Annotated in this window: 46 protein-coding genes and 1 pseudogene (2 of these 47 running past the window's edge); 29 read left to right on the plus strand and 18 right to left on the minus strand. The window is 66.9% G+C overall.

Annotated elements, in window-relative coordinates; all coding sequences use genetic code 11:
• From A5651_RS10290 to A5651_RS10320, 7 genes are all read left to right on the plus strand, one after another.
• A protein-coding gene (locus A5651_RS10290) for a type I polyketide synthase (protein ID WP_082943686.1) crosses the window boundary here: on the plus strand, positions 1–926 show its end. 10,174 nt of this gene lie to the left of the window's left edge; only the last 926 of its 11,100 coding nucleotides appear in the window; its start codon lies beyond the left edge, outside the window; its stop codon occupies positions 924–926.
• 269 nt (positions 927–1,195) lie between these two features.
• The gene (locus A5651_RS10295; protein WP_066979203.1) at positions 1,196–3,031 is read left to right on the plus strand and encodes an acyl-CoA dehydrogenase; all 1,836 of its coding nucleotides are present in this window, start codon (positions 1,196–1,198) and stop codon (positions 3,029–3,031) included.
• Between the two features lie 107 nt (positions 3,032–3,138).
• Positions 3,139–3,921 carry a hypothetical protein gene (locus tag A5651_RS10300; RefSeq protein WP_066979206.1) on the plus strand — a complete coding sequence of 261 codons (783 nt, stop codon included), beginning with the start codon at positions 3,139–3,141 and terminating at the stop codon, positions 3,919–3,921.
• A 27-nt stretch (positions 3,922–3,948) separates the two neighbouring features.
• Complete coding sequence (locus A5651_RS10305) at positions 3,949–5,118, plus strand: hypothetical protein (RefSeq protein WP_066979208.1); 1,170 nt, start codon at positions 3,949–3,951, stop codon at positions 5,116–5,118.
• Positions 5,119–5,120: 2 nt separating this feature from the next.
• Positions 5,121–6,170: a DUF4232 domain-containing protein gene (locus A5651_RS10310; RefSeq protein ID WP_066979211.1), complete on the plus strand. Its 1,050-nt coding sequence runs from the start codon at positions 5,121–5,123 to the stop codon at positions 6,168–6,170.
• 18 nt (positions 6,171–6,188) lie between these two features.
• Entirely contained in the window at positions 6,189–7,505 is a 1,317-nt protein-coding gene (locus tag A5651_RS10315) for a serine/threonine-protein kinase (protein WP_066979214.1), read from the plus strand.
• Positions 7,505–8,239: an Rv3717 family N-acetylmuramoyl-L-alanine amidase gene (locus A5651_RS10320; RefSeq protein ID WP_066979356.1), complete on the plus strand. Its 735-nt coding sequence runs from the start codon at positions 7,505–7,507 to the stop codon at positions 8,237–8,239. Before A5651_RS10315 ends, A5651_RS10320 begins: the two co-directional genes overlap by 1 nt.
• Before the next feature lie 168 nt (positions 8,240–8,407).
• On the opposite strand, the gene A5651_RS10325 is transcribed toward A5651_RS10320, so the two are convergent.
• Together A5651_RS10325 and A5651_RS10330 are read right to left on the minus strand one after the other, a co-directional pair.
• Entirely contained in the window at positions 8,408–9,328 is a 921-nt protein-coding gene (locus A5651_RS10325; protein WP_066979218.1) for a TIGR03564 family F420-dependent LLM class oxidoreductase, read from the minus strand.
• Positions 9,329–9,491: 163 nt separating this feature from the next.
• Positions 9,492–10,790: an acetyl-CoA C-acetyltransferase gene (locus A5651_RS10330; RefSeq protein ID WP_066979221.1), complete on the minus strand. Its 1,299-nt coding sequence runs from the start codon at positions 10,788–10,790 to the stop codon at positions 9,492–9,494.
• Positions 10,791–10,836: 46 nt separating this feature from the next.
• Here A5651_RS10330 and A5651_RS10335 point away from each other — a divergent pair, with 46 nt between their 5' ends.
• The 3 genes from A5651_RS10335 to A5651_RS10345 are packed head-to-tail and all read left to right on the plus strand — an operon-like array spanning position 10,837 to position 14,138.
• On the plus strand, positions 10,837–12,189 hold the full coding sequence (locus tag A5651_RS10335) for a 3-oxoacyl-ACP reductase (protein ID WP_066979224.1): 1,353 nt from the start codon (positions 10,837–10,839) through the stop codon (positions 12,187–12,189).
• A gap of 8 nt (positions 12,190–12,197) precedes the next feature.
• Positions 12,198–13,043, plus strand: a complete 846-nt coding sequence (locus tag A5651_RS10340; protein WP_197496595.1) for a MaoC/PaaZ C-terminal domain-containing protein — start codon at positions 12,198–12,200, stop codon at positions 13,041–13,043.
• 9 nt (positions 13,044–13,052) lie between these two features.
• On the plus strand, positions 13,053–14,138 hold the full coding sequence (locus A5651_RS10345; protein ID WP_231988644.1) for an acetylserotonin O-methyltransferase: 1,086 nt from the start codon (positions 13,053–13,055) through the stop codon (positions 14,136–14,138).
• On the opposite strand, the gene A5651_RS10350 is transcribed toward A5651_RS10345, so the two are convergent.
• Positions 14,135–14,764 carry a TetR/AcrR family transcriptional regulator gene (locus A5651_RS10350; protein WP_066979227.1) on the minus strand — a complete coding sequence of 210 codons (630 nt, stop codon included), beginning with the start codon at positions 14,762–14,764 and terminating at the stop codon, positions 14,135–14,137. The two genes, A5651_RS10345 and A5651_RS10350, sit on opposite strands and share 4 nt — an antisense overlap.
• Positions 14,765–14,834: 70 nt before the next feature.
• On the opposite strand from A5651_RS10350, the gene A5651_RS10355 reads away from it, so the two are divergent.
• A complete protein-coding gene (locus tag A5651_RS10355; protein WP_066979230.1) occupies positions 14,835–16,001 on the plus strand; it encodes an amidohydrolase family protein in 1,167 nt (388 codons plus the stop codon).
• 10 nt (positions 16,002–16,011) lie between these two features.
• Here A5651_RS10355 and A5651_RS10360 read toward each other — a convergent pair whose 3' ends face one another.
• Positions 16,012–17,145, minus strand: coding sequence for a glycoside hydrolase family 3 N-terminal domain-containing protein (locus A5651_RS10360; protein WP_066979233.1), 1,134 nt, complete (start codon positions 17,143–17,145; stop codon positions 16,012–16,014).
• Positions 17,146–17,227: 82 nt separating this feature from the next.
• On the opposite strand from A5651_RS10360, the gene A5651_RS10365 reads away from it, so the two are divergent.
• Genes A5651_RS10365 through A5651_RS10380 form a run of 4 tightly spaced genes read left to right on the plus strand, consistent with a single transcriptional unit; the run spans position 17,228 to position 24,164 of the window.
• Entirely contained in the window at positions 17,228–17,401 is a 174-nt protein-coding gene (locus tag A5651_RS10365) for a DUF2613 domain-containing protein (protein WP_066979236.1), read from the plus strand.
• Positions 17,376–21,770 (plus strand): alpha-(1->3)-arabinofuranosyltransferase, encoded by a 4,395-nt coding sequence (locus A5651_RS10370; protein ID WP_197496596.1) that lies wholly within the window; start codon positions 17,376–17,378, stop codon positions 21,768–21,770. The genes A5651_RS10365 and A5651_RS10370 overlap by 26 nt, the downstream gene beginning before the upstream one ends.
• The gene (locus A5651_RS10375; protein ID WP_082943687.1) at positions 21,716–22,693 is read left to right on the plus strand and encodes a phosphotriesterase; all 978 of its coding nucleotides are present in this window, start codon (positions 21,716–21,718) and stop codon (positions 22,691–22,693) included. Before A5651_RS10370 ends, A5651_RS10375 begins: the two co-directional genes overlap by 55 nt.
• A gap of 1 nt (position 22,694) precedes the next feature.
• Positions 22,695–24,164, plus strand: a complete 1,470-nt coding sequence (locus tag A5651_RS10380) for an AMP-binding protein (protein ID WP_066979240.1) — start codon at positions 22,695–22,697, stop codon at positions 24,162–24,164.
• On the opposite strand, the gene A5651_RS10385 is transcribed toward A5651_RS10380, so the two are convergent.
• Positions 24,133–25,254, minus strand: a complete 1,122-nt coding sequence (locus A5651_RS10385) for an acyltransferase (RefSeq protein ID WP_066979243.1) — start codon at positions 25,252–25,254, stop codon at positions 24,133–24,135. The two genes, A5651_RS10380 and A5651_RS10385, sit on opposite strands and share 32 nt — an antisense overlap.
• A 214-nt stretch (positions 25,255–25,468) precedes the next feature.
• On the opposite strand from A5651_RS10385, the gene A5651_RS10390 reads away from it, so the two are divergent.
• The 3 genes from A5651_RS10390 to A5651_RS10400 all read left to right on the plus strand — a co-directional run bounded on the left by A5651_RS10390 (position 25,469) and on the right by A5651_RS10400 (position 29,557).
• Positions 25,469–26,659 carry a DUF3068 domain-containing protein gene (locus A5651_RS10390; protein ID WP_066979370.1) on the plus strand — a complete coding sequence of 397 codons (1,191 nt, stop codon included), beginning with the start codon at positions 25,469–25,471 and terminating at the stop codon, positions 26,657–26,659.
• A gap of 65 nt (positions 26,660–26,724) precedes the next feature.
• Positions 26,725–28,302, plus strand: coding sequence for a hypothetical protein (locus tag A5651_RS10395; protein WP_231988645.1), 1,578 nt, complete (start codon positions 26,725–26,727; stop codon positions 28,300–28,302).
• A 46-nt stretch (positions 28,303–28,348) separates the two neighbouring features.
• Positions 28,349–29,557: a cytochrome P450 gene (locus A5651_RS10400; protein ID WP_066979377.1), complete on the plus strand. Its 1,209-nt coding sequence runs from the start codon at positions 28,349–28,351 to the stop codon at positions 29,555–29,557.
• On the opposite strand, the gene A5651_RS10405 is transcribed toward A5651_RS10400, so the two are convergent.
• Positions 29,554–30,714, minus strand: a complete 1,161-nt coding sequence (locus tag A5651_RS10405; RefSeq protein WP_066979246.1) for a glycosyltransferase family 4 protein — start codon at positions 30,712–30,714, stop codon at positions 29,554–29,556. The genes A5651_RS10400 and A5651_RS10405 overlap by 4 nt on opposite strands.
• A gap of 36 nt (positions 30,715–30,750) precedes the next feature.
• Between A5651_RS10405 and A5651_RS10410 the strand changes: the two genes are divergently transcribed.
• Complete coding sequence (locus A5651_RS10410; RefSeq protein WP_066979249.1) at positions 30,751–31,542, plus strand: class I SAM-dependent methyltransferase; 792 nt, start codon at positions 30,751–30,753, stop codon at positions 31,540–31,542.
• Between the two features lie 81 nt (positions 31,543–31,623).
• On the plus strand, positions 31,624–33,096 hold the full coding sequence (locus tag A5651_RS10415) for an aldehyde dehydrogenase (RefSeq protein WP_066979252.1): 1,473 nt from the start codon (positions 31,624–31,626) through the stop codon (positions 33,094–33,096).
• Positions 33,097–33,109: 13 nt separating this feature from the next.
• Here A5651_RS10415 and A5651_RS10420 read toward each other — a convergent pair whose 3' ends face one another.
• The 3 genes from A5651_RS10420 to A5651_RS10430 form a co-directional block, all read right to left on the minus strand.
• Positions 33,110–33,607, minus strand: coding sequence for a universal stress protein (locus A5651_RS10420; RefSeq protein ID WP_066979255.1), 498 nt, complete (start codon positions 33,605–33,607; stop codon positions 33,110–33,112).
• 91 nt (positions 33,608–33,698) lie between these two features.
• Entirely contained in the window at positions 33,699–34,157 is a 459-nt protein-coding gene (locus A5651_RS10425) for a MaoC family dehydratase (RefSeq protein WP_066979258.1), read from the minus strand.
• Positions 34,157–35,992 carry an acyl-CoA dehydrogenase gene (locus A5651_RS10430; RefSeq protein ID WP_066979380.1) on the minus strand — a complete coding sequence of 612 codons (1,836 nt, stop codon included), beginning with the start codon at positions 35,990–35,992 and terminating at the stop codon, positions 34,157–34,159. The genes A5651_RS10425 and A5651_RS10430 overlap by 1 nt, the downstream gene beginning before the upstream one ends.
• 208 nt (positions 35,993–36,200) lie before the next feature.
• Here A5651_RS10430 and A5651_RS25700 point away from each other — a divergent pair, with 208 nt between their 5' ends.
• Together A5651_RS25700 and A5651_RS10435 are read left to right on the plus strand one after the other, a co-directional pair.
• A complete protein-coding gene (locus A5651_RS25700) occupies positions 36,201–36,338 on the plus strand; it encodes a hypothetical protein (RefSeq protein WP_197496597.1) in 138 nt (45 codons plus the stop codon).
• Positions 36,339–36,400: 62 nt separating this feature from the next.
• The gene (locus A5651_RS10435; RefSeq protein WP_066979262.1) at positions 36,401–36,976 is read left to right on the plus strand and encodes a TetR/AcrR family transcriptional regulator; all 576 of its coding nucleotides are present in this window, start codon (positions 36,401–36,403) and stop codon (positions 36,974–36,976) included.
• Here A5651_RS10435 and A5651_RS10440 read toward each other — a convergent pair.
• Entirely contained in the window at positions 36,973–37,494 is a 522-nt protein-coding gene (locus tag A5651_RS10440) for a dihydrofolate reductase family protein (RefSeq protein WP_066979266.1), read from the minus strand. The genes A5651_RS10435 and A5651_RS10440 overlap by 4 nt on opposite strands.
• Positions 37,495–37,565: 71 nt before the next feature.
• Here A5651_RS10440 and A5651_RS10445 point away from each other — a divergent pair.
• Together A5651_RS10445 and A5651_RS25970 are read left to right on the plus strand one after the other, a co-directional pair.
• Positions 37,566–38,711, plus strand: a pseudogene (locus tag A5651_RS10445) (acyl-CoA dehydrogenase family protein); the annotation flags it as partial.
• On the plus strand, positions 38,694–39,788 hold the full coding sequence (locus A5651_RS25970; RefSeq protein ID WP_231988650.1) for an acyl-CoA dehydrogenase family protein: 1,095 nt from the start codon (positions 38,694–38,696) through the stop codon (positions 39,786–39,788). The pseudogene A5651_RS10445 and the gene A5651_RS25970, both read left to right, overlap by 18 nt.
• Here A5651_RS25970 and A5651_RS10450 read toward each other — a convergent pair.
• The 3 genes from A5651_RS10450 to A5651_RS10460 form a co-directional block, all read right to left on the minus strand.
• Complete coding sequence (locus A5651_RS10450) at positions 39,766–40,578, minus strand: arylamine N-acetyltransferase (protein ID WP_066979269.1); 813 nt, start codon at positions 40,576–40,578, stop codon at positions 39,766–39,768. The genes A5651_RS25970 and A5651_RS10450 overlap by 23 nt on opposite strands.
• 147 nt (positions 40,579–40,725) lie before the next feature.
• Entirely contained in the window at positions 40,726–41,061 is a 336-nt protein-coding gene (locus A5651_RS10455) for a hypothetical protein (protein WP_066979272.1), read from the minus strand.
• Positions 41,062–41,098: 37 nt separating this feature from the next.
• Positions 41,099–41,878, minus strand: a complete 780-nt coding sequence (locus A5651_RS10460) for a crotonase/enoyl-CoA hydratase family protein (protein WP_066979275.1) — start codon at positions 41,876–41,878, stop codon at positions 41,099–41,101.
• 102 nt (positions 41,879–41,980) lie between these two features.
• Between A5651_RS10460 and A5651_RS10465 the strand changes: the two genes are divergently transcribed.
• The 3 genes from A5651_RS10465 to A5651_RS10475 are packed head-to-tail and all read left to right on the plus strand — an operon-like array spanning position 41,981 to position 45,709.
• Positions 41,981–42,823, plus strand: a complete 843-nt coding sequence (locus tag A5651_RS10465) for a lysophospholipid acyltransferase family protein (RefSeq protein ID WP_066979279.1) — start codon at positions 41,981–41,983, stop codon at positions 42,821–42,823.
• 5 nt (positions 42,824–42,828) lie between these two features.
• Positions 42,829–44,478, plus strand: coding sequence for an acyl-CoA ligase FadD12 (gene fadD12, locus A5651_RS10470; protein WP_066979282.1), 1,650 nt, complete (start codon positions 42,829–42,831; stop codon positions 44,476–44,478).
• Positions 44,471–45,709 (plus strand): alpha/beta hydrolase, encoded by a 1,239-nt coding sequence (locus tag A5651_RS10475; protein WP_066979285.1) that lies wholly within the window; start codon positions 44,471–44,473, stop codon positions 45,707–45,709. Before fadD12 ends, A5651_RS10475 begins: the two co-directional genes overlap by 8 nt.
• Here the strand turns inward: A5651_RS10475 and A5651_RS10480 are convergent, their stop codons facing one another.
• Both A5651_RS10480 and A5651_RS10485 read right to left on the minus strand, forming a co-directional pair.
• Complete coding sequence (locus tag A5651_RS10480) at positions 45,710–47,128, minus strand: wax ester/triacylglycerol synthase family O-acyltransferase (RefSeq protein ID WP_066979382.1); 1,419 nt, start codon at positions 47,126–47,128, stop codon at positions 45,710–45,712. It abuts the gene before it with no gap.
• A gap of 24 nt (positions 47,129–47,152) precedes the next feature.
• Positions 47,153–48,373, minus strand: coding sequence for an alpha/beta hydrolase (locus A5651_RS10485; protein ID WP_066979288.1), 1,221 nt, complete (start codon positions 48,371–48,373; stop codon positions 47,153–47,155).
• Positions 48,374–48,536: 163 nt separating this feature from the next.
• Here A5651_RS10485 and A5651_RS10490 point away from each other — a divergent pair, with 163 nt between their 5' ends.
• Positions 48,537–50,705 carry an acyl-CoA dehydrogenase gene (locus A5651_RS10490; protein ID WP_066979290.1) on the plus strand — a complete coding sequence of 723 codons (2,169 nt, stop codon included), beginning with the start codon at positions 48,537–48,539 and terminating at the stop codon, positions 50,703–50,705.
• A 102-nt stretch (positions 50,706–50,807) separates the two neighbouring features.
• Here the strand turns inward: A5651_RS10490 and A5651_RS10495 are convergent, their stop codons facing one another.
• Positions 50,808–51,803: a MaoC family dehydratase gene (locus A5651_RS10495; protein WP_066979292.1), complete on the minus strand. Its 996-nt coding sequence runs from the start codon at positions 51,801–51,803 to the stop codon at positions 50,808–50,810.
• A 14-nt stretch (positions 51,804–51,817) separates the two neighbouring features.
• Positions 51,818–53,338, minus strand: coding sequence for a fatty-acid--CoA ligase FadD4 (fadD4, locus tag A5651_RS10500; protein WP_066979294.1), 1,521 nt, complete (start codon positions 53,336–53,338; stop codon positions 51,818–51,820).
• Between the two features lie 110 nt (positions 53,339–53,448).
• On the opposite strand from fadD4, the gene A5651_RS10505 reads away from it, so the two are divergent.
• Positions 53,449–56,115, plus strand: coding sequence for an adenylate/guanylate cyclase domain-containing protein (locus tag A5651_RS10505; protein WP_066979297.1), 2,667 nt, complete (start codon positions 53,449–53,451; stop codon positions 56,113–56,115).
• 73 nt (positions 56,116–56,188) lie between these two features.
• On the opposite strand, the gene A5651_RS10510 is transcribed toward A5651_RS10505, so the two are convergent.
• Positions 56,189–57,671: the 3' portion of a phosphoenolpyruvate carboxykinase (GTP) gene (locus tag A5651_RS10510; RefSeq protein ID WP_066979385.1), read on the minus strand. The gene runs 344 nt beyond the window's last position; 1,483 of the gene's 1,827 nt are visible here — the last part of the coding sequence; the start codon falls outside the window, past its right edge; the stop codon is at positions 56,189–56,191.

Raw genomic sequence — 57,671 nt, forward strand, 5'->3', positions numbered from 1 at the left:
GTGTCGAGCGGTTCCGAACCACGTTGGCGCCCAAGGCGTTCGGTGCCTGCCATTTGGACCGGCTGACCATGGACGAGGACCTGGACTTCTTCATCGTGTCCTCATCGGTGTCCAGCGTGTTCGGTTCACCCGGCCAGTCGAACTATGCGACCGCCAACGCGCTGCTCGACGGCTTGGTCGCTCGGCGACGGGCCCAGGGGTTGCCGGCCACCGGCATCAACTTCGGGCCGTGGGCCGACGGCGGCATGGCGTCGTCGGAGGCCGCCAAGGCCAATCTGAACGCTCAGGGGCTGATACCGCTGCAGCCGTCGGCCGCGCTGAGCGCGTTGGCCGAGGTCGTCGCGAACGGCACCGGGCAGGCCACCGTCCTCAACGCCAACTGGCAGCGCGCCGCGAAACTGTTGGGCGGCACTCGTCCGCCGATTCTCGATCTGGTGCTGCCCAGCGCCATCGGGGAGGCCACCGGCGACAGCGAGCTGCTCAAGCAGCTGATGGAGATACCGGTGCCGCAGCGGGCCGGTTTCGTCACCGAGTTCCTTCAGCGCGAGGTGCAGAACTTCCTGCGGCTCGCACAGCCGCCGGCCGCCACCAGTCGGTTCCTCGATCTGGGCACGGACTCGCTGATGGCGATCGAGCTCCGCAACCGACTGCACAGCCAGTTCGGCGGCAAGTTCACGATCAATGCCACCGCGGTGTTCGACTACCCGACCATCGGGGGTCTGGCCGAGTACCTGGTGAACCAGCTGCCCGATGCGGAGACGCCCCGCGCTGACGGTGAACAGCCCGCCGAGCCCGCCGACGCTGCCGAGCCCGCCGACGCTGAAGAGGCCACACCATCGTCGAATCCTGCTCCAGGGTCGGGATCCGTCGCGCAGAGCGACCCTGCCGCAGAAATCGGCGGTGAAGAAGGGCCGAAGCGCCGCTAAAGGGGTCCCCACTCGCTGTTGCGTGCGGAGACTCCAGTGATGCCTGTGACAGACCTGTGGCAGGTATCACACGGCGAGTAATACGCACGTCAGTCACCGTTTTGGCCGGTAGATGGCGTCCCGACCAACCACCCGGTTACTTAGCCCATAGAAATTGCTCGCGGCAGGTTTGCGTTGAAGTTACCGGTGGGTATAGTTCCACCCAGATTACTGGTGGGTAACTTAGCCAAAAGTACCCAACCAATGTGGCCTCTCGACGAGGAGGAAATGTGAGCCACTACAAGAGCAATGTCCGTGACCAGGTATTCAACCTGTTCGAGGTGTTCGGCCTCGACAAGGCGCTCGGTGAGGGTGCTTATGCCGATCTGGACGCAGACACCGCCCGCGAGATGCTGGGCGAGATCGCCCGGCTGGCTGAGGGTCCGATCGCCGAATCCTTCGCCGACGGCGACCGCAATCCGCCGGTGTTCCATCCCGACACCCACTCGGTGACCCTGCCCGAGTCGTTCAAGAAGTCCGTTCGCGCGGTCATCGACGGCGGCTGGGACCGAGTCGGCATCGAAGAGGAGCTCGGCGGCGTCGCCATGCCGCGCGCGCTGGTGTGGGCTCTGCACGAGCACCTCCTCGGCGCGAACCCGGCCACCTGGATGTACGGCGGTGGCCCCGGCTTCGCCAGCATCTTCTACAAGCAGGCCACCGAAGAGCAGAAGAAGTGGGCCATCATCGCCGCTGAGCGCGGCTGGGGCGCCACCATGGTGCTCACCGAGCCTGACGCGGGCTCCGACGTCGGCGCTGGTCGCACGAAGGCCGTCAAGCAGGACGACGGCTCCTGGCACATCGACGGCGTCAAACGTTTCATCACGTCGGCCGACTCCGACGACCTGTTCGAGAACATCTTCCACCTGGTGCTGGCCCGCCCCGAGGGCGCTGGCCCGGGCACCAAGGGGCTGTCGCTGTTCTTCGTGCCGAAGTTCCTCTTCGACTTCGAGACCGGCGAGCTCGGCGAGCGCAACGGCGTGTTCGTCACCAACGTCGAGCACAAGATGGGCCTGAAGGTTTCGGCCACCTGCGAGCTGAGCTTCGGCCAGCACGGAGTGCCCGCAAAGGGCTGGCTGGTCGGCGAGGTCCACAACGGCATCGCGCAGATGTTCGACGTGATCGAGCAGGCCCGAATGATGGTGGGCACCAAGGCTATTGCGACGCTGTCGACCGGTTACCTGAACGCGCTCTCCTACGCCAAGGAACGTGTTCAGGGCGCGGACATGACGCAGATGACCGACAAGACCGCGCCGCGCGTGACCATCACGCATCACCCGGACGTGCGTCGCAGCCTGATGACCCAGAAGGCCTACGCCGAGGGTCTGCGTGCGCTGTACCTGTTCACCGCGACCTACCAGGACACCGCAGTGGCCAAGGCCCTGCACGACGTCGACGGCGAGCTGGCGGTGAAGGTCAACGACCTGATGCTGCCGATCGTCAAGGGTGTCGGGTCCGAGCAGGCCTACGCCAAGCTCACCGAGAGCCTGCAGACCTTCGGCGGGTCGGGCTTCCTGCAGGACTACCCGATCGAGCAGTACATCCGAGACGCGAAGATCGACTCGCTCTACGAGGGCACCACGGCCATCCAGGCGCAGGACTTCTTCTTCCGCAAAATCGTCCGCGACAAGGGTCAGGCGCTCGCGCACGTGGCGGGCCAGATCGAGCAGTTCGTCAAGAACGAGTCGGGCAACGGCCGGCTCAAGAGCGAACGCGCCCTGCTGGCGACCGCGCTGGAGGACGTGCAGGCCATGGCGGCCGCGATGACCGGCTACCTGATGGCCGCGCAGGAGAAGCCCGAGAGCCTCTACAAGGTGGGTCTGGCTTCGGTTCGCTTCCTGATGAGCGTCGGCGACCTGGTCATCGGCTGGCTGCTGCAGCAGCAAGCGGCCGTTGCCATCGAGGCGCTCGACGGTGGCGCGACCGGCGACGACAAGGCCTTCTACGAGGGCAAGGTCGCCGTGGCGTCGTTCTTCGCCAAGAACATGCTGCCGCTGCTGACCAGCACGCGTCAGGTGATCGAGACCATCGACAACGACATCATGGAGCTCGACGAGGCGGCCTTCTAAGCCCTTCATCGAGAAGACCGCTTCAAGCCAACGGCCCCCGGGACTCTTCCCCGGGGGCCGTTTGCATGCCAAGAATCCGCCAAGGCGACCCCCGCACGCTATGCGGCATGAAGTTCTCGACACTGGCATTGGTCGCATCGGCGGTGGCCGCGACGACCGTCGCGGTCGCGCCAACTGCGCACGCTGAACCGACGGCCCTCGAGCGACTCTGCGCCGCCCAGGCCTGGCCGCGGCCCGTCCCAGACGTGGTGGGGTTGATGTTCGAGCCCTACAGCAAGCGCATCCCCGCCGGCTCCAGTGGCGGTGCCCTGGCGTGCTGGGACGACATCCGCGCAATCACTGAAAGCGGCCGCGACGCCACCAGGGCCGCGGCGGGCGGCTGGGACACCATCGCGTCGGTGGCGCCGCCGCCGGGGACACTCGTCGACCGCGACCAACCGATCACAGTCCGCCTCGCCCCAATGGATTACGACGCCCCGAAGAGCTTCGCGGCTTGCGAGTGGGTCAGCACCACCGAGGTATCCGACATCTTCGGCTTCACGGGCCCGATCGAGAGGGACGAATACGTGTCGACCGGTTCGGTCGAGCCGAGCTGCACGTACCGCAGCCCCGGCCGCACCGCCGTACTCAGCCGCCTTCTGGTCTCTGGTGCTTTCGCGGTCGACGCCGAGGCCGACTACTCGCTTATTCCGTATGGAAACGCCACGGCGATAACCGGTCTCGGCCGCGCCGCCCGCTGCATAACGGGTCTGCAGGGCGCACAGGGCAGTCGATACAACGAAGTGGACGTCCTCCTCGACGGCAACAGGCTGTTCGAGGCACAGGGCCTCGGCGCCCAGCCGTGCGACCAATTGACGACTTTCGCCAAGACGGCGATCGACCGACTGTAACCACCACTGAGGAAACGGACTTCGACAATGCGTACACACCGCCCCATACTCGCGATCGCCGCCGCAGCGATCACACTGACAGCCATCACCCCCGCCGCCGCATACGCGGCCGAGCCGACCATCGCCGATGTGCCGTGGTCGCAGGTCGGTCCCGGCTGGACGCTCGCGACGTGGAGTCCCGTCACCCCACGCATGCCCGGCGTGGAAACGCCTCCCGGCGAGCCGACATGGGAGACAGCGGCGGTGACGGTCTACCTCGTCGACCCCGCCGGAAACCGATACGCGCTCAGGACATTCCAGCCGGGCGAGCGCGCCGACCTGCTCGGGTGGTCCGGCGACGGCAGCCACGCACTATTCGGCGACCAGTACCCCGCACCCGACACCGTCACCGTGCTCGACCTCCATACCGGCGCTGAACACACTGTCGACGTCGGCGGCTATCCCAGATTCACCCGACCCGACGGCACCGCCCTGCTAATGGCCACTGACGGCGACGACAACAAGACGCCCACCTTGAAGCGCATCGACCTGGATGGGAATCTGCAATTCACCTATCCCACCGAGAACCTCAGCGGCGCTGGTGATTTCACGGGCAGTCATGTCGAGTCGCCCGACGGCACCCAGCTCGTCCTCGGCACCGACAACGGGCTGGTCGCGATGCGCAATGACGGAACCGCCGTCCGTGCGCTGGCTAAGCCCCCGATGTGGGGCGCCCAATGCCGTCCGGTGCGGTGGTGGACGACGGACGAGGTGTTGGCACACTGTGATGTCGATCGCAGCTCGGCAACACAGCTGTGGACCGTGCCATTGGACGGCTCGGCTGCGACACCGTTGACTGCGCTGAACTCCGGCCAGGGCGACGACCCCGGCTTCGACGGCGACTACGGCGACGGCACGGCTTGGCATGTGGCCGGCGGCACGTTCCTCCAATCCGCGGGCGCCTGCGGCACGATGTTCCTTTCCAAGCTCACCGCGGACGGGCACACGACGCGGGTGAACGTGCCCAATATGGGTCACAGCATCGAGGTGGCGGGTACCAGCGGCGACACCCTCGAGTTGTTAGGCAAGGTCGGCTGCGGTGGCACCGACTCGTTAGTGCGATACGACCCGTCGGCGAACACCTCCACGGTTCTGCTCGGACCGCCCGTCAACGGCGGCGGCGTCACCGGCGCCATCCCCTACCCGGGAGGGGCGTGACGATGAAGCTTCCGAGCCTGACAATGCTCACCGCGGCTATGGCGACCACTGTCGTGCTGCCGGTGGCGGCGCACGCCGACATACCGCAGCCTTGCTCGAACGGCCAGGTCCAAGTGAGCAACGGCGGTCAGCAGGCCGCTTCCGGTCACCGCGAAGTGGTGCTGTTCTTCAGCCTGGCACCGGGAGCGGCGGACTGTACTGTCACCGGCTATCCCGGTGTCGACACCGGCGCGGGCGGTCCCCTCATCCACGCCGACCGCAGGGCAACCGGGTTCATGGGGGGCTTGCGGGACACCGAAACGCCGCCGACGGTCACGATCACGGCGACGAGCCCAGGACGCGCCGTGGTCGAGGGCGCCGCCGCGGACAGAAACGACCCGAACCGGTCGTGCCCGACCTACACCGAGCTTTCGGTGACCGCGCCGGATACTACTGACTCCATGACGGTGCCCGTCGATATCGACAGCTGCACACTGCAGGTCCATCCAGTCGAATCGCTGGATGCCGGCTATCACGAGCACACCGAAACAGCCAGCTACACGATCGATATCGGCTATCCGCTCGACTATCCCGACCGTAAGGGGGTGTCCGACTTCGTCAGCGCCGATCGCGCCGAGTTCGTCGAATGGGTGGCCGAGTCAGGGTCGGGCCGTCACTACACCTATGACGTCGATGCAAAAACTTACCGCTCCGCATCACCGGCTACGACCACCGTTGTGCTGTCCATCGACGATGACACCGGAGCGGCCCACGCGGCCCACCCCGCCACGTCCTTTGAATCCTTCACGTTCGACCTAACGAAACATGCGCCCGTCACCTTCGACACGGTGTTCACCTCGACCACGGGGGTGATCGACGTGTTGACGCCGCTGGTGCGCGACAGCTACGGCGCGCCGATGCTCGACCTGCACCCGTCGGACTGCCAGAACTTCGCGCTCACTGACGACGCGGTGATCTTCTTCTTCGGCGAGGGCCAGTTGATTTCTGCCGACAACACCGGGCCGCGGCAGGTCCCGGTGCGCCGCAGCGAACTGGCACCGCTGATGGCGTGATGACGAGATACTGCCTGGGTGAATTCGCGCGTCGGGACGACGTTCGGCAAGTACTCCATCTCGAGGCTGCTCGGCAAGGGCGGGATGGGCGAAGTCTACGAGGCCTACGACCATGACAAGGAGCGCACCGTCGCGTTGAAGATCCTTGCCGACGAGTACTCGCACAACACCGCCTTCCGTGAACGGTTCCAACGCGAGTCGCGCGCGGCGGCGATACTGCAGGAACCACACATCATTCCGATCCACGACTGGGGCGAGATCGACGGCCACTTGTACATCGACATGCGGCTGGTGCAAGGACAGACACTCGACGAGCTTCTGGCGACCGGCCCGCTGACACCGTCGCGGGCGGTGAACATCATCGGACAGGTGGGCGCAGCGCTCGATGCGGCTCACGCCGAAGGCCTCATCCACCGTGATGTGAAGCCGCAGAACATCATCGTCACAGCCGCCGACTTCGCCTACCTGGTGGACTTCGGCATCGCGGCGACCGCCGGTGACAGCAGGCTCACCACCGCGGGAACAAAGATCGGCACGCTGAATTACATGGCGCCGGAACGGTTTACCGATCAAACGGCCACACATGCCGTCGACGTGTACTCGCTGGCGTGTGTGCTGTACGAAGCGCTGACGGGTGAGGCGCCCTACGCCGGCGACAGCCTTGAACATCTGCTGGCTGCCCACATCACCCTGCCGCCGCCGCGGCCCAGCGAAGCCAATCCGCGCGTGCCATCGGCGTTCGATGACGTCATCGACCGCGGCATGGCCAAGGATCCCGACGACAGGTATGGAACGGCCGGCGGCCTCGGCCGTGCGGCCCAGCGCGCACTCTCCGGCGCTCAGGCGACCGCCGTCACGCCAGTGGCGAACACCGCAACCGAACCGGTTGCGCGGCAGCGTAAGTGGATGGCGCCTACCGTGCTTGCGATCCTGGTGCTCGGTGTCATCGGAGTGGCCATAATGTTCTGGCAGCAACGGAATTCGGTCCACGGCGGGGCTCCGGTGGTGACCGGACCAGACCAGAGCAAGCTGCACCAGTCCTGCGATCAGGGGTTCGCCCTGCCCACCCGCGACGGGTTCGGCACCCACGCCGGACGGGGCACCCCCGAAACGTCGTGCTTCTTCACCGACAGCGTGCTGCGCGCGTACTGGACCCGGTACGGCGACGTGAGCCCGCTGCCGCGATCGGTATCGGCTCCTGGCGCCGTGGACTGCGCCACCGTGCCCGGCGCGCAGTGCGACGGCTCCAATTTCCTGATGACGTGTCAGCAGTACACCGGCGACAACTGGATCACCTGCACCGGCGGCCAGAGCGCCCGGGTTTACTTGTGGTGATGCGAAGAAGCCGAGCCCTCGCGGCCGCGCTCGTGGTGCTGGCGTCGACCCTGCCGATCAGCGGGCCGACCGCACGGGCCACGCCGATCGAAGGAAAGTCCGTTTTCTTGGACCCTGGTCACAACGGCGCGAACGACACGTCGATCAACAGCCAGGTGCCCAACGGGCGCGGCGGCACCAAGGAATGCCAAACGACGGGGTCGTCGACAGCCGACGGTTACCCCGAGCACAGCTTCAACTGGGATGTGGCCGGCCGCGTGCGCACCGCCCTCGAGCAGATGGGGGTGCGCGTGCAGATGTCGCGGCCCGACGACAGCTCGGTCGGACCGTGCGTCGACCAGCGCGCGGCGGCGGCCAACGCCATGCATCCCGATGCCGATGTCAGCATTCACGCCGACGGCGGTCCCGCCTCCGGGCACGGCTTCCATGTGAACTATTCGGCGCCGCCGCTGAACGACGTCCAGAGTGGACCCGCCGTCGCGCTGGCCACCACCATGCGCGACGCCCTGGCGGCCGCCGGTCTGCAACCGTCGACATACATCGGGTCGAACGGCTTGTACGGCCGCGCTGACCTCGCCGGGCTCAACCTGGCCGAGTACCCGGCTGTCCTGGTCGAGACGGGCAACATGCGCAACGCCGACGAGGCGTCACAGATGGAGACAGCCGAGGGGCGCCAGCACTACGCAGACGCGATCGCCGCAGGCATCGCCGCTTTCCTGACCCAGCGTTACTGAGCCGGGCATAAAAGGGCGGGTTCGGGAGGACAATCGAGGTGCGTCACATTAGTCTCGCGCGGTCGGCTTTCACCTCTTGCCGACTCTTCGGATAGGTCACTCCCGAACCCGTCGTGCGATCGACTGTACGCCTGTGACGACTCTCACACCAGAGGCATTTTCGGGCCGTCAGGCGTCCTTCGCGCGCAGCAGAGCGCGGGTGCGTTCGCGCACGTCAGGGGATGTATCGAAGATCACCGCGGAGAACTCGTCGACGCCGAGACTCGCCAGTTCATCGAGGCGCTCGGACACCTCTTCCTCGTTGCCGATGATCGCGGCGTCTTCGGGGTTGGCGTAGCCCTCGCGGTCGAGCATTGCGCGGTAGGACGGCAGGGTCCCGTACATCGCGAACAGCTCTGTGGCTTGCGCTCGCGCCCTGTCGACGTCATCCGTGACGCTGATCGGCAGGCCGGCCACCACGCGTACTGCGCCCACGGGCCTTCCCGCTTCCTCGGCTGCCGCACGCAGCGTCGGGCAAATATGTTGGCCGAGCGTCTTCGGTCCGCACATCCACGTCAGCGTCCCCGCGGTCCGTCGGCCGCACAGCTTCAGCATCTGCGGGCCCAGCGCGGCGAGGTAAATCTCCGGCGCCGGCGCGCCGGGAATCTGGAGGGCCCCGCGGGCGGTCACGGTCTCACCGACCACGTCGACGGGCTCCCCGGCGAGCAGGGGCTGCAATGCGTCGAGGTATTCGCGCATGCGGCGCACCGGCTTGTCGTAGGGAATGCCCCACATGCCTTCGGTGACCGCCTGATGCGTCAGGCCCAGTCCAAGGACGAACCGAGCACCGGCGATTGTGTTGAGGGTGAGGGCCCGCTGCGCCATCTGCATCGGGTGTTGGTTCTGGATCGGCAGCACCGCAGAGCCGACTTCGATGCCGTCAACTTCGCGAAGCGCCACCGCGAGCACCGTCAACAGGTCGCCGTCGAACGGCATCTGTGCCATCCACACCCTGCGGAAACCTTCGTCGCGCGCCTTCTCGAGGGATTGCACCGTGGAATCGATCGGGGACGCGCCGACGGGGGTGGCGATATTGACGCTCATCTGCATGACATTCACGATGCCAGCAAGAGAGCCTGCCACCCAGCCTGCCAGCTGCAAAAAAGTAGTCGCCCCGTGTTGCCGTCGGGTCGGGGGGTCAGACGACAACACGGAGCTATCCCGTGTATCGAATGGTCTCCGCGGGCCGTTACAGCTGCGAAAGAAATTCTTGTCAGGCCTCGAGGATGGCCGCCACACCCTGCCCGCCGGCCGCGCAGATGGAGATCAGGCCGCGCACCGGCTTGCCGGTCTCCTTCTTTTTCTCCGCGAGCTGCTTTGCCAGCTGCGCCACGATCCGGCCGCCGGTCGCAGCGAAAGGATGGCCCGCCGCCAGCGACGAGCCGTTGACGTTCAGCTTGGACCGGTCGATCGAGCCGAGCGCGGCGTCCAGGCCGAGGCGTTCCTTGCAGTACTCCTCGGACTCCCAGGCCTGCAGATGGCACAGCACCACCGACGCGAACGCCTCGTGGATCTCGTAGAAGTCGAAATCCTGCAGGCTCAGGCCGTTGCGGGCCAGCAGGCGCGGCACCGCATAGGTCGGCGCCATCAGCAGGCCGTCCTTGCCGTTGACGTAGTCGACGGCCGCGGTCTCGGAGTCGACGTAGTAGGCCAGCGGCTCGACGCCGTGGGCCGAGGCCCAGTCCTCGGTGGCCAGCAGCGACACCGACGCGCCGTCGGTCAGCGGCGTCGAGTTGCCCGCGGTCATCGTCGCGTCACCGGCCTTGGTGCCGAACACCGGCTTGAGCTTGGCCAGTTTCTCGGCCGACGAATCGGCCCTCAGGTTGTTGTCCCTGTACACGCCCAGGAACGGTGTGACGAGATCGTCGAAAAAGCCGCGGTCGTAGGCGGCGGCCATGTTGTTGTGGCTGGCCGCGGCCAGCTCGTCCTGGTCGGCGCGCTTGATGCCCATCTCCTTGGCGGTGATCGCGGCGTGCTCGCCCATCGACAGGCCCGTGCGGGGCTCGCTGTTGACCGGGATCTCCACACCGATGGCGGCGGGCAGCTTGCCGACCAGCTTGAGCCGCTCCACATTTGACTTCGACCGGCGCAGGCCGAGCAGCACGCGACGCAGGTCGTCACCGAAGGCGATCGGCGCATCGGAAGCGGTGTCAACGCCGCCGGCGGCGGCCACCTCGTAGCGCCCGGACGCGACACCGTCGGCGGCGGCGATGGTGGCCTGCAGCCCGGTGCCGCAGGCCTGCTGGATGTCGAACGCAGGCGTGTAGGACGACAGCGAACTGCCGAGGACGCATTCGCGCATCAGGTTGAAGTCGCGGCTGTGCTTGAGCACCGCGCCTCCGATCACGGCGCCCAGCCGCTCGCCCGCCAGATCGAAGCGGTCGATCAGTCCGCCGAGCGCAGCGGTGAACATGTCTTGGTTGGAAGCGTTGGAGTAGGCGCCGTCCGAGCGTGCAAAGGGAATCCTGTTTCCGCCGAGAATTGCGACCCGCCGGTGGGTATCACTAGCCATGCACCCATAGTACCCACCCTTCTTACTCTGGAGTAAGTTCGTCCCTATGGCTACCGACCTGTACTCGCAGATCGTTCATTCCGCGCCGGGCAACTTCCTTGCCAAGCAGCTCGGCATCCCGCAACCCGAGACGCTGCGCCGCTACCGCGCCGGCGAACCGCCCCTGGCGGGCTCGCTGCTCATCGGCGGTGCGGGCCGCGTCGTCGAGCCGCTGCGCAGCGCCCTGGCTGAGGACTATGACGTGGTGTCCAACAACCTGGGCGGCCGGTGGGCCGATTCCTTCGGCGGCCTGGTGTATGACGCCACCGGCATCACCGAACCGGCTGGCCTGAAGGGGCTCTACCAGTTCTTCACGCCGCTGCTGCGCAACCTCGGGCCGTCAGCCCGTATCGCCGTCGTCGGCACCACTCCGGAGGAGGCGGGCAGCCCGCACGAGCGGATCGCGCAGCGGGCCCTCGAGGGCTTCACCCGTTCGCTGGCCAAGGAGATGCGCCGCGGCGCGACGGTGGCTCTGGTGTACCTCTCCCCCGACGCCAAGCCTGCCGCGACCGGACTCGAGTCAACGATGCGGTTCATCCTGTCCGGCAAGTCGGCCTACGTCGACGGCCAGGTGTTCCGCGTCGGCGCAGCGGATTCGGCGCCGCCCGCCGATTGGGACAAGCCGCTCGACGGCAAGGTCGCCGTCGTGACCGGGGCCGCACGCGGCATCGGCGCCACCATCGCCGAGGTGTTCGCGCGCGACGGCGCCAAGGTCGTCTGCGTCGACGTCGAGGCCGCCCACGACGCGCTCGGGGAGACCGCAAGCAAGGTCGGCGGCACCGCGCTGACGCTCGACGTGACCGCACCCGACGCCGTCGACGGCATCACCGAGCATGTCCGCGAAAACCATGACGGCCGCGTCGACGTCCTGGTCAACAACGCCGGCATCACCCGCGACAAGCTGCTGGCCAACATGGATGAGTCGCGATGGGATTCGGTGATCGCGGTGAATCTGCTTGCGCCCCTTCAACTCACCGAGGGGCTCGCCGACAACGGCACGCTGGCCGAGAACGGCCGCGTCATCGGGCTGTCGTCGATGGCGGGTATCGCGGGCAACCGGGGCCAGACCAACTACGCGGCCACGAAGGCCGGCATGATCGGGTTGACGGATGCGCTTGCCCCGAAGCTGGCCGAAAAGGGCATCACGATCAACGCCGTCGCGCCGGGCTTCATCGAGACCAAGATGACCGAGGCCATCCCGATGGCCACCCGCGAGGTGGGGCGTCGACTCAACTCGCTGTACCAGGGCGGCAAGCCCGTCGACGTCGCCGAGACCATCGCCTACTTCGCCAGCCCGGCGTCGAACGCTGTCACCGGCAACACGATTCGGGTCTGCGGCCAGGCCTGGCTCGGCGCGTAGGGGGCAGAGTGTCACAGCCGTCTGGTCTCACGAACCTGCTGCGGGCCGCCGCGGGGGCGCTGCCGTTCATCCCGCGCGGCGACTCGCTTCCCGACCGCACGCTGACCGTCGACGAACTCGCGATCGACCCGGCCAACGTCGCCGCGTACGCCCATGTCACCGGGCTGCGCTTCGGTGACGCCGTGCCGCTGACGTATCCGTTCGCGCTGACGTTCCCCACGGTGATGGCGTTGGTCACCGGATTCGATTTCCCGTTTGCTGCAATGGGATCGGTGCATATCGAGAACCACATCACCCAGCACCGACCGATCGCGGTCACCGACACCGTCGGCGTCAAGGTGCACGCAGAGAACCTGCGGGAGCACCGCAAGGGCCTGCTGGTCGACATCGTGACCGACATCAAGGTCGGCAACGAGGCGGCGTGGCATCAGGTGACGACGTTCCTGCATCAGCAGCGGACCAGCCTGTCCGATGAGCCGAAGCCGCCACCGGAGAAGGCTCCCAAGCTGGGACCGCCGAACGCTGTGCTGCGTATCTCGCCCGGACAAATCCGTCACTACGCCTCCGTCGGCGGGGATCACAACCCGATCCACACCAACCCGATCGTGGCCAAGCTGTTCGGTTTCCCGACCGTGATCGCCCACGGAATGTTCACCGCTGCGGCGGTTTTGGCAAACATCGAAGGGCAGCTGCCGGATGCGGTGCGCTACTCGGTGCGGTTCGCCAAGCCGGTGGTGCTGCCCGCGAGTGCGGGGCTGTACGTCGACCGTGTCTCCGACGGCTGGGAACTCAACCTGCGCGACCTCAAGAAGGGTGAACCCCACCTGAAGGGCACCGTCAGCATCCTGACCTAGAGTCAAGCGGTGACCGCACAGAAGATGCCGCCCGCCAAACTCGTCCGGATCGTCGAACGTGCCCGCCATGTGCTGGGTCGCGTTAATCAACGCAGCGTGCCGCCGGGCGCAGCGATGATGGAGATGCTGATTTGGGCCTGGCGCGTACAGGGCATCTCGGTGGCCGCCGAACTCAAAGTTGCCGACGCGCTGGCCGAGGGTCCGCTGACCGCCGACGAACTGGCTCGCCGCGTGGGGGCCAACCCCGATGCGCTCGGCCGCTTGATGCGAGCGTTGGTCAGCGAGGGCATCTTTGCCCGCCGCGGCGACCGGTTCACAATCAACGCACTGGGCGAGACCCTGCGGTCCGACGCGTCGGTGTCGATGGCGGGCATGGCCCGCATGGTCGGGCACCCCGCATACCGCGAGCACTGGAGCGGACTGCTCGACGCCGTCAAGACCGGCGACGCTTATGTGCCCAAGCTGCGCGGCATGAGCATTTGGGATTTCATGTCTGAAACCCCTGAACTGGCAGCCGTCTTCAACGATGCGATGACCAGCGTGTCGGAGTTCGCAATCGACCCGGTAGTCGCGGCCTACGACTTCACGCCATTCCAGACGGTGATCGACGTCGGCGGCGGCCACGGCAGACTGCTGGCGGCGATCCTAGGGGCGACACCAGGCGCACGTGGTGTGCTCTACGATCTGCCCTCGGTCATCGAGGGCGCCCCAGAGTTGTTGCAGCGGTATGGCGTTGCCGACCGCGTGCGAATCGAGGGCGGGTCGTTCTTCGATGCGGTACCCGAAGGCGGCGATGCCTACGTGCTCAAGAACATCATCCACGACTGGCCCGACGCGGAAGCGACGACGATCCTCGGCAACATCCGCAAGGTCGCGCGGCCGGGTACCACACTTCTGTTGGTGGAGTTCGTGATCCCAGACCACGACCGCGCGTTCATCGGCAAGTGGGCCGATATGGAGATGCTGGTTCAGCTCGCGGCCCGGGAACGCAACGCCGACGAATACCGAAAGCTCTACGAGCAAGCCGGTTTCCAGTTGACGCGGATCGTGCCCACTGCAGGCCCGATCAGCCTCGTCGAGGGCAGGGCGGTCTAGCCGCCGCTCGCCGTCGCGGCGTGGGCGTCCTTATCGGCCGGAGTGCCCTTGAGGCCGCGCCAGAACAGGTTGATCATCAGTTCGGCGGCCTCGTCGACGTCGGCGTCACCGGTGCTGACTTGATTGGCAACCGCTTCCCCCGCACCGACGAGTGCCACGGCCATCATGTTGAAATCCGCGTCGGGCCCGGGATTGCGGGTGCCCGATTGCAGCAGCCGCGCCACCAGATCGATGATGCGCTCGCGGCCGGCCCGCACCGTGTGCGCGAAGGCTTGGGAGCTGGTCGCCTGGGTGTACAGCACGATCCATGAGGCACGGTTGGTGTCGATGTAGTTCAGAAACGACCGCACCGCGTTGCGCAACAGGTCTTTCGGGCTCTGGCTGAAGTCGATCTCGCCGCGCACCGTCTCGACGAAGCGGCCGAGTTCACGATCGAGGCACGCGCCGAACAACTCTTCCTTAGAGCCGTAGTAGAGATAGAGCATCGGCTTGGAGATCTCAGCCTGCGCGGCGATGGCGTCCATCGACGTCTCGTGATAGCCGTTGACGGAGAACATCTGCACCGCTGCGTCCAGCATTTGCTGCTCGCGGACGGCACGCGGCAGTCGTTTGGTACCACCTGCCATTACTCAAGGGTAACGTCGGCGACGGCATCTTGGAGTTCACCCCGCCTTGTGCTGACCGAGGAGCGCTCGTATGCCGGTTGCTGACGTCTTCGACGGCGTCGAGCGTGAGGTGCCTGAGGCGCTGGCCCAGCACCTGCGCGACGTGCAACTGGTGGACCATCATGTGCACGGCGCATTCGGCAAACCGATCGATCGGGCCGCGTTCGAGGCGTCGCTGAACGAGGGGTCGACGGATCCGGTGCCGACCTTCATGACGATGTTCGACTCGCCGCTCGGCCTGGCGATCCGGCGGTGGTGCGCACCGGTTCTGGACCTGCCCCCGTATGCACCCGCCGACGAGTACTGGGCGCGGCGCAGCAAGGTGGCGCCCGACGAATTGACCTCCGCGATGCTGACGCGCGCCGGGGTCGCGCGCTGGGTGGTGGACACCGGCTTCCGGGGTGACCTGCTCACCACCCCCGCGCAGCTCGCCACGCTCAGCGGAACGCCGGCGTCGTCGGTCCTGCGCCTGGAACGACTCACCGAGGGACTCCTCGAGACCGGCACCGCTCCCGACGATTTCCCGGTGGTCTTTCGCGCGGCCCTTCAGGCTGCGGCGGAGTCGGCCGACGTCGTCGGCGCCAAGACCATCGCGGCCTACCGGACGAGCTTCGACATCGACTGGTCGCGACCGACCGATGCCGCCGTCGCCGATCACGCCCGGTCCCTGGCCGCGCGGGGCGGCGAGCTAAGGGTCGACAGCCCGGTCCTGATCGCCTTCGGTGTGCACGAGGCCGCCGAGCTGGGGTTGCCGATCCAGGTGCATGTCGGATTCGGCGACCGCGAAATGGATCTCCACCGGACCGACCCGTTGCTGTTGCTGCCGCTGCTGCGCGGCATGGCGCCCGTGCAGTTGCTGCTGCTGCACTGTTACCCGTTCCACCGGCAGGCCGGCTACCTGGCGCAGGCGTTCGATCACGTGAACTTCGATGTGGGACTTGCCATCAACCATCTCGGCAGCCGGTCCACCGCGCTGGTCGGCGAAGCGCTGGACACCGCGCCGTTCGCCAAGCATTTGTATTCGTCGGACGCGTTCGGGCTGCCCGAACTGCACCTGCTGGGTGCCGTGCTGTGGCGCCGCGCAATGGGTTTAGTGCTCGGCGAGTGGGTGCGGCGGGGCGAGTGCGGCGAACGCGACGCCATCGCGATCGTCGACATGATCGGCGTGCGCAACGCCACGCGGGTCTACAGGTTGTGACGAGCGCCGGTCAACACTTCGGGTTGGGTCCTTTCTGCGCCGCCACCCGCAGCACGGCTTCGTCGACCCGCGCCTGCCTCAAATCGCCTGCCTCGACTGCCCTTTGGAGCCCATCCAACACGGCGGGCACCTCGTCGGTGGTCACCCACAGCGCGACGTCGGCCCCGGCCTGCAGCGCGCGCAGCACCGCGTCGGCGACGCCGTAGCGCTGGTTGATAGCGCCCATGCTGGACAGGTCGTCGCTGAATACCAGGCCGCTGAACGGCGGGCCACCGTACTTGCCGGAGCGCAGCAGGTCATAGGCGGCCGGGCTGAGGCTGGCAGGGGTGTCGCCGGTCAGGCCGGGCACCTCCATGTGGCCGACCATGACGGCGACGGGCGCCTGCGTCGTCAACGTCCGGTACGGCACCAGATCATTGGCCTGCAGATCGGCCAGCGGCGGAGTCACGACACCGCCCTTGTGGGAGTCGCCCGAGGCGTGCCCGTGCCCGGGGAAATGCTTGAGCACCGGCAGCACCCCCGCGTCACGCAGGCCCTGGGCGTACGCACCCGCGAACTCGACGACCTGCGCTGGGTCCGAACCGAAGGACCGGTCGCCGATCACCTCGTCGTCGGTTTCGGTGGTGGTATCGACGACCGGGGCGAAGTCGATCGTGACGCCGAGGCCCCGCATGGCCTGGCCGCGCTGGAACGCGATGGTGCGGACCTCCTCGGGCGTCTTGGTCTGCGCGAGCACACGGGGCGACGGCTGCTGCCCGATCAGGTCGGAGAGGCGCGATACCCGGCCGCCTTCCTCGTCGACGCTGACCGCCAGCGGCAGCGGGGTCGCGGAGGCGACGATGCCACCCAGCGGCGGACCCATCATCGACAGATCGGTCCAGCTGCCGATCATGATGCCGCCGACGTGGTGGTTCTCGACGACGGCGCGGGCGTCGTCGGCTCCGGTGACGCCGACCATCAACAGCTGGGCCAGCTTGTCGTGAAGCGACATCGTCGCCAGCACGTCGCCGCAGGCGGGCGGTGCCGGCGTGGCCGGTGGCGGGCTTGCAGACGGCGACGCGGCGGGCTTCTCGGCGGGGTGCGAGCAGGCCAGCAGCAAGCCGGTCAGAGCCGCGAGCGTACCGAGGACACGGGGCAGGGGCATGGGGTCATGCTGTCATGACGCGACCGGCCCCCGGCGCGGTGCTCGATCAGCGGTCATAGAGTCCCGTGTTAGTTTGGGCCGCATGGACCGGTTTCTGGTGCCCGCTGCGGCAAGCATCGTTGTCGGCCTACTGCTGGGTGCGGCCGCCGTCTTTGGAATCACGCTAATGGTGCAGCAGGACACCAAGCCGCCGGTGCAGGCTGGCGATCCGGCGTCGGCCGTGCTGAACCGTGTCGAGTACGGCGACCGTAGCTAAGTCCCGGGTCGTCCCCCTTTCCCGCCGCTGGTTCTGGCTGGTCGCGGCGGTATCGCTGGCTCTGACGTTCGCCCAGTCGCCGGGCAGGATCTCACCCGACACCAAGCTCGACCTCACCGCCAACCCGCTGCGGTTCCTCGCGCGGGCGCTCACCCTGTGGAACAGTGAACTGCCGTTCGGGCAGGCGCAGAACCAGGCCTACGGCTACCTGTTCCCGCACGGCGCCTTCTTTCTGCTCGGCGACGTCGTCGGGTTGCCCGGCTGGGTGACCCAGCGGCTGTGGTGGGCGCTATTGCTCACGGCGGGCTTCTGGGGTCTGCTGCGGCTGGCCGAGGCTTTGGGTATCGGCTCGCCGGGTTCGCGAGTGATCGCCGCCACGGCGTTCGCGCTGTCGCCGCGGGTGCTGACCACCATCGGGGCCATCTCGTCGGAGACCCTGCCGATGATGCTGGCGCCCTGGGTACTGCTGCCCGTCGTGATGGCTTTGCGGGGGACCGCGGACGCGAGGAGCGAAAAGGACACCGCGCACGCGAGGAGCGAAAAGAGCACAGCTCCCCTGCGGGTCCTGGCGGCACGCTCGGCGCTCGCGCTGGCGCTGATGGGTGCGGTCAACGCCGTCGCCACCCTCACCGGCTGTCTACCCGCGCTGATCTGGTGGGCCTGCCACCGGCCCAACCGGCTGTGGCTACGGTTCACGGCGTGGTGGGCCGGGTGCGCGGTGCTGGCCGTCGCGTGGTGGGTGGTGGGGCTGGTCATGCTCGGCCGGATCAGCCCGCCGTTCCTCGATTTCATCGAATCCTCCGGCGTCACAACGCAATGGACGTCGCTCACCGAACTGTTGCGCGGCACGGACAGCTGGACCCCGTTCGTCGCGCCGAATGCCACCGCGGGCGCCTCACTGGTCACGGGGACCGTGGCGGTGCTGGCCACCACGATCGTCGCCGCGGCGGGGCTGGCAGGGCTCGCAATGCGGACCATGCCCGCGCGCGGCCGGCTGGTGACGATCCTGCTGATCGGCGTCGCTGCGCTGGCCGCCGGTTACTCGGGCGGTTTCGGATCGCCTCTGGCGCATGCGGTTCAGGCGTTCCTGGACGCCGATGGGACGCCGCTGCGCAACGTACACAAACTCGAGCCGTTGATCCGGCTGCCCTTGGTGCTAGGCCTCGCCCATCTGCTCGGCCGCATCCCGCTGCCAGGAAGCGTGCCGCGGCGCGAATGGGTGCACGCGTTCGCGCACCCCGAGAACAACAAACGGGTCGCCGTCGGGATCGTCGTGCTGTTCGCGCTGGCGGCCGGTTCGTCGCTGGCCTGGACCGGTCGGCTCACCCCGCCTGGCACCTTTGAGGCGATCCCGCCGTACTGGCGCCAGACGGCGGCATGGCTCGACGAGCACAACACCGGCTCTCCGCCAGGACGTGTGCTCGTCGCGCCGGGCGCGCCGTTCGCCACGCAAACGTGGGGCACCAGCCACGACGAGCCTCTTCAGGTGCTGGGCGCCAGCCCGTGGGGTGTGCGTGACTCGATCCCGCTCACACCACCGCAGACCATCCGCGCGCTGGACTCGGTGCAGCGGTTGTTCGCCGCCGGCCGCCCATCGGCAGGTCTTGCGGAAACCCTTGCCAGGCAAGGGATTTCCTATGTTGTGGTGCGCAACGATCTGGACCCGGAGACGTCGCGGTCGGCGCGGCCCGTGCTGGTGCACCGCGCGATCGACGGCTCACCCGGGCTGACGAAGGTCGCCGAGTTCGGCGACCGGGTCGGACCGGGCACGCTCGCGGGATTCATCACCGACAGCGGCCTGCGACCGAAGTACCCGGCCGTGGAGATCTACCGCGTCGCGGACGTGAGGAGCGAAAAAGGCGTCGCGGACGTGAGGAGCGAAAAAGGCGTCGCGGACGTGAGGAGCGAAAAAGGCGCCGCGGACGTGAGGAGCCAACCCGGCGCACCGTACCTGACCGACACCGACGCGATGGTCCGCGTCGACGGCGGGCCCGAGGCGCTGCTGCGTCTCGACGAGCGACGCAGGCTGCTCGGTCAGCCGCCGCTGGGACCGATGCTGTTGACCGCCGACGCGCAGCGTGCCGGGCTAGCGGCACCAGTAGTCACCGTCACCGACACCCCGCTGGCGCGCGAAACCGACTACGGCCGTGTCGACGACCACTCCTCGGCGATCCGCGCCCACGGCGACACGCGGCACACCTTCAACCGGGTGCCCGACTATCCCGCGGGTGACAGCCGAATGGTCTACGGCGACTGGGCCGGTGGCCGGATCACCGTGTCGAGTTCGGCGGCCGACTCCACCGCGCTGCCCAATGTCGCGCCCGCGACCGGGCCGACGGCGGCCATCGACAGCGATACGTCCACCAGCTGGGTGTCCAACGCGCTGCAGTCCGCAGTCGGTCAGTGGCTGCAGGTCGATTTCGACCATCCGGTCACCAACGCGACGATCACCGTAACCCCGAGCGCGACGGCCGTCGGCGCACAGGTTCGCCGTATCGAGATCTCCACCGTCAACGGCACCAGCACCTTGCGTTTCGACCAGCCCGGAAAGCCGATCACGGCAGCGCTGCCCTACGGCGAGACGCCGTGGGTGCGCATCACCGCGGCGGGCACCGACGACGGCTCCCCCGGCGTGCAGTTCGGCATCACCGACTTCAGCGTCACACAGTACGACGCCTCCGGCTACGCCCATCCGATCGCGCTGCGCCATACCGTCACCGTGCCCGCACCCCCACCGAATTCTGCTGTCGCGCAGTGGGATCTGGGCTCGGAACTGCTGGGCCGGTCCGGTTGCGCCGAGGGTCCCGACGCCGTGCACTGCGCAGCGACTATGGCGCTGGCACCCGAAGAGCCGGTGAACCTCAGCCGGACGCTGACGGTCCCCGAACCGATCGCGGTGACGCCGACGGTGTGGGTGCGACCACGTCAGGGTCCCGCCCTCGCCGACCTGATAGCCCAGCCTGGAACAGGCAGGGCGACAGGCGATTCCGACCCCGTCGACGTGCTCGGCTCGGCCTACGCGGCCGCCGACGGTGATCCGCGCACCGCGTGGACGGCACCGCAGCGGGTCGTGCAGTTCCGTACGCCACCCACCTTGACGCTGAAGCTGCCGTCGGCCCGCGAGGTCAGCGCGCTGCGGCTGACACCGAGTTCGTCGACGCTGCCGGCCCATCCGACAATGGTGGGCATCGACCTCGGCGACGGTCCGCAGGTGCGCCGGGTGGGCGACGACGGACCACAGACGCTCCCGTTGCGGGCGAAGGTCACCGACACGGTCACCGTGTCGATCCTTGATTGGGACGATGTGATCGACCGCACCGCATTGGGTTTCGATCAGCTCAAGCCCCCGGGTCTGGCGGAGATCACCGCTCTCGACGCGCAGGGCCACCCGATTGCCGCGGCCGACGCCGCCCGCAACAGCACGCGGGCGGTGAGGCTGCCGTGCGGCAAGGGGCCGATCATCGCTGTCGCGGGCCAGTTCGTCCAGACGTCGGTTGACACCACCGTGGGGGCACTGCTGACCGGTGACCCGATCGAGGCGAAGCCATGCCAGCAGGGCCCTGTCGCGCTGCCCGCGGGCCAGCAGGAGCTGCTCATCAGTCCCGGAGCGGCGTTCGTGGTCGACGGTGTGCAGCTCGTGGGGCCGCTGGGACGCGAATTGCGCAGCGCCCCAGTCAGTCCCGTGCACGCGGCGACGTGGAGCAACGACCGTCGAAAAGTGGACATACCGGCGGCGCAGGTGTCACGAGTGCTAGTGGTGCCCGAAAGCCTCAACCCGGGCTGGACCGCCCGCGCCGAAGACGGCACGGCGCTGACGCCGGTCACCGTGAACGGCTGGCAGCAGGGCTGGGTCGTGCCCGCGGGCGCGTCGGGACCGATCACGTTGTCCTTCGGCGCCAACGCCGTCTACCGCGCGGGCATCATCGGCGGCCTGGCGCTGCTGCCGGTCCTGCTGCTGCTGGCGTTGGTGCCAGTGCGGCGCGAACCGCCGGCCGCCGAGCCATCACGTCCGTGGCAACCAGGCACGGTGGCGGCGGCCCTCGCGGTTCTCGCGGTCGGCGCGGTGATCTCGGGCATCGCCGGTGTCGCCGTGATGGGCGCCGCGCTCGGCGCCGGCTACCTGCTGCGCAACCGAACCCGGCTTTCCAACGCCGTCGCCGTCGGCGCCAGCGCGGCCGGCCTGATCCTCGCCGGCGCCGTCTTGTCGCAGAACCCGTGGCGGTCGGTGGACGGTTACGCCGGACACTCACCGATCGTGCAACTGCTTGCCCTGATCTCAGTTGCCGCACTAACAGCGTCGGTAGCATCGCCCGCGTGCCGCCACTCAACACCGTCCGCGGAACAATCGACACCGCCGACCTCGGGATGACACTCATGCACGAACACGTCTTCGTGCTTTCACCCGAGATCAACGCAAACCACCCCGAGGTGTGGGGCGACGAGGACCAACGGATCGCCGACGCGGTCAATCGACTCAACGAGCTCAAGTCGCGCGGCGTGGACAGCATCGTCGACCTCACGGTGATCGGGCTCGGCCGCTACATCCCCCGCATCGCGCGCATCGCCGAGCAGACCGACATCAACATCGTCGTCGCGACCGGCCTCTACACCTACAACGATGTGCCGCTGTACTTCTCTCTTCGCGGACCAGGAACAATGCTCGACGGCCCGGAGATCATGACCGAGATGTTCGTCGGCGACATCCGTGACGGCATCGCCGACACCGGCATCAAGGCCGCAATCCTCAAGTGCGCCACCGACGAACCCGGCGTGACCCCCGGCGTCGAGAGGGTGTTGCGGGCCGTCGCCGCGGCACACCGCGAAACCGGAGTGCCGATCACCACACACACCCACGCCGCGAGCCGGCGCGGCCTCGAGCAGCAGCGGATCTTCGCCGAGGAAGGTGTCGACCTGTCCCGCGTAGTGATCGGCCACTGCGGGGACACCACTGACATCGGCTACCTGGAAGAGCTCATCGCCAACGGCTCCTACATCGGCATGGACCGCTTCGGGCTCGACACCTTCCTCGACACCGAGCAGCGGGTGAACACCGTGGCGACGATGTGCGAGCGCGGGCACGCCGACAAGATGGTGCTGTCCCACGACGCATCATGCCTACTCGATTGGCTGCCAGAGGAAGTCGTGCCCGTCGCGATGCCCAACTGGCACTATCTGCACATCTCCGACGACGTGATCCCGGCGCTGAAGCAGCGTGGCGTGACCGACGAACAGATCACCGCGATGCTCGTCGACAACCCACGCAGGATATTCGAAAGGCAGGGCGGCTACTGACATGACGGAATCCGCGCCCACGCTCGGCACCAGAGTCTCGATGCTGGCCGCCGACAAGCCCGACGCGTCCGCGATCACCTGCTCGGGCCGCACACTGACCCGCCGCGAGCTCGATTCGTCGACCAACCGGCTAGCGCGTGCGTTCGCCGAGCGCGGCGTTGGCGTCGGTGACTACGTGACGATCGCCCTGCCCAACTCTATCGAGTTCCTGCAGGCCGCGATCGCGGCGTGGAAGCTGGGCGCCGTACCTCAACCGCTGCCGGCCCGCCTGCCCGACAACGAGTTTCAGAATTTGCTGGACTTGCACCCCCGCGCTCTGATCGTCGGCAGAGCCGATCCATCCGGCACGACGCCCAGCGTCGATGCGGGTTTCACACCGGATCCGGCCGTGCCCGACGCCGCGCTGCCCGAGGCTGTCTCTCCGACATGGAAGGCGATGGCCAGCGGGGGCAGTACCGGACGGCCGAAGCTGATCGAAGCCGGCGGTGACAGCCGCACCGACCTGACGCCGGTGAGCCTCGCAATGGGCACCAAAGAGGAAGATGTTCAACTGGTTTCGGTGCCGATGTCCCACAACACCGGAATGACGGCCGCCACCATGGGCCTGACGATGGGCCACCATCTGGTCTTGATGCCGCGGTTCGATCCGGCAGAGTTTCTGCGGCTGGTCACCGAAACACGGGTCAACTGGCTGTTCACGGTGCCGACAATCATGCACCGGTTGCTGCCGGTCTACGACGCCGACCCCGACGCCTACGACTTGTCCTCGCTGCGCCGGTTGTGGCACGTCGGAGCACCGTGCGCCCCGTCGGTCAAGCAGCGATGGATCGAGTTGCTCGGCCCGGACGCGGTGTGGGAACTTTACGGCGGCACCGAGCTTCAGGCGTTGGCGGCGTTGAGCGGCGGCGAATGGTTGCAGCATCGTGGATCGGTGGGCCGCGTGATCTCCGGCGAGATGAAGGTTCTCGACGACGACGGCAACGAGTGCCCGCCCGGCGTCAGCGGCGAGGTCTACATGCGTCCGTCGCCGGGTAGCGCCCCGACCTACCGCTACATCGGCGCGACGGCCAAGAGCCGTGACGGCTGGGACTCTCTGGGTGACCTCGGCTACTTCGACGAGGACGGCTACCTCTACCTCAACGACCGGCGGGTGGACATGTTCACCGTCGGCGGCCGCAACGTCTATCCAGCCGAGGTCGAAGGCGCACTCGCCGCCCACCCGAAGGTGTTGTCCTGCTTGGTCGTCGGCGTGCCCGACGAGGATCTGGGCCAGGTGCCGTATGCCATCGTTCAGGCCGACGGGCTCGACGAGGATGCCGTCATCGCGTTCCTCTCCGAGCGCATCGCGCACTACAAGGTGCCGCGCACGGTCGAGTTCACCGACACGCCGCTGCGCGACGATGCGGGCAAGGCGCGGCGGTCGGCGGTGCGCGACGCGATCATCGCGCGGCTGGCGCAGGCGCGCTCCTGACGGCGCTGTCCAGCGGCGGCGCCGGCTCGGCTGGGCTGCTGCGGCGATACTCCCACCGCCGCAACGCAACCCGGCATGGCGACTCGAACAGCGCGTAGCTGACCGCCGCGATCGCGAACCCGAACACCACTGTCAGCCCGAGCACCACCGGCATGTGCCCGTTGAACGCGAACTCGCCGATGATCGGGAACACCATCCACAGCGCGGCCAGATGCCAGATGAACAGCCCGTAGGACCACCGGCCCAATGTCACCATCGTGGTGTTGCCCAGGATGCGGTGCGGGGTGTCGGGAGCGTCGAGCACCAGCGGCGCCAGAAGCGCACCCGACACCACAGCGCCCATCGCGACCTTGACGATGAACTGGTGTGCGGTGCCCGGCGTCAGGCCTTCCGGACCCGCCAGCGGCGACGCCGCCACCAAGAACGCCGCCAGTGCGACGACCGCCATCAGGACCCGTCTACGCGCCAACCGGTGCGGCCAGCCGACCGGTGTCACGGTCAGCTCGGCCAGCAGCATCCCCGCGACGAACCACGACAGGAACGCGGGCGGCCAGTTCAGCGAGCTGACCCCGACCGGCGTGTGGATCGGCAGCAGAGCCCACCCGAGGCTCAGCACACCCGCGGCGGCCAGCACGGGGATGCGCGCGCGCGCCGGCAACCGCCGAACCAGCAGTGCGATCACCGGCAGCGCCACATAGAAGCTCACCTCGACGGCGAGGCTCCACATCTGCGTCAACCCGGCCGTCAGCGTCAACGGCACATAGATCTGGGTCAGCGACAGGTTGGCCAGCCACACCGTGAGGTCGGGTTTGGCGTCGGGCAGCAGGGTCAGGATGACTACAACGGCCACCAGGTAGGCGGGCATGATGCGGACCAAACGCGACCGCAAGTAGTGCCCCGTCGGCGGGGTTGGGCGCAGGCCGCGGGCGGCGGCGGCGTGACCGCGCCACAACAAAAATCCCGATAGTGCGAAGAACACGGCGACGGCGAGGTCGAACCGGCCGAACAAGCGGCCAATGACCCCGCCGGTGTGCCCGGTCTGGAACGCAACGTGGGTGACGACGACGCCGACGGCCGCACAGGCCCGCATGCCCTCGACTGGGGGCAGAAAGCCACGGGTGCCGCTCACTGCCTCCGTACGCGTTTGGGAACCTGGCACCCGACCAGTGTGCAGGACGCCCTGGCGCGTAAGCCGTTGCAGTAAGTGATGGCCTTAGTTTGTGCTGTTAGGGTCCGTAGCCAGTGGTGCAGCCATCGGGCCTTCGGAGCCGATGGTCGGCGACATCGAGCCAGGGAGGACCGGTTTGAACCGCGCAGTGGCGTTGCGTATCGCGGCGTGCGGAATCATGGGGCTCGGAGCCGCCCTGTTGATCGCCGCGTTGCTGCTCACCACCTATACCAAAGGCAGGATCACCAAGATCCCACTGGACATCGACGCCACGTTGGTCAGCGATGGGACGGGGACGGCTTTTGATCCCGCATCGCTTGCCGCCCCGAAGTTCGAGGTCAGCAAGAACGTACCGGTGACCCAGCAGAAGCAGATCACCGTCGAGGCGCCCTCCAACGCCGACGTCGTCACCCTGCAGGTCGGCACCACGCTGCGCCGCAGCGACAAGCAACAGGACAACGGCCTGCTGCTGGCACTCGTCGATACCGTCACGTTGGACCGCAAGACCGCGATGGCGGTGTCCAGCGAGAGCAATCCCGGTGGCGCTGTGCAGAAGCCACGCACGATCGAGGACGACCAGCCGCCGACCAACATCGCGCTGCCGCACGAGGGGCTCACCTACCGTTTCCCGTTCGGCACCGAGAAGAAGACATATCCGTTCTTCGATCCGATCGCCCAGAAGGCGTTCGACGCGAACTACGACGGCGAGGAAGACGTCAACGGGCTGACCACCTACCGGTTCACCCAGAACGTCGGCTACGACGGCGACGGCAAGCTCGTCGAACCGGTCAAGTACGCCTCGCTGTACGACAACGACGAGGACGCCCAGGTGACCGCGCCGGCGGGGATGTGGGGTCTGCCCGGCAATCCCGAAGAACCGATCACCATGACCCGCTTCTACGCGGCCCAGCGCACCTTCTGGGTCGATCCGGTGTCGGGCACCATCGTCAAGTCCAAGGAACGGGCCAACCAGTATTACGCGCGAGAGGCGCTGAAGCCCGAGGTGACGTTCGTCGACTACACGGTGACGTCCAACGAACAGACGGTCGAGTCGCAGGTCGCCGCGGCGCGCGACGAGCGTGACCGGGTGGCGCTGTGGGGCCGCATCCTGCCGATCACGTTCACCGCGATCGGCCTGTTGGCACTCGTCGGTGGTGCGCTGCTGGGGTCGTTCAGCATGCGCGGCGAGTCCACGCTGATCGATCCCGGCCTCGACGAGGCCGATCACGGGTTCTTCGACACTCAGGGCATCAAAGTGCCCGGCGCAGAAGCCAAGACCGAGAAGCTGCCCGCCCAGCGGCCCAGGCAGCAGCCTCCAGACCGGTAGGCCTGATCAACCGTCTGCTGACGAGGTTCTGGGCGCCGGCCTATGCGCTGGCGCTCGCCCTTGTGGTGACCGGTCCGCTGCTGCGGCCGGGGTATCTGTTGGTGCGCGACGCCGTCTCGACTCCTCGCTCGTATTTATCCGATGCGGCGCTTGGCCTTTCGGACGCTGCACCGCGCGCCCTGCCGCAGGACTTCGCGGTGGCGCTGGCGTCGCACGTGATCGACGGCGGCGTGGTGGTGAAGGTGCTGCTGGTCGCCGGGCTGTGGCTCGCGGGCTGGGGCGCCGCCCGGTTGGCATCGGTGGTGCTGCCCGAGGCCGGTGCTTCGGGTGGCTTCGTCGCGGCGACGCTGGCGGTGTGGAATCCCTATGTCGCAGAACGACTTCTGCAGGGCCACTGGAGCCTGTTGGTCGGTTACGGGTGTCTGCCATGGGTGGCGGTGACGGTGCTGCGGATGCGGCTGCGCACCCCGTGGGTTTGCGCGGTGGCGTTCTGGGTGGCGCTGGCCGGATTGACGCCGACCGGCCTGATGCTGGCCGCGACGGTGGCGCTGGTGTGCTCGACGGTGCCCCGTGCGGGCCACCCCCGCTGGGTGTCCGCGGTCGTCGTAACGGGCGCGGCGGTCCTGGCTGCGTTGTCGTGGTTGACGGCCGCCGCCGTCTCAGGATCGTTGTCGTCCTCGCAAGCCGAGGGGGTGCCCGCATTCGCCGCCCGCGCAGAACCCGGCCTCGCGACGCTGGGCAGCCTGGCGAGCCTCGGTGGCATCTGGAACAATGAGGCCGTACCCGATTCGCGGACAACGCTTTTCGTGGTTGTTGCCGCAGTGGTGTTGCTGGGCATTGTGGCGGCGGGTCTGCCGGTCGCGATGCGCGCACCCGCCGCGGTCCCGCTGCTTGTGTTGGCCGCGGTGGCCGTCGTGGTGCCGACGCTGATGGCGACGGGACCGGGGGTGGCGGCCGTCGAGTCGTTGGTCCGCGCGCTGCCGGGTCTCGGCGTGGTGCGCGACGCGCAGAAGTGGGTGGCGCTGGCGGTGCCCGGTTACACGCTGGCGGCCGCGGGCGCTGTGGTGGCCCTGCGGCGGTGGCTGCCCACCACAGTCGCGGCGGCGGTGTGCAGTCTCGCGTTGATCGCGACGCTGCCCGATCTCGCCTGGGGCGTCGGTGGCAAGGTCGTCGCGGTGCGATACCCGCCGGCCTGGCAGGAGGCCGCGGCGACGATCAACGCCGACCCGCATCCGGTGGCGGTGCTGCCCGCAGGCACCAGCATGCGGCACTTCCCGTGGGCGGGCGACGCGCCGGTGCTCGATCCCCTGCCGCGGTGGCTGCGCGCCGACGTGCTTACCACCGGTGACCTGACCGTCTCGGATCGTCTCGTCCCGGGTGAGGGCGGCCGCGCAAGGGAGGTGGAGCGGCTCCTGAGCTCCGGCGCCGACAACGACGCACTGGCCCGCGCCGGGGTGGGCTGGCTGGTCGTCGAGTCCGGCGACGACGTCACCGTCACCCGCGTGGGCGGCGACTGGCCCGCGGCCCCGCACCGCGGATTGCTGCTGGTCACGCACGCCGTGTGGCTGGCCATGCTGGTCGTCGGCGGGGCGGGGATGGTCGTGGGACGCGCGCTGAGGGTGACCACGTTCACAGTGGAGTAGTCAACTACGCTACCCACCTCCGCGCGCGAGTCGAAGCATGGTCGACATGACCACGAGCGTGTTCGAAGCCGACCTGCCGACCGTCGAGTACGAGGAGGCGCCCAGCCCCGACGAAGGTCACCGCCGCCTTCGCAAGGCGCTGGAGCAGGCGCCGATCGCGATGGGTGCACACGGCCCCGAGATCCTGAGTTACGACCTGGTGCGCGCCACGCTGCGCGACCCGCGGTTCATCGTTCCGCCCGGCCTCGGGTTGGAGACGCAGGGCATCACTGACGGCCCGCTGTGGCACCGTGCCAGCACCAGCCTGCTGGCGATGAACGGTCACGACCACACGCGGTTGCGCCGCCTGGTGTCGAAGGCGTTCACGCCGCGGTCGGTGCAGCGGCTCGAGGACACCATCGTCGACGTGATCAACGACGTACTCGATCCTGTTGTTGCGCAAAGCCATTGCGAGGCTGTGACCGACATCGCGCGGCCATATCCCGTGCCGATCATCTCGGCGCTGCTCGGCGCACCGCGGGAGGACTGGCGGCTGTTCGATGCGTGGGCCGACGACTTTTTCAAGCTGTTCAGCTGGAACGTCGCCGAATACGAGGACGACATTCTCACGGCATGGAGTGAACTCGACGATTACATCGACGACATGGTCGCCACCCGGCGGGAATCACTGACCGACGACCTGATCTCGGAGATGATCCGCGCCGAGGACGACGGCGACCGGTTGTCGCCCGACGAGCTGCGGATGCTCGCCGCCGGCCTGCTGATGGCCGGCACCGACACCACCCGGAACCAGGTGGCCGCCGCGATCGACGTATTCTGCGACTACCCGGAACAGTGGGCATTGTTGCGGGAGCGGCCGGAGCTGGCGATGAAGGCCGTCGAAGAGCTGATGCGGTTCTCCCCAGTGGTTTTCGGTGCGATGCGGATGACGACGGAGGATGTCGAGATGGCGGGCGTGGTGATTCCCGCGGGAACGTTCGTCATGTGCAACACCGCCGCGGCCAACCATGACGCCGACGTGTACGTCGACCCCGACCGCTTCGACATTCTGCGCGACGGCGCCCCGCCGATGCAGACGTTCGGCGCCGGCGCGCACTACTGCCTCGGCGCGAACCTGGCGCGGCGCGAGATCGCCACCGCGCTGACCGTGATGGCCGATCGCCTGCCGAACCTGCGCCGCGACGGTATCGGGCAGTGGAAGCCATTGGTCGGAATCAGCGGCCCGGCAACACTTCCCGTCGCCTTCGCCGCCTAGACAACACCGCTGACGCGATTTCCCGCGACCGTCGACTCCAAGACCGTCGCCATCGCCTCGGCGCTCTGGGCCCAGGAGAAGTCGCCGCTGCGGATCTGGGCCTTGCCGCCGAGCTGCTCGCGCAACACCGGGTCGGTCAGCAGCCGCTCGAGGCCGGTCACCAGCTCGCGGTGCTCGTCGACGAGCAGGCCAGTCACCCCGTCGACGATCGAGTCGGTCAGCCCGCCGGATGACCGGTAGCCGACCGTCGGCACCCCGTGTTGGGCAGCCTCGGTGACGGCCAGCCCCCAACCTTCCTTGCGCGACGGCAACACATGAACCCACGCTCGCTGCAGCACTTCGTGTTTCGTGAAGTCATCGACGTGGCCATGAAAGGTCACCGCGTGGCAGACACCGAGTTGTCGCGCATGCTCGACGAGGCGGTCACGCCACCAACCGCCACCGACGATGTCGAGGTGCAGACCGGGGATCCGCGGCCGAAGCTCGGCAACGGCCGTCAGCGCATCCTCGATCTGCTTGTGCGGCACCAGCCGACTCAGCAGCGCGATGCGCGGATGGTCCGCGCGCGGCAGCGCCAGCGTCGCCGCCGGTGCCTCGTCGAGGCCGTTGCGCACCACCGCGATGTGCTCGGCCGCCACGCCGAGATCGGTGAGATCACGCGCCGACGGCAGCGACACCGTCACATACTGATTGCGCCGGTGCAGCCACGGCGACAACCGCGATTCGACGAACCAGCCGAAGCGGCCCTTCCACCGGCCGGCGACCGGCCACAGTTCACGGTGGCAGTGATGCACAAGCACCACCACACGCCGGCCGTAGGCAAGGCGAGCCAAGAACGGCAGCCCGTTCTGCGTGTCGATCACCACGTCAGGGCGAACCTTGCGCAGCGGGCCCAGACCGACGCGGGCCAACACCATGGCCAAACCCGCCCAGATGTAGATCGAGTTGGTTCCGCCTGCGCGGTTGATCCGCACACCGTCGACCACCTCGTTGCGCGGCGCTCCTTCATAGCGCGCGGTCCGCAACGTCACCGCGATACCCGATGCGGCCAGCTGGGCGCCAATGCGCTGCAGGTAGGTCTCGCTGCCACCGCCCTGGGGATGGCCCGTATCGCGCCAGCAAAGCAGCAGCACAGAGCGCACGGACCGGACGGACATCCGTGCCAGCGTAACCGCTGCATAGGGTCTGGCTTTATGTGGTCTCCTCACGCGAGCGTTCGTCGGAAGACTGCCACCGACCTGTTCGCCCGGCGCGCGACGCTGACGCGGTCGGTGCGGTTGCTGGCGCAGTTCCGGTTCGAGCAGACCGACCCCGCGCGGTTCTACACCGCGCTCGCCGAGGACACGGCGGCCATGGTCGCCGACCTCTGGCGAGCGAGCCGTCCCGAGCCCACAGCGGGTCGCACCCTGCTTGACGTCGGCGGCGGTCCCGGCTACTTCGCCACGGCCTTCGAGCAGGCCGGTTTCGACTACATCGGCGTCGAACCCGACCTCGCCGAGATGCACGCCGGCCCCGCGTCGGGAGGAACGGCGACCTATGTCCGCGCCTCCGGCACGGCGCTGCCGTTCGCCGACAACAGCGTCGACATCTGCCTGTCGTCCAACGTCGCCGAGCACGTGCCGCAGCCGTGGCGGTTGGCCCGGGAGATGCTGCGCGTCACCAGGCCAGGCGGCCTGGCAGTGCTGTCGTACACGGTGTGGCTGGGTCCCTTCGGCGGCCACGAAATGGGATTGACCCACTACCTCGGCGGGGAGCGTGCGGCGGCGCGCTATACCCGCAAGCACGGCCATCCGCCGAAGAACAACTACGGCTCGTCACTGTTCGCGGTCTCTGCGGCCGACGGCCTGGCGTTCGGCGAGAGTTCCGGCGCGCTGGTGGCCGCATTTCCCCGCTACCACCCGCGATGGGCGTGGTGGATGGCGCGGATACCCCTGCTGCGAGAGTTTCTGGTGAGCAACATCGTGCTGGTGCTGCAGTGCCGCTGAGCCAACAAACTGCAACAGGTTCTCGTTTCGTCCCTCGGTAGGTAGTGTGACGTCCATGACACGCGCACGCGAGGAGCACAGATGACTCAGAGCACAGCCTTCAGAACCGAGTGGGACAAGCTGTTCATCGGCGGCAAATGGGCCGAACCCGCAACGGCTGACGTCATCGAGGTGCATTCCCCGGCCACCGGTGAACTCGTCGGAAAGGTGCCGCTGGCCAGCGAGGCCGACGTGAACGCCGCGTGCGCAGCTGCGCGCAAGGCCTTCGACGAGGGGCCGTGGCCGCAGATGTCGCCGCAGGAGCGGGCGGCGGTGCTGGGCGCAGCGGTGAAGCTGATGGAGGAGCGGGCCGACGAGCTGAAGTTTCTGCTGGCCGCCGAGACGGGTCAGCCGCCGACGATCGTCGACATGATGCAGTACGGCGCGGCGATGGCGGCGTTCCAGTACTACGCGGGCGCGGCCGACAGGTTCACCTGGCGCGATTTCCGCGAGGGCGTTTACGGCGAGACGATGGTGGTTCGCGAACCGATCGGGGTGGTAGCCGCCATCACCGCCTGGAACGTGCCGTTCTTCCTTGCGGCCAACAAGCTGGGCCCGGCGTTGATCGCGGGCTGCACGATCGTGGTGAAGCCGGCCGCCGAGACACCGCTGTCGCTGTTCGCGATGGCCGAGATCTTCGCAGAGGCCGGTCTGCCCGAGGGTGTGCTGTCGGTGGTGCCCGGCGGTCCGGAGACCGGCCGCGCGCTGACCGCCAACCCGGAGATCGACAAGTTCACGTTCACCGGGTCGTCGGCCGTCGGCAAGGAGATTGCCAAGATCGCGGCCGAGAAGCTCAAGCCGTGTTCGCTCGAGCTGGGCGGCAAGTCCGCGGCCATCATCCTCGAAGACGCCGACCTGGATTCGACGCTGCCGATGCTGGTGTTCTCCGGGTTGATGAACACGGGGCAGGCGTGCGTTGCGCAGACCCGCATCCTTGCGCCGCGGTCGCGGTACGACGAGATCGTTGAGAAGCTCGCCGCCGCGGCGAGCGCCATGCCCGTCGGGCTTCCCGATGACCCCGGCGCCATGCTCGGGTCGCTGATCAGCGAGAAGCAGCGTGAGCGGGTCGAAAGCTATATCAAGAAGGGCGTCGAGGAGGGCGCGCGGCTGGTCACCGGCGGCGGGCGGCCCGAGGGTCTGGACAGCGGATGGTTTGTTCAGCCAACGGTTTTCGCCGATGTCGACAACTCGATGACCATTGCGCAGGAAGAGATCTTCGGCCCCGTGCTGGCCGTAATCCCCTACGACACCGAAGACGATGCGGTGCGCATCGCCAATGATTCGGCGTATGGGCTCGCGGGCAGCGTGTACACCACCGACAACGAGAAGGCGATGAAAATCGCCTCGAAGATTCGCACCGGCACCTACGCGGTCAACATGTACGCGTTCGATCCCGGCGCCCCGTTCGGCGGGTACAAGAACTCAGGCATCGGCCGCGAGAACGGGCCGGAGGGCATCGAGCAGTATACCCAGGCCAAGAGCGTGCTGTTGCCCTTCGGCTACAAGCCGTCGTAGCTTCTGCGCGCGGTCAGTCGGAGGTGTGGACGATCAACACATCGGTCGTCTTCTTGGCCCTGGCCAACACGTTGCCCGGCACTGAGCCGAGCCACTTGCCGCTGCGCGAGGCGAGTCCCACGTTGCCGACTACCAAAAGGTCAGCCCCGACCTCGTTGGCGAGGCGTGACAGCGCATGCACCGGATCACCAACGATCGGTCGGGTCTCGATCTTCTTCGCCCCTGCCGCCTTGGCGCGGTCACGGGCCTGGCGCAGTATCTCGTACACGGGCGCCTCGCCGTGCATTTTGTAGTCGCCCTCGCCCTTGAGGGCGACCTCGCCGTCGCTATCGATTACACGATCCGGGCGGGCCGGTCTGCCCCAACCGCCCCTGTCCACATTGGGCAAGTGCGCCATCGCGATGATCAACTTTGCATCACTTTCCGCGGCTACCACGGCTGCGTGATCCACCGCCTGCAGCGATGTATCCGAACCGTCGGTGCCTACCACCAGGGTCTGATACGCGCTCATACCCTTATGCTCTGCTTCTTCAGCCTGTGTTTTGGTGGTTTTGACGCATTCGTCTAATTCACGAATGAATCTATGCCGTGGACGACGTGGCCTAGAACAGCACCCGCACGATCGTCTCTGCCACTGCGGCGGGCTTGTTCGACCCGTCCAGTTCGATGGTGTTCTTGACCGTCAGGTTCACGGTGTTGTCGTCGACCTTGGTGGCGTCGATAAGTTCGGAGCGCGCCCGGATCCGGCCGCCGGATGGCACCGCGGCGATGAACCGCACCTTGTTCGACCCGTAGTTGATCGCCATCTTCGCGTTCTCGACGCGGTAGTTGTCCTTGGTGAGCGCGGGAATCATCGACAGCGTCAGAAACCCGTGCGCAATCGTTGTGCCGTAAGGGCTTTCGTTCTTGGCGCGTTCGGCGTCGACGTGGATCCACTGGTGATCACCGGTCGCATCGGCGAAGGCGTTGATGCGGTCCTGGTCAATTTCCTGCCATTCGCTGACACCGAGTTCCTGCCCGACCGAAGCGACGGCATCGTCGATCGACGTGATCACCTTCATCAGAATGCTTCCTCTCCCAGATCCATGATCGTCAGGTCGACGCCCTCGACGATCCTGCGTTCGGCGGTCAATCGCGGCAACACATTACGCGCGAAGATTTTCGCCGCCGCGACCTTGCCCTCGTAGAACGCACGGTCATGTTGCGACGGGTCTGCCTCCAGGGCGTTCAGTGCAATCTCGGCGTGTTCGAGCAGCAGCCAACCGATGAGCAGGTCGCCCACCGCCAGCAGGAACGGGACCGACTCCAGGCCGATCCGGTACAGCTCGCGCGCGTTCTCCTGCGCGCTGAGCAGGTAGCCGGTCAAGGTTGCCGTCATCGCCTGCACATCGGACAGCGCCGTGGCCAGCAGCGCACGCGCCTCGGCCAATTCCGGCCGCGCCGCGTCGCTGTCGAGAAATTTCTGGATCCCAGCGACGACGTGCGTCAGTGCCACGCCCTGATCGCGAGCGATCTTGCGGAAGAAGAAGTCCTGCGCCTGGATCGCGGTGGTGCCCTCATAGAGGCTGTCGATTTTCGCGTCGCGGATGTACTGCTCGATCGGATAGTCCTGCAGAAAGCCCGAACCGCCGAACGTCTGCAGCGACTCCGTCAGGCACTGGTAGGCCCGTTCGGAGCCGACGCCTTTGACGATCGGCAGCAACAGATCGTTTACCCGCTCCGCCAGTTGAGCGTCGGCCCCGGACACGATCGCGGCCACCGCTGGATCCTGATGCGCAGCGGTGAACAGATACAGCGCCCGCAACCCCTCGGCGTAGCACTTCTGCGTCATCAAGGCGCGCCGCACGTCGGGATGGTGGATGATTGTCACCCGCGGCGCCGTCTTGTCGGTCATCTGCGTCATGTCGGCACCCTGGATACGGGTCTTCGCATACTCCAGCGCGTTCAGGTAACCGGTCGACAGGGTCGCAATGGCTTTGGTGCCCACCATCATTCGCGCGTATTCGATGACTTTGAACATCTGCACGATGCCGTTGTGGACGTCACCGACCAGCCAGCCGACGGCGGGCACCCCGTGCTGGCCGAACGTCAGCTCACACGTCGCCGAGGCCTTGAGCCCCATCTTGTGTTCGAGTCCGGTAACGAAGACGCCGTTGCGCTCGCCCGGTTCGCCGGACTCGAGATCCGGCAGATACTTCGGCACGAGGAACAGGCTGAGCCCCTTGGTCCCTGGCCCGGCCCCCTCCGGCCGGGCGAGCACCAGATGGATGATGTTATCGAAGACGTCGTCGGTGTCGCCGTTGGTGATGAAGCGTTTGACGCCGTCGATGTGCCAGGTGCCGTCGGGCTGCTGGACGGCCTTCGTGCGGCCGGCGCCGACGTCGGAGCCGGCGTCGGGTTCGGTCAGCACCATCGTGGCGGCCCAATTACGTTCGACCGCAAACGATGCCAGGTGCCGCTGATGCTCGTTGCCGATGTGCAGCAGTATGTCCGCCATGATCGGGCCCGCCATGTACAGAAATACCGGCGGATTGGCGCCCAACGGCAGCTCGTTGATCGCCCACGCAACCATCGCGGGTGCGGGCACGCCACCGAGCGCCTCACTGAGGCCGACGCGGAACCATTCGCCTTCGCGCCAGGCGCGCAGCGATTGCTTGAACGGGTCAGGCAGCGACACCGAGTGGGTCTGCGGGTCGAAGGTCGGTGGATGCCGGTCGGATTCGGCGAACGAGTCGGCGACGGGCCCCTCGGCCAGCCGGGACGCCTCGTCGAGCATCTGGCGGACCGAGTCCCCGTCCAGGTCGCCGAACTCACCGGTCGCCAGTGCCTTCTCGAGCTCGAGCACCTCGAACAGATTGAATTCGAGGTCGCGCACATTGCTCTTGTAATGACCCATGATCAGCCCCTCCAACAGCGGCAGGGCCGAGCCTAGTCCGATGGGGCAGCGCCAAATTAGGTGTTATGCAAAAACCCATAATCCGGATCAGGCTGAGTCTGAGTCCACGCGGTTCAACTCGGGGAATTGTCTATTGTGCGGGCCAGTTATATGCTGCATATCATAATCGGAGTCGGCAACGGCGCCGCTCAATACCAGGAGGCACACGATGTGGGTCATCGAGCTCAACTTCGCAGGCCATCAGTTCACGCACCGTGTGCCGGACCGTCGTCAGCGTTTCTACCGGCTCGCCGGCCGGACCGTCGGATGGCGGCCGACGCAGCTGCGCGGCCAGCAGGCCGCTTGAGGACCCGGTAGCCAGTGCCGGAAGCCAAGACACGGAGCAAGCGCGGGTCGACGCGCACCAACATGCTGATGAGCGCCGCGCAGGTGATGCGCGAACGCGGCGCCTCAGGCGTGACCATCGACGAGGTGCTGGCTCGCAGCGGTGCGCCCCGCGGTTCGGTGTACTACCACTTCCCCGAGGGTCGCAATCAGATCCTGGCCGAGGCGCTGCGGTGGGCCGGTGATGCGATCACCGAAAGCATCGACACCGCCGCCGAGCGAGGAGCGTTGCCGCTGGTTCGCAACTTCAGCGAGTTCTGGGAGCGCACCCTGATGGAGAGCGACTTCGGCGCCGGCTGTCCGGTCGTCGCCGCCGCGATCGGCTGCACCAACGACGAAGCGCAACTGACCGCGATCGCCAGCGACATCTTCTGCCGCTGGCGCGACGCGTTGGCGCGCGCGTTCGTGGCCGACAATTTCGATACCGCTGCGGCCGAATCGCTAGCGGTCACGTGCATCGCCTCGTTGGAGGGCGCCGTCGTGCTGTGCCGCTCCATTCGCACCACTGAACCGCTGCGGCAGGTGGCGCGCGAAATGGAATTCCTCATCAAGTCACGGGAATTCGTGCGCCGCAACGGTCTTCCCACCGGCGGCCATTAAGCCTTCCGCCACCTGGCACAAATGAACTCACCGTTGACGCCGGACTCCACCAGCGCCCACTCGGTGTCCGTCGGGAGCAGTCGTCCGCCCGTCCCCAGCGTGCAGGGCGCGTAGCTGACGATCAGCTCGTCGATCAGACCGGCGCGGGCAAACTGCGCAGCCGCCTCCCCTCCCCCGACCACCCACACGTCGCGGTATCCCGCCGCCTGCACCAGCTGCGGATGCAACTCAGTGACCTCACCCTGGAACGCCCGGACCGGATCACCGTTGCGAATGATGTTGGGGCGGTGAGTCATTACCCACGTCGGCTGGTCGTACTGCCAGTTATCGGGGTCGTTGGCCAGCAGCCATTCGTATGTGGTGGCACCCATCACCAGGGCACCCACCGAATCGCTGAACGCCCGGTAGCCGAACGGGCCGTCGGCGTCGATGTTGCGGCTTATCAACCAGTCCAAGCTGTCCTGGCTGTCCACGATGAAACCGTCGATGCTGGACGCCGTGTAGTAAATGGTTGCCATGTCAGGAGAGTATGGTCGGCGCCGGTCGGTTGGACATCACGATTCCTGCTGCGCCTAGACTCACGTGCTCAGTGAGCGAATTCGAGGCGCTGTGCGCCAATGACGGTGACCTGGCCACGCTGCGCTCGTCGATCCGTGACTTCCTGACCGCTGATCGCGCCGCCCACGGCTGGGAGCCCGCGGTGGACTGCTGGCTCGCCAAATGGGATCCCGATTTCTCCGCCCGCCTGGCCGATGCCGGATTCGTCGGGCTCACCATCCCGACGCAGTACGGCGGCCCCGGGTTGGGTTATCTGCACCGCTACGTGGTGACCGAGGAACTTCTGGCGCACGGCGCCCCGGTCGCCGCGCACTGGATCGCCGACCGTCAGGTGGCGCCGGGACTGCTCGCATACGGCAGCGAGGAGCAGCGTCAGCGGCTCCTGCCCCGAATCGTTGCGGGCAGGTTGTATTCGGCGATCGGGATGAGCGAGCACGGCGCGGGCTCCGACCTCGCCGCCGTGCAGACCCGTGCGGTCGCCACCGAGGGCGGCTGGTTGCTCAGCGGCACGAAAGTGTGGACCAGCGGCGCGCATGTCGCACATCAGATCGTGGTGTTGGCGCGCACCAGTCCGCAAGACCCCCAACACCGCCACGCTGGTTTCAGCCAGTTCATCGTGCCGACCGACGTCCCGGGCATCGCGATCAGCCCGATCGAGCTGATGAACGGCGAACACCACTTCAACGAAGTGACGTTCGACGAGGTGTTCGTCACCGATGCCGACGTCCTCGGCGAGATCGGCAACGGCTGGCACCAGGTCACCGCCGAACTCGGCTTCGAACGCAGCGGGCCGGAACGGATTCTGTCCACCGCGACGCTGGTGTTCGCCGCCGTCCGGGCGCTGGCCGAATCCGACATCGATGACCGCACCACAGCCGATGTCGGCGATCTGATGGCCCGCATGATCTCGCTGCGCCAACTGTCGATCTCGGTCGCGCGGGCGCTGTCCAACGGTGAGGACGCCGCTAGCCGAGCCGCACTCGTCAAGGACCTCGGCACCCGCTTCGAGCAGGACACGGTGGAGCTGGTGGCCGATCTGATCGACAGCGTGGACGCCGGATCGCCGCAGCACCGCCGGCTGCGGGCACTGCTGGCCACCGCAAGGCTGCACTCGCCGATGTTCACCCTCCGCGGCGGGACCAACGAAGTGCTTCGCGGTGTGGTGGCCAAGAGCCTGGACCGATCCACGCTCTACAGGTCCGCGGGCGGAAACGAGCTGACGGCCCTCGTCGACGACGTCGGCCGCCGTTCGTTCGACGCCCGTCTCGGCCATCGCAGCCTGCCCGAAGAGTTCGACGGCGCGCTGTGGCACACCCTCGAGGCAACCGGGCTGAGCCGGCTGACCAGCGGCCAGGACGCAGCCCCCGCCGAGGCAGCGATCATGCTGGCGGGACTCGCGCGCCACGCGTGCGCCGTGCCGATTGCGGAGACCGACCTGTTGGCCGCCTGGCTTGCCGGCCGTGCCGGTGTTTCGGTGCCCGGCAGCGGACCGCTGACGGTCGCGATCGCCGATGCCGAGATCGTCGAGGGTCTGCTCCGCGGCACCGCCGAAGGCGTGCCGTGGCCGCATTCGGCGACGGCGCTGCTCGCTGCCCGGACCGCCGATGCGCTTCACGTCGGCGTGATCGACGACGCGTCGATCACCGTCGGCCATAACCTGGCCGGCGAGCCACGTGGCGCGTTCAGTTTCGAGCTGCCCGTCGAGCGGTTCACGTCGATAACGGCCGATACCGGTGACGAACTCGATCGCCGCGGCGCATGGGCCCGCTGTGTGCAGATCGTCGGTGCGTTGGACGCCGCTGCGCGGCTGACCGTCGCGCATACCCGCGACCGGCAGCAGTTCGGCAGACCCCTGTCGGCGTTCCAGGCTGTCCAGCATTCGTTGGCCGCGATGGCTGGCGAGATCGAAAGGGCCCGAGCCGCAACGGATCTGGCCGTTGCCGCGGCAACCGACTACGGGTTCGACAGCGACCGGACCGACTATGCGGTGACGGTGGCCAAGGTGGCGGTGGGTCGCGCGGTCGCGGCGGTCACCACCATCGCGCATCAACTGCACGGCGCCATCGGCGTCACCCGCGAACACCAACTGTGGCTGGCCACCATGCGTGCACGTAGTTGGGCCGACGAGTTCGGCAGCACCGCCTTCTACGCGCGGCGGCTTGGCCGCTTGGCCTTGACCGCGCACGCGAGGAGCGAAAAAGGCACCGCCCCCGATCCGTGGGACGTCGTCGTCAGCGGTCCAACACCTCGTTGACGCGGGCCTCCACATCGCCGAGGCCGGTGAGCTCGATACCGAGCCGGTCGGTCAACGCGTCAACGACCTGCGCGGCGGTGTCGAAGACGATGCGCTCGCTTCCGCTCTTGCCGTGGATCGCGAGATTGCGGCCGCGCAGATTCCACCGCGCGTCGTCGGTGATGAGCGCGACGGACAGCCCCGTCACGAAGCCGGACTGCGGATACGTTGACACATACCAACTTCCGACCTGACGGTCGATCATCGGAAACGGTCGCGTGCTGAACAGATACAGCGGCTCCCACTTTCCGCGGATCTCGCTTTCCAGGATCAAGCCGTCATCGTGCGATCGGATCCGGTACGGCTCGTGACGGGTCTGCTGGACCGTGTCGGTCTCCAGCCGGATCGGCGAGGTCAATGTCTGGCCACCGAACCCGACGTCAACGAGATAACGGGCGTCATCGCCCGGCACTGCCACCGCAAGAGCCTGATGCGTCTGCGCCGGTAGTTCACCGCTGGTGTTCATCCACACGACCCGGCCGCCGAGCACGTCGACACCAAACCCCAACCGGGACAACACGTACGCCATCACGCCGTTCTGCTCGAAGCAGTATCCACCGCGGCGGCGGTGCACCAACTTGTCGACCAGCGTCTCCGGCCGCAGATCCACCACCGGAACACCCATTAGCGGGTCCAGGTTCTCGAACGGAATGGTGCGGTTGTGCGCGGCCACCAGCTCCTCGAGGAGTTCGAGCGTCGGGTCCGTCGGACCGGTGTAGGAAACGCGCTGCAGGTAGGCGGCGATGCTCATGGGTGCATGCTGCGCCCTCAACCGCGGTTCAGGTCAAGGCTTGATGGCGGGACTGCTCAACGCGGCCGAAGCCGCTTGACCGTCATCCCGCTAGAGCTGGATTGCGGGACTCCTCAACGCGGCTGACGCCGCTTGATCGTCATCCCGCTAGGGCTTGCCGCGCGACGGCGTCTGCCCGGCGACACCGTGCCGCAGTGGCGTGTTGGCCTCCGCGGCCGTTGACTCCTGCACCGGCGAGCCGGCCGGGGTGTGGGTCACCCCGGGCGCGTTCGACGGATCACCCGCCGACGGCTGCGCGCCATCGTGCAGTTCCTTCAGCCGCGCGTGCAGCACCTCGAGCACCGGGATGCGGTTGCCGTGGGCGGTCTCGTGGTCGAACAGCTGCCGCAGCTGGGGCTCTTCCAGGCCGCGGATCCGGTGTCGGAGCTCAGGAAGGGACAGCTGGTCGTAGTCCGTGATGGGCAGTTCGTCGCTTTGAGCCATGCCTTATCGGTTGCCCACCGCCGCGTCGGTGAAACGATCAGGTGCCGGTCCACTTCGGCGGCCGTTTCTCGGCGAAGGCCACCGCGCCCTCTCTGGCGTCGTTGGACGTGAAGACAGGCGCGAGGATCTTGGTCTGCTTCGACCACATCTCCTCGGGACTCCAGCCGCGCGACTCGACGATGATGCGCTTGGTCGCGGCCACCGCGAGCGGGCCGTTGCCTGCGATCCGTTCCGCCAGCCCGATCGCCGCTTCCAGCGCCGAACCCGGCTCGGCGAGCAGGTTCACCAGGCCGAGCTGATGGGCCTTTTCGGCCGGCAGGTTCTCGCCGGTCAGCGCCAGCTCCATCGCGATCGCGTACGGGATGCGCTGCGGCAACCGCAGCAGACCGCCGCCGCCGGCCACCAGGCCGCGCTTGACCTCGGGGATACCGAACGCCGAATCCTTGGATGCCACGATCAGGTCGGTGGCCAGCGCCAGCTCACACCCGCCGGCCAGGCAGTAGCCCTCGACCGCCGCGATGAGCGGCTTGGCGGGCGGACGCTCGGTGAAGCCCATGCCGCGGCCCTCGACGACGACGTTCTCGCCGCGCGCGAACGCCTTGAGGTCCATGCCGGCGGAGAAGGAACCGCCTGCGCCGGTGAGGATGCCGACCGACAGGCCGTCCTCACCGTCGAGCCGGTCCATGGCATCGGCCAGGCCCCTACTCACGTCCGCGTTCACGGCGTTCTTGGCCTTGGGCCGGTTGATGGTGATGATGAGGATCCGGTCGCGCTGTTCGACCAGGACGGCTGGTTCGTTGTTGGCTTCTTCGCTCACCCGGGTGATGCTATCTATCGGGGGTTTAGCGGGTAACAAAGACTAGGTACTATGTAAAAACTAGAACACGTTCTAGTCTGCCCGTGAGCGACAGGAATCCGAATGGCCACCGACACCCAGCCCTCCAAAAAGAACAAGCCCTCCAAAAAGAGCAAGCCGTCCGAGATCACGAAGTGGGATCCCGGTCTGACCGCACGCGTCGTGGGCCTCATGCGGCCGATCCTCAAGCGCTATTTCCGCTCCGAGGTGCGCGGGCTGGAGAACCTCCCCACCGGCGGAGCGCTGCTGGTGAGTAACCACTCCGGCGGCCTGCTGCCGATGGACGTGCCGATCCTGTCCGTTGACTTCTACGACAAGCACGGCTACGACCGGCCGCTGTACACGCTCAGCCACGACATGCTGATGGTCGGGCCCAGCGGTGACTTTTTCAAAAAGATCGGCTACATCAGCGCCAACCACGAGAACGCCGACGAGGCACTGCGCTCCGGCGGGCTGGTCGTGGTGTTCCCGGGCGGCGATTACGACGTGTATCGGCCCACGCTGGAGGAGAACAAGATCGACTTCGGTGGCCGAACCGGATACGTCAAGGCCGCATTGAATGCTGGGGTTCCGATCGTCCCCACCGTCGGTATCGGCGGTCAGGAGACCCAGCTGTACCTGACCCGCGGCACCTGGCTGGCCGAGCGGCTTGGGCCGATCGCCCGACTGGCGCGCGCCAAGATCGTGCCGATCTCGTTCGGCTTCCCGTTCGGCCTGAGCCTGGTCGTCCCGCCGAACATCCCGCTGCCGGCCAAGATCACCATGCAGGTGCTCCCGCCAATCGACATCGTCGCCGAATTCGGTGAGAACCCCGACATCGATGAGGTCGACGCACACGTCCGCCACGTCATGCAGCGGGCACTCGACGAACTGGCCGCCGAACGGCGCCTGCCGATCCTGGGCTGACCGTTATGGCGCTGCTGGACAGACTCGGCGACACCGTGGGCCTGGTCGCGACGATGCGACGCGCGGGCATGATCGCCCCGCTGCGGCCCGACAAGTACGTGCGGATCGCGGCGGCTATGCGCCGCGAAAACGTCTCGGCCGTCTCGGGTTTCGCGTCGTCGGCCCAGCGATGTCCAGACCGGCCCGGCCTCGTAGACGAGCTCGGCACGCTGACCTGGCGCGAAGTCGACCAACGCTGTGACGCGTTCGGCGCGGCCTTGCAGGCGCTGCCCGGCGGGCAGCCGAAGGTCATCGGCGTCATGTGCCGCAACCACCGCGGCTTCATCGAGGCGGTCGTCGCGGCCAACCGCATCGGCACCGATCTGCTGCTGCTGAACACCTCATTCGCCGGGCCCGCGCTGGCCGAGGTGGTCGCGCGTGAAGGCGCCGACGCCATCGTCTACGACGAGGAGTTCACCGAGATCGTCGAGCGCGCGCTGGCCGAAACACCGGACGCGACCAGGATCGTCGCCTGGACCGATGACCCGTCGGCGCACGGCGATTCGTTCACCGTCGAAAAGATGATCGCCGCGCATGCCAGGCAACAGCCCAAACGCGCCAGCGAGAAGCCCCGCACGATCCTGCTGACGTCGGGCACCACCGGCACCCCCAAGGGCGCCAAGCTGACGGGCGGAGATCCCGGCGCGCTCAAGGCCATCCTGGACCGAACTCCATGGCACACCGAGGAAGCGATCGTGATCGCGGCGCCCATGTTCCACGCCTGGGGCTTCTCACAGATGATCTTCGCCGCGACCATGGCGTGCACGATCGTCACCCGGCGCAAGTTCGATCCCGAGGCCACCCTGGAGTTGATCGACCGCCACCGAGCGACGGGGCTGGCGGTAGTGCCGGTGATGTTCGACCGGATTATGGAGTTGCCCGACGGGGTACGCAGCCGCTACAGCGGACGATCCTTACGCTTCGCCGCTGCATCGGGTTCGCGGATGCGTCCGGATGTGGTGACGGCCTTCATGGACCAGTTCGGCGACGTCATCTACAACAACTACAACGCAACGGAGGCCGGGTTGATCGCGTCGGCCACGCCCGAAGACCTGAGGGCGGCTCCCGACACCGCGGGCAAGCCTGCCCCGGGCACCGAGATCCGGATACTCGACAAGGACTTCCGCGAAGTGCCGACCGGAGAGGTCGGCCAGATCTTCTGCCGCAGCGGCACGCTGTTCGGCGGGTACACGTCGGGTCAGACCAAGGACTTCCACGAGGGCTTCATGGCGTCGGGCGACCTGGGCTACATGGACGGCAACGGCAGGCTGTTCGTCGTCGGGCGCGACGACGAGATGATCGTCTCCGGCGGCGAGAACGTCTATCCCATCGAGGTGGAGAAGACGCTGGCCTCACACGCCGATGTCGCCGAGGCGGCGGTGATCGGCGTGGACGACGAGCAGTACGGCCAGCGGCTGGCGGCGTTCGTCGTCCTCAACGATGGCGCATCCGCAACGCCGGACACCTTGAAACAGCACGTTCGCGAGAACCTCGCGAATTACAAAGTGCCGCGGCAGATCACGGTGCTCGATGAGCTTCCGCGCAGCATCACGGGCAAGGTCGTGCGCAAGGAACTGCAGGCCCTGGTTGACGGGGTGGAGGAACCCGATGGGTAAGCGCCGTCCCCTCTTCCGCGCGAGCCTCGAGCTCGCCAACGCCGCCAACGGTGTCCGGCCGTTCGGCCGCGACGGATACCCCACCGTCCCGGCGTTCTTCCTGGGCTGGCCCACCACCGAGATGGCGCCGCTGTACATTGCCGGCTCCGTGCTGGGCGCAGGCTGGCGGTGGCTGAGGGGCGACTATGCGACGGGTCGGGGCCGAATAGCTCTGCTGCTCAAGGCAATCACGTGGGGGCTGCTGTATCTGATCCACCGCCGCAACGTGGCGTCGGAGCCCTATTTCGACACGCCGCTGCGGGACACCCTCGGCGACGACTACGAAGCCGTTGCCGCGCAGTCGCAACCGATGGCGCGCCGGCGGCTGGCCTACGTGCTGCCCAACGAGCTCCTGCGCCGCCGCTACGTGGAGAAGACCGACGTGGTGCAGTACGGCCCGCACCCGAAGGTCAACTTCGCCGACGTCTGGCGCCGTCGCGATCTGCCCCGCGACGGTAAGGCGCCCGTGTTGTTGCAGGTGCCCGGCGGCGGATGGTCTATCGGAATGCGCCGCCCGCAGGCGTATCCGCTGATGAGCCACATGGCCGAGCGGGGGTGGGTCTGCGTGTCGATCGACTACCGGGTGAGCCCGAAGAACACGTGGCCGGCGCACATCGTCGACGTGAAACGCGCGCTGGCCTGGATCAAGGAAAACATTCACGAATACGGCGGCGACCCCGACTTCGTCGCGATCACCGGCGGCTCAGCGGGTGGACACCTGTGCGCACTGGCCGCGCTGACGCCAGACGATCCGCAATACCAGCCGGGCTTCGAGGGCGCCGACACGTCGGTGGCCGCGGCGGTCCCGATCTACGGACGCTACGACTGGTTCACCACCAAGGGGCCCGGCCGCTGGGAGTTCGTGCTGATCCTGTTGCAGCGGTTGGTCGTCAAGAAGCGGCTGTCGAAGCATCTGCAGATCTACCGCGACGCATCGCCGATCACCCGCGTACGGCCAGATGCGCCACCGTTTTTCATCCTGCACGGCGTCGATGACTCGTTGATCCCCGTTCCCGAGGCGCGCGAGTTCGTCGCCGCGATGCGAGAGGTCTCGAAGGAGACCGTGGTCTACTCCGAGATTCCACACGCTCAGCACGCGTTCGACTTCTTCGGATCGCCGCGCGGCTACTACACCGCCCACGCCGTGGAAAAATTCCTGTCCTGGGTGCATGCCCACCGAGACGAGAAGTAGCTACTGCGCCATCGCCTTTTCGACCACCGCGAGCCGCTCGGGAAGACCTGCGGCGCGGCGGATTTCGACGAACGCCTCGATCATCGCGTCGGACAGCTCGTGCGGGTCTGACAGGGTCCGCCCGTCGGACAGCACCGAGATGTTGAGCTGGTCGACGTAACTCCAGACGGTGATGTTGAGTCCGCTTCCGGTGGTCAGTGGGCCGACCGAATAGATCTCGGTGACCAGCGCGCCGCCGACGCGACCGGGCTCGCGCGGGCCGGGCACATTCGATATCGGCAGGTTGAGCACCTTGTTCTGGCCGTCCTTTTCGGCGAGCCAGTGAAACAGCCGCTCAGCGGGTCCTGGCGGGAAGTACGACGACCATCTGCTGACCAACTCGGGCCCCATCAGGTTGTGTGTCTCCTTGGCCTCGACCGCGGCGTCGTGCACGGCGCGTACGCGTTCCAGCGGGTCCTCGAGTTGGATGGGCACCACCATCATCACGCCGCTGAACCGGTTGCCCGAGATGCGTTCGGGGGAAAAGTCGAAACTGACTGGGACCGAGGCCAGCAGCGGGTGGTCGGCGTGACCGTCGTACTTCAGCGACAGCTTGCGTAGCGCGCCCGCGGACATCGCCAGCACCATGTCGTTGATCGTGACGTCCAGGTGCTTGGCGGTCTCCTTGACGTCGGCCAGCGCCAGCGAGGCGGTGGCGAACTTGCGCTCGGCGTCGATGCGGTGGTTCATGAATGACGGCGGAGGGGTGAACGGTCGCGTCAGTTCCGGCGACAGCTTTCTGCTGCTCTTGCGCACCCGGCCGATACCTTGTGCGGTGTATCGCATCACTGAAGGCAGGCGGCCGATCTGGCGCATGTGGTCGGCGACTGCCGTGCGCAGCAACTCCCCTCGGCCGGGCACGGACGACGTTGGGTTGGGCCCGTAGTCGCGCTGCGGTCCTGGATGCATGTCCATGCCGCGCGCCAACAGATTCGCCGAGGCAACCCCGTCGGCCAGCGCGTGGTGGATCTTGCCGAGTACCGCGATGCGACCGTTGGCAAGGCCTTCGATGAAGTACATCTCCCACAGCGGCTTGCTGCGGTCCAGTGGCACGCTAGCGATCTTGCCAACCGCCTCGTCAAGCTGGCGACGGCCTCCTGGGCTGTCGACCCGATACGGGCGGACGTGGTATTCGAGGTCGACCTCGCAGTTCTGCCGCCACATGGGGTGGTGGAACTTGAACGGGATGTCGACCAGCTGATAGCAGAACGGCTCGAGCTTGCCGAGCCGGGCTTGGATGACTTTACGAAACTCGTCGATTCCAAAGGTGCGGCCGCCGAGGTCGTCGAGCTCGATCACCGCCAGCTTCAGCGTATGCATGTGGACGGTGGGCGTCTCGGAATACAGCAGTACCGCGTCCCACCCGCTGAGCCTCTTCAACTCCAGCACCTCCCTGCCAGGAGGCTATATAACCTCTTTCGCCTTCATCAGCGATCGGTTTCGGTGAACATGGTTGAGGAACAAGCCGATTGCCGTCGACACCGCGCCGGTGCGGGCACCGTCGGTCATGTCGAATCCGTGGCCGGCGCCCGGCAGTTCGATGTAGCTGACCACGTCGCGTGAAACGGCGCGCAGCCGCTCGACGAAGCTTCGGGCCTGCGCCACGGGGATGACGGAGTCGCCGGTTCCGTGAATCACGAGGAACGGCGGCGCGTCAGGATGTACCTGGGCGATCGGCGAAGCCTTCCGGAAGATCTCGGGATGGCGATCGATCTTGCGCTTGACGACGACGCGCTCCAAGAAGTCGACGAACCGGTCCCGTTCCGGGGTCGAACGGTCCTCCCAGTCGTAGCGGCCGTAGATGCCCACCACCGCGTCGACGGAGGTATCCGAGCCCTCCGGCAGATCCGCCTGCAGCTCGGGATCGTTGGGCGTCAGCCCGGCCAACGCGGACAGATGGCCACCGGCCGAACATCCCGCGATGGCGACGAAATTGCGGTCACCGCCGAACCGGTCGACGTTGGCGCGCGCCCACGCGATCGCGGTTTTGACGTCGGTGATGTGCTGCGGCCAGCGGTGATGCGGCGCGACTCGGTAGTTCACCGACAGGCACACCCAGCCCTGCGCCGCCATCGCCGACATCAACGCATAGCCCTGCAGTTGCCTTCCACCGTGGATCCATGCGCCGCCCGGCACGAAGATCATCACCGGTGCCGGCTCGACGGGCAGTTCCTTGGCGCGCCACACGTCCAGAAGCTGCGACGGGTGGTCGCCGTAGCGAACCGACGACCGGTGCAGGCTGCGACGGTGCGTGCGCATCTTCAACACGGGGGCCTGCCGCTCCGGCGCCGGCCACTTGATCGGCAGTTCCGTGGGCGCCACGATGCCGCGCAGTGCGGCTTCGAGGACCGAATTGGTTGAGTCGAGCTCCTGCTTGCGGAGTTCGGGCAAGACCGGAGCTTTCTTTGACCGGCCGCTGCCGAAGAAGTCGGGGGCGTGCCGATAACCCCAGATACCCATGGCGGTCACCACGCCGAGCGGTTCGAGGCGTTTTCCGATGAACGGTAGCGATGCTGATGCGACGCTCATCGCCAGAAGATAGTCAGAAGGGCCTGCACGCAGGAACCACTGAGCCTGTTTCACTATTTTGGGCGCGGTTTGCCGAGCATCCGGCGTTTCCGTCATGGCGCGAGCGTACCCCCGTACGGCCAATCGAAACGACAACATTTGGCAGTTGTCTACTCGTTGCACGTCAGAGCTCGGATTGTGACGGTGATCACATTTTGGGTGCTGCCAGAATGCGAGTTAACTTCTACTCGACACCCGTCAACGGCAAAGGACTTCCACTGTGAGCAAGTCAGCACTCGCCATCACCGACGAACACCAGGATCTTGCCGATTCGGCGATTGGCCAGCTCACGCGGCTGAAAACCAGGGCTGCGGCGCGCGCTTCACTCGAGGGTGGGTCCGCACACCCCGACGACGTGTGGCGAGCGGCAGCGGAACTGGGGTGGCTGGGTCTGGCGATCGCCGAGGAGCACGGCGGTTCGGGGTTCGGGCTCGCCGAGTTGGCGGTGGTGCTGGAGGCCCAGGGTCGCGAGTTGAGCCCCGGCCCCTTCCTGCCGACGGTGGCGGCGGCCGTGGTCATCGACCGTTGTGCATCGGATTCGCTTCGCGCGCAAGTGCTTCCGGGTCTCGCCGACGGATCGCGGGTGGCGGCGCTGGGGTTGTCCGGGACCGTGGCCGTCGGGTCGGACCTCGTGGTGACCGGAGAGAGCCCGGCCGTGCTCGGCGCGCCCGACGCCGATGTACTTGTGCTTGTAGCCGGTGACGACATCGTGGCGGTCGACGCCACCGCCGAGGGCGTCACGGTGGCGGCCCTCGAACCGTTGGACACCTCCCGCAGCATCGGATCGATAGCGCTTCGCGGCGTGACGGTGGCCGAGGACCGGGTACTGCGCGGCGCCGCCCGGCGGGCGCGCACGGTCTTCCGGATCCTGGCATCGGCCGAGGCGGTGGGCGTGGCCTGGGCGACGCTGGAGATGGCGGTCGACTACGCGAAGGTCCGCGAGCAGTTCGGCAGGACCATCGGCACGTTCCAGGCCGTCAAGCACCATGCCGCCAACATGCTCGTCGACGCCGAGCAGACCACGGCCGCCGTCTGGGATGCGGCCCGCGCCGAGGACATCGACAGCGCCTGGTTTCCCGCCGCCGTAGCCGCCTCACATGCCATCCGCGCGCAGGTCTTCAACGCTGAGAACAACATTCAGCTGCACGGTGGAATCGGCTTCACATGGGAACACGATGCGCACCTTTACCTGCGTCGGGCCCGCACGCTGGCCCCGGTGATCGGTGACGGCGCGGACCCGTTGCTCGACGTGGTGGAGGGTCGTCGCAGCGGGCAGGCGCACGGGGCATCGTTCACGCTGCCCGAGGAAGCCGACGAGTACCGCAGGCAGGCGCAAGAGGCTGTCGAGCAGGTGCGGTCGCTGCCCGAAGACAAGCAGCGCGACTTCCTCGTCGACTCGGGATATCTTGTGCCGCACTGGCCCAAGCCGTGGGGGCGGGCGGCAGACGTGCTCGAGCAGTTGGTCATCGAGGAAGAGTTGGCTGACGTCGAGCGCGCGGACATGGGCATCACCGGTTGGGTGGCGCTGACCATTGCGCAGGCGGGCACCGACGATCAGCGCGAGCGATGGGTCGAACCCGTGCTGCGCGGACAAACGATGTGGTGCCAGCTGTTCTCCGAACCGGGCGCGGGCTCGGACGCCGCCGCGGTGCGCACGGCCGCCAAGAAGGTCGACGGCGGCTGGAAGGTGACCGGCCAGAAGGTATGGACAAGCCTTGCGCAGCACTGCCAGTGGGGTCTGGCGACGGTCCGCACCGATCCCGACGCGCCCAAGCACGCCGGTGTGACGATGATGGCCATCGACATGAAGGCCCCTGGCGTCACGGTCAATCCGCTGCGAGGGATCACCGGCGACGCGCACTTCAACGAAGTCTTCTTCGACGATGTCTTCGTGCCGGACTCCGACGTGGTCGGCGACGTGAACAAGGGCTGGCTGGTGGCGCGGGCCACGCTCGGCAATGAGCGCATCTCGATCGGCGGCGGCTCGGGCGGCTCGGTCGGTTTCGACGCCGACGACCTGATCAAGCTGCTCGACGGCGTGCCGGACTCCGTGGCGGCCCAACACGTCCGGCGGGCCGGTGAGGTGATCGCCGAGCTGCACACGCTTCGGCTGCTGAACCTTCGCCGCGCCAGCCGCGCCATCGCCGGCGCCGAACCGGGGCCGGAGGGCAATGTCACCAAGCTGCTGGTGGCCGAATCCGGCCAGCACCTCACGGAATTGGGTCTCGCGCTGGCGGGATCGTCCGCGGTGGTGGGCGCCAACCAGAAGCTGATTCGCAGCTACTTGGGGGGTAGGGCGATGACGATCGCCGGCGGTACGTCGGAGATCACCCGCAACACGATCGCCGAGCGCATCCTGGGCCTCCCGCGCGACCCGCTGCTGAAATAGCTGGGTCACCTCCCCCGCTCCCCCGCGAGCGTGCGTGTCTGCACACAACACGCCGCAGTATTTCGGCGTTACGTGCACGCTCGCGACGCGACCAACGTGCGCTCAGAACTGCAGAGCGGTGAAGCGCCAGTCCAGCACCGGCCGGTCGGCAGTACCGTCACCGACGGCGTAGACGATCGACCGCAGCTTGAGTACGCCACCGCGGCCGGCGGGCAGCGGCTCGGCGCCGTCGACGTGCACCTCGCTGTAGAGGGTGTCCCCCTCGTGCACAGGGCCGGTGTGGTCGCACGACTCCCAGCCCAATATCGTCGCGATGTTCGGCAGTAACCGCGTGACTTGAGCGAACGCCAACCCGATCGTGTGGCCGCCGTAGACAAGGCGCTGGCCGCCAACACGCGAATCATGGTGGGTGGCAGCGATGTTCAGCGTCAGCCGCGCCAACTCCGGTGCGCTGGAGACGACGTCGGCAGTGCTGTGCAGAACCGCGCCGGCGATGCCTGGGTCGAAGTGCGCGCCGGGCACCCTCGCGCGGAATGCATCGGCGTCCCAGTCGGCGGTCGGATCGGGCGGCCGGTTGGACCCGGCGCCGATGGCCGACAGGTCGTCATGGTGGCCGGTGTCGACGGCCCCGTCGCGCAACGGAAGCATTGCGCAGCGGTGGAAGTCGAGCACCAGCCGCCCGAGCTGGTCGACGGTCGTCATGCGCAGCGCGGCAAGGCCCGTCGGGGCACGGCCCGGCCTGGTCGAATTTTGTTTGAGCGCGACGACCTCGGTGCGGGTGGACAAGGTGTCGCCGATGACCGGGAACCGGTGAAAAGACAGGCCACGGTAGAACAAGTTGGCCTTCACACGCTGGGTGGCCAGGGTCGTCTGGCCGATGGCAACATCGCAGACCAGTTGCGGATGAGCCAGCGCCACGGTCGCACCCGTCACGGCATTCGCGAGGTCCGCGTCCAGCGCCAGCCGCAGCCGGTCGCCGATGATCGACTGGTGCACCGCCGCAGCGCCCGACGTCAGCGTCATCGAGGGCGCCCAATCGAAGACCTGTCCGATCTCGAGATCGTCGAAGTAGGGTCCGCCGGGTTCATGACCGAGCATTGACACAGCTTGCCCTATGAGTACTTGGCGATCAGCTCCTGCTTGTACAGCTTGCCGGTGTCGGTGCGCGGCAGCTGCGGCTCGAAGGAGATGGAGCGCGGACATTTGTAGTGCGCCAGGCGGTCCCGCAGCCAGCTCAGCAGCTCCTCGGCGAACCCGTCGGTGGCGTCGGCGGGGTCGACCGTCTGCACCACGGCCTTGACGCGCTGGCCCATCTCCTCGTCGGGAATACCGAACACGGCCGCATCCATCACCTTCGGGTGCGTGACCAACATGTTCTCCGCCTCTTGCGGGTAGATGTTCACCCCGCCGGAAATGATCATGTGGTGACGCCGGTCGGTGAGATAGAGGTAGCCCTCTTCATCGAGATACCCGATGTCGCCGACCGTCTTCCAGCCGTGCTTGCTGCGTGACTTCGCCGTCTTCTCCGGATCATTGAGGTACTCGAAGTCGTAGCCGCCCTCGAAGTAGATCTCACCGGCCTGGCCAGGAGGCAGTTCGTTGCCGTCCTCGTCGAGGATGTGTAGGGCACCGGCCATCGGCCGGCCGACCGACCCTGGATGAGTCAGCCATTCCTCGGCCGTGATCAGCGTCGACCCGTGTGCCTCTGATGAGGCGTAGTACTCGTCGACGATCGGTCCCCACCAGTCGATCATCTGTTTCTTGATCTCCACGGGACACGGCGCGGCGGCGTGCATCACCCGCTTCAGGCTGGAGAGGTCGTACGAATTCCGCACGTCCTCAGGCAGTTTCAGCATGCGGGTGAACATCGCAGGCACAAACTGCCCGTGCGTCACGCGATGGCGCTGGATCGCCTCGAGGCAGCCTTCGGCGTCGAACTTCTCCATCACGACAGTGGTGATGCCGCCGGCCTGGATCGTCATCGACCACACCGACGGCGCGGTGTGGTAGAGCGGTGCAGGGCTGAGGTAGACGGCTTCGGGGTCGAGCCAGAAACTGACCAGCGCTGACATCATGCCTGGCGCTTCGGACGGCGGTAGGTGCGGCAACTCCCGCTTGATGCCCTTTGGCCGACCGGTGGTGCCCGACGAGTACTGCAGCAGATCGCCCTCGATCTCGTCATCGATCGGTGTATCAGGCTGGTCGGCAACACATTCGGGGTAGCTATGCCAGCCCTCGAGGTCGTCCCCAGCGATGATCAGCAGCTCGGGCAGGCCGTTCGGCAGTTCGGTGGCCAGGCCCTCCAACGTCTTCTGAAGGGCGGCCGAGCCGACGATCGCCTTGGCGCTGCTGTTGTCGATGATGTAGGCCGCCTCCGCGGAGGTCAGGTGGGTGTTGATCGGGACGTAGTAGAGACCGCTGCGCCGGGCCGCCCACATCGCGACGTGGTAGTGCTCGTTGTTCTCCATCAGGATCGCGACGGCGTCGCCCTCGCGCAGGCCGTGGGCGCGGAAGTAGTGCGCGAGCCGGTTGGCCTTGACCTCGAGTTCACCAAACGTCACCGTCATCCCCGACGGATGCATGATGACGGCGGGCTTCAGGGGGTGTGCTTCGGCATGCTCGCGAATCTGCATGGCTGAACTCTACGATGCCCGAACTTGACAGGTGTCAAGAGGGTCAAACGCGCAGGTAGTCAGTCGCCGCGGACTTACCATGACGCATCCGGTGAAGCGGGGGTGCAGTGATGGAGGAGGTCGCGCCGTCGGGGGTCGTGACGTTCCTGTTCACCGATATCGAAGGATCGACACGGCGGTGGGAAGCCGACCCAAACACGATGCGAGGCGCGCTCGTCGCGCATGACACATTGCTCAACGACGCGGTCTTGGCGCGCGGCGGCTATTTGTTCAAACACACCGGAGACGGAATCTGTGCGGCATTCGCATCCCCGCGATCTGCGGTCGACGCAGCTGTTAGCGCCCAACGCGAGCTGAAACTGCCTGTCCGAATGGGCATTGCGACCGGTGAGGCGGAGCGCCGAGGTGACGACTATTTCGGCGCGGTCCTGAACCGGGCGGCCCGGGTGATGGCGGCGGGTCATGGCGGGCAGATCCTGCTCGACGCGACGTCGGCTGGGCTTCTGTCTGGCGTCGACCTACTCGACTTAGGGCTGCGGCAGCTCCGCGACATCGAGAAAGCCGTGAACATCTTCCAGGTCCGCGGCGACGGTCTGCGGTCGGAGTTTCCGCCGCTCAAGACGCTTGATTCGACGCCGGGAAACCTTCGCGTCTCCACGACGGCGTTCTTCGGCCGGGAAGCCGAGATCGCCGACGTACAAACGTCGCTGAAGGCACATCGACTTGTCACACTGACCGGTCCTGGCGGAGTGGGCAAGACGCGCCTCGCTCTGGAGGTCGCACAACGATCAGCCTTTGAGTACTCCGACGGCGTCTGGGTCATCGAACTTGCCCCAGTCGGCGATCCCGCCGCGATTGCTGGGGCGGTGGCGGCAGCGCTAGGCGTCACCCAGCAGCCGGGTATGAACCTCACCGATAGCGTCGCGGCCGCGCAGCAGGGACGCAGCCGGCTATTCGTGTTCGACAACTGCGAACACATTCTGGATGCCGCAGCCGATGTGATCGAAAAGATCCTGCAAAGGTCCTCGACCGTATCGATCCTCGCCACAAGTCGCGAGGGTCTGCGACTGGCTGACGAAAGGATATGGCCCGTGCCGTCGCTAGACATCGACTCCAGCGCCACACAGCTGTTCGCCGAACGCGCCTCGGCGGTCGGCGCTGCGATCACATCGGCTGATGGCCTCGACGCAGTCGCCGAGATTTGCCGACGCCTTGACGGCATCCCGCTTGCAATCGAGTTAGCCGCATCGAGGATGCAATCGATGACCGTAGCCGAACTGCAAGCGCGTCTTCACGATCGGTTCCGCTTACTGACCGGGGCGCGACGTGGCCTCGAACGTCACCAGACTCTGCGCCACGCGGTGCAATGGTCTTTTGACTTACTGACCGCCGAGGAGCAGTCGCTGCTGGCCCGAATTTCTGTGTTCGCGGGCGGTTTCGATCTGGCCGGAGCATGCGCGATCACAGGCAGCGGCGATGAGCTTGCCACGCTGGATCTGCTCGCTGCCCTTGTGCGGAAGTCACTTCTCATTGCCGACCGATCGTCGGGCCAGACGAGATTCTCGATGCTGGAGACGATCCGGCAGTTCGCCGATGAACGGTTGATCGATAGCGGCGAAGCCCCAAGTGCCCGTGCCGCGCACGCGCACTACTTCGCAGCGGCCGAAGACGCCGTACTGAGACTCTTCAACAGTCCACATCAACGCGAGGCCTACGAGTGGCTCGCACGGGAATTGCCAAACGTGCGTGCCGCATTCCGCTGGGCCGTCGATGGCGACGACTTAGACACCTGCGCGACAATCGCGTTCTACACCGCGCTTCTCGGGGTGTGTTGTGACTTGTACGAGCCGGTCATGTGGGCGGAGGAACTCGTCTCGTCTGCAGCGGCCCGCGATCATCCGCGGCTGGTGCAGCTCTGCGCGATCGCTGCCCAGCTCTACGCGGTTGGTCGGGTCGACGATGCCATCGGTTACGCCGAAATGGCGCGGGATGCTCTCGACCGCGGCGGCTACACCGACGTCCCCTTCGGATATGAAGTCATCATCGGTACCGCCTATCACCTGAGGGGTGAGCCAGATAAGACGGCGGCCATGGTCCGCGACACAATCACTCGCACTACCGGTTCAACTGTTCTCGCCCGAGCCATGCTGGCGATGGCGCTGACGAACTGTGGTGCAGTCAGTGAGGCGATGACAATTGTCAAAGACCTTCCCATAGAAGCGGAAACGGTGGAAAACCCGCAAGTGAAATGCCTGGCGCTCAATGCATACGGCTGGGCCCATCGCGAGGCCGACCCGAAGACGGCCTACGAGGTCACTTATCGTGCGATGCTGGTCGCGCGCGCTAGCGGCAACAGATTCGCTGAGTCAACCATTTCCATCGGATTATCCAGGTTGGCCGTCACACACGGTGATCCTCTGGAGGCTATCGATCATCTCGTGCTTGCAATTCGCAACTACCAGAACTCAGGCAGCTTTCTTCTCGTGACGGGGCCACTCTCGATGATCGCTGTGCTTCTCGCGCGATTCGAGTCGTATGAAGCGGCGGCCACGATTATGGGATGCGGCGACATGCGAAGCTCCCGTCTCGTGTTCCCAGAGGTCGACTCCGCAGTAGTGCATCTTCGCGAGGTGCTTGGTGATCAGACCTACGAGTCGCTTACCCGCAGAGGTGCTGCCATGACGACTCCGGTGATGGTGGCTTACGCATTCGATCAAATCGAGCGATTGCGAACCGCTTTGGAGCAAGCGCAGAATCCCACTCCCACAGATCATTAGTGAACCTGCCGACGCGAATCGCGCGTAACGCGTCGTCAGATTCACAAATGCGGGCCGGCAGACACCCGCTGAGTTACTCGGCTTCGGCCAACCGGTGCTTCAGCGCGTCGAACTCGTCTTTGATGCCGGTCGGCAGCTTCTCGCCGACGAACTCGAACCACTCCTCGATCTGCGGGAGTTCCTCGCGCCACTCGTCGGGGTTCACCGCCAGCGCGGCGTCCACGTCGGCGGCATCGACATCAAGGCCATCCAGATCCAAGTCCTCAGCGGTCGGCACGGTGCCGATCGGCGTGGTGCGGCCACCGGCGCGATGCTCGATCCGGTCGATGATCCACTTCATCACGCGGCTGTTCTCGCCGAAGCCCGGCCACAGGAAGCGGCCGTCGTCGCCGCGGCGGAACCAGTTGACGAAGAAGATCTTCGGCATCTTCGACTCATCGGACTGCTTGCCGATGTTGATCCAGTGCGCGAAGTAGTCGCCGACGTTGTAGCCGAGGAACGGCAGCATCGCCATCGGGTCGCGGCGTACGGTGCCGACCTTGCCCTCGGCGGCCGCGGTCTGCTCAGAACCCATGGTGGCGCCGATGAAGACGCCATGCTGCCAGTCGCGAGCCTGCGTCACCAGCGGCACCGTCGTCTTGCGGCGGGCACCGAACAGGATCGCCGAGATCGGCACACCCTGCGGGTCGTCCCACTCCGGAGCCAACGTCGGGCACTGCGACATCGGCGTGCAGTAGCGCGAGTTCGGGTGTGCCGCTTTCTCTTCCGAGTCGGGCGTCCAGTCGCGGCCCTTCCAGTCGATGAGGTGTTGCGGGTCGCCCTCGAGGCCCTCCCACCACACGTCGTCGTCGTCGGTCAGCGCGACGTTGGTGAAGACGGTGTTGCCGGCCTCGATGGTCTTCATCGCGTTGGGGTTTGACTTCCAGTTGGTGCCTGGCGCGACACCGAAGAAGCCGAACTCCGGGTTGACCGCATACAGCCGGCCGTCCTTGCCGAACCGCATCCAGGCGATGTCGTCGCCGACGGTCTCGGCGCGCCAGCCCGGAATGGTGGGCTGCAGCATCGCGAGGTTGGTCTTGCCGCACGCCGACGGGAACGCCGCGGCGATGAAGTACGACTTGTTCTCCGGCGAAATCAGCTTGAGGATCAGCATGTGCTCGGCGAGCCAACCCTCGTCATGCGCCATCGCCGACGCGATACGCAGCGAGTAGCACTTCTTGCCCAGCAGCGCGTTGCCGCCGTAACCCGATCCGTAGCTCCAGATCTCACGGGTCTCGGGGAAGTGGCTGATGTACTTGGTCTCGTTGCAGGGCCACGGCACATCCTTCTGACCCGGCTCCAGCGGCGCGCCGATCGAGTGCAGCGCCTTGACGAAGAAGCCGTCGGTGCCCATCTTGTCGAGCGCGGCCTTACCCATGCGCGTCATCGTCCGCATCGACACCACGACGTACTCCGAGTCGGTGATCTCGACACCCAGCTTGGGATCCTCGGCGCCGAGCGGGCCCATGCAGAACGGCACCACGTACATGGTGCGGCCGCGCATGCTACCGCGGTAG

The organism is Mycobacterium sp. 1274761.0 (assembly GCF_001668615.1).
Lineage (GTDB): Bacteria > Actinomycetota > Actinomycetes > Mycobacteriales > Mycobacteriaceae > Mycobacterium.

What these genes read in the sequence shown, in the direction of transcription:
- A5651_RS10300 (WP_066979206.1), top strand. Translation starts at nt 3,139, where the DNA reads ATGAAGTTCTCGACACTGGCATTGGTCGCATCGGCGGTGGCCGCGACG.
- A5651_RS10305 (WP_066979208.1), top strand. Translation starts at nt 3,949, where the DNA reads ATGCGTACACACCGCCCCATACTCGCGATCGCCGCCGCAGCGATCACA.
- A5651_RS10310 (WP_066979211.1), top strand. Translation starts at nt 5,121, where the DNA reads ATGAAGCTTCCGAGCCTGACAATGCTCACCGCGGCTATGGCGACCACT.
- A5651_RS10320 (WP_066979356.1), top strand. Translation starts at nt 7,505, where the DNA reads ATGCGAAGAAGCCGAGCCCTCGCGGCCGCGCTCGTGGTGCTGGCGTCG.
- A5651_RS10325 (WP_066979218.1), bottom strand. Translation starts at nt 9,328, where the DNA reads ATGCAGATGAGCGTCAATATCGCCACCCCCGTCGGCGCGTCCCCGATC.
- A5651_RS10330 (WP_066979221.1), bottom strand. Translation starts at nt 10,790, where the DNA reads ATGGCTAGTGATACCCACCGGCGGGTCGCAATTCTCGGCGGAAACAGG.
- A5651_RS10335 (WP_066979224.1), top strand. Translation starts at nt 10,837, where the DNA reads ATGGCTACCGACCTGTACTCGCAGATCGTTCATTCCGCGCCGGGCAAC.
- A5651_RS10350 (WP_066979227.1), bottom strand. Translation starts at nt 14,764, where the DNA reads ATGGCAGGTGGTACCAAACGACTGCCGCGTGCCGTCCGCGAGCAGCAA.
- A5651_RS10355 (WP_066979230.1), top strand. Translation starts at nt 14,835, where the DNA reads ATGCCGGTTGCTGACGTCTTCGACGGCGTCGAGCGTGAGGTGCCTGAG.
- A5651_RS10360 (WP_066979233.1), bottom strand. Translation starts at nt 17,145, where the DNA reads ATGCCCCTGCCCCGTGTCCTCGGTACGCTCGCGGCTCTGACCGGCTTG.
- A5651_RS10365 (WP_066979236.1), top strand. Translation starts at nt 17,228, where the DNA reads ATGGACCGGTTTCTGGTGCCCGCTGCGGCAAGCATCGTTGTCGGCCTA.
- A5651_RS10380 (WP_066979240.1), top strand. Translation starts at nt 22,695, where the DNA reads ATGACGGAATCCGCGCCCACGCTCGGCACCAGAGTCTCGATGCTGGCC.
- A5651_RS10385 (WP_066979243.1), bottom strand. Translation starts at nt 25,254, where the DNA reads ATGCGGGCCTGTGCGGCCGTCGGCGTCGTCGTCACCCACGTTGCGTTC.
- A5651_RS10400 (WP_066979377.1), top strand. Translation starts at nt 28,349, where the DNA reads ATGACCACGAGCGTGTTCGAAGCCGACCTGCCGACCGTCGAGTACGAG.
- A5651_RS10405 (WP_066979246.1), bottom strand. Translation starts at nt 30,714, where the DNA reads ATGTCCGTCCGGTCCGTGCGCTCTGTGCTGCTGCTTTGCTGGCGCGAT.
- A5651_RS10410 (WP_066979249.1), top strand. Translation starts at nt 30,751, where the DNA reads ATGTGGTCTCCTCACGCGAGCGTTCGTCGGAAGACTGCCACCGACCTG.
- A5651_RS10415 (WP_066979252.1), top strand. Translation starts at nt 31,624, where the DNA reads ATGACTCAGAGCACAGCCTTCAGAACCGAGTGGGACAAGCTGTTCATC.
- A5651_RS10420 (WP_066979255.1), bottom strand. Translation starts at nt 33,607, where the DNA reads ATGAGCGCGTATCAGACCCTGGTGGTAGGCACCGACGGTTCGGATACA.
- A5651_RS10425 (WP_066979258.1), bottom strand. Translation starts at nt 34,157, where the DNA reads ATGAAGGTGATCACGTCGATCGACGATGCCGTCGCTTCGGTCGGGCAG.
- A5651_RS10430 (WP_066979380.1), bottom strand. Translation starts at nt 35,992, where the DNA reads ATGGGTCATTACAAGAGCAATGTGCGCGACCTCGAATTCAATCTGTTC.
- A5651_RS25700 (WP_197496597.1), top strand. Translation starts at nt 36,201, where the DNA reads ATGTGGGTCATCGAGCTCAACTTCGCAGGCCATCAGTTCACGCACCGT.
- A5651_RS10435 (WP_066979262.1), top strand. Translation starts at nt 36,401, where the DNA reads ATGCTGATGAGCGCCGCGCAGGTGATGCGCGAACGCGGCGCCTCAGGC.
- A5651_RS10440 (WP_066979266.1), bottom strand. Translation starts at nt 37,494, where the DNA reads ATGGCAACCATTTACTACACGGCGTCCAGCATCGACGGTTTCATCGTG.
- A5651_RS10450 (WP_066979269.1), bottom strand. Translation starts at nt 40,578, where the DNA reads ATGAGCATCGCCGCCTACCTGCAGCGCGTTTCCTACACCGGTCCGACG.
- A5651_RS10455 (WP_066979272.1), bottom strand. Translation starts at nt 41,061, where the DNA reads ATGGCTCAAAGCGACGAACTGCCCATCACGGACTACGACCAGCTGTCC.
- A5651_RS10465 (WP_066979279.1), top strand. Translation starts at nt 41,981, where the DNA reads ATGGCCACCGACACCCAGCCCTCCAAAAAGAACAAGCCCTCCAAAAAG.
- fadD12 (WP_066979282.1), top strand. Translation starts at nt 42,829, where the DNA reads ATGGCGCTGCTGGACAGACTCGGCGACACCGTGGGCCTGGTCGCGACG.
- A5651_RS10475 (WP_066979285.1), top strand. Translation starts at nt 44,471, where the DNA reads ATGGGTAAGCGCCGTCCCCTCTTCCGCGCGAGCCTCGAGCTCGCCAAC.
- A5651_RS10485 (WP_066979288.1), bottom strand. Translation starts at nt 48,373, where the DNA reads ATGACGGAAACGCCGGATGCTCGGCAAACCGCGCCCAAAATAGTGAAA.
- A5651_RS10495 (WP_066979292.1), bottom strand. Translation starts at nt 51,803, where the DNA reads ATGCTCGGTCATGAACCCGGCGGACCCTACTTCGACGATCTCGAGATC.
- fadD4 (WP_066979294.1), bottom strand. Translation starts at nt 53,338, where the DNA reads ATGCAGATTCGCGAGCATGCCGAAGCACACCCCCTGAAGCCCGCCGTC.
- A5651_RS10505 (WP_066979297.1), top strand. Translation starts at nt 53,449, where the DNA reads ATGGAGGAGGTCGCGCCGTCGGGGGTCGTGACGTTCCTGTTCACCGAT.